The 57671-nt window shown below is 67.5% G+C and carries 47 protein-coding genes and 1 tRNA gene (2 of these 48 running past the window's edge); 23 read left to right on the forward strand and 25 right to left on the reverse strand.

The genetic code is table 11. From position 1 onward, the window contains the following. Positions 1-56 carry the 3' portion of an ABC-F family ATP-binding cassette domain-containing protein gene (locus LDO86_RS06340; RefSeq protein WP_018770134.1) on the forward strand. The gene continues 1768 nt to the left of window position 1, outside the view, so only the last 56 of its 1824 coding nucleotides appear in the window; the start codon falls outside the window, past its left edge; the stop codon is at positions 54-56. Positions 57-163: 107 nt separating this feature from the next. Here the strand turns inward: LDO86_RS06340 and LDO86_RS06345 are convergent, their stop codons facing one another. Further along, positions 164-790 (reverse strand): TetR/AcrR family transcriptional regulator, encoded by a 627-nt coding sequence (locus tag LDO86_RS06345; protein ID WP_018770133.1) that lies wholly within the window; start codon positions 788-790, stop codon positions 164-166. Between the two features lie 132 nt (positions 791-922). Here LDO86_RS06345 and LDO86_RS06350 point away from each other — a divergent pair. From LDO86_RS06350 to sufU, 9 genes are all read left to right on the forward strand, one after another. Then, positions 923-994 (forward strand) — tRNA-Gln (locus tag LDO86_RS06350). A 104-nt stretch (positions 995-1098) separates the two neighbouring features. Beyond that, a complete protein-coding gene (glmU, locus tag LDO86_RS06355; RefSeq protein ID WP_018770132.1) occupies positions 1099-2577 on the forward strand; it encodes a bifunctional UDP-N-acetylglucosamine diphosphorylase/glucosamine-1-phosphate N-acetyltransferase GlmU in 1479 nt (492 codons plus the stop codon). Positions 2578-2579: 2 nt separating this feature from the next. After that, positions 2580-3560, forward strand: a complete 981-nt coding sequence (locus tag LDO86_RS06360; protein ID WP_018770131.1) for a ribose-phosphate diphosphokinase — start codon at positions 2580-2582, stop codon at positions 3558-3560. Between the two features lie 225 nt (positions 3561-3785). Beyond that, positions 3786-4400: a 50S ribosomal protein L25/general stress protein Ctc gene (locus LDO86_RS06365; RefSeq protein WP_018770130.1), complete on the forward strand. Its 615-nt coding sequence runs from the start codon at positions 3786-3788 to the stop codon at positions 4398-4400. 108 nt (positions 4401-4508) lie between these two features. Further along, positions 4509-5114 carry an aminoacyl-tRNA hydrolase gene (gene pth / locus LDO86_RS06370; protein WP_018770129.1) on the forward strand — a complete coding sequence of 202 codons (606 nt, stop codon included), beginning with the start codon at positions 4509-4511 and terminating at the stop codon, positions 5112-5114. Positions 5115-5322: 208 nt separating this feature from the next. Then, the gene (locus LDO86_RS06375; RefSeq protein WP_082581843.1) at positions 5323-7959 is read left to right on the forward strand and encodes a LuxR family transcriptional regulator; all 2637 of its coding nucleotides are present in this window, start codon (positions 5323-5325) and stop codon (positions 7957-7959) included. 70 nt (positions 7960-8029) lie between these two features. Next, entirely contained in the window at positions 8030-10603 is a 2574-nt protein-coding gene (locus tag LDO86_RS06380) for a helix-turn-helix transcriptional regulator (RefSeq protein ID WP_224084380.1), read from the forward strand. Between the two features lie 542 nt (positions 10604-11145). After that, on the forward strand, positions 11146-12471 hold the full coding sequence (locus LDO86_RS06385; RefSeq protein WP_026265910.1) for a SufS family cysteine desulfurase: 1326 nt from the start codon (positions 11146-11148) through the stop codon (positions 12469-12471). Positions 12472-12494: 23 nt separating this feature from the next. Beyond that, on the forward strand, positions 12495-12944 hold the full coding sequence (sufU, locus tag LDO86_RS06390; protein ID WP_018770125.1) for a Fe-S cluster assembly sulfur transfer protein SufU: 450 nt from the start codon (positions 12495-12497) through the stop codon (positions 12942-12944). 90 nt (positions 12945-13034) lie between these two features. Here sufU and LDO86_RS06395 read toward each other — a convergent pair whose 3' ends face one another. Genes LDO86_RS06395 through LDO86_RS06405 form a run of 3 tightly spaced genes read right to left on the reverse strand, consistent with a single transcriptional unit; the run spans position 13035 to position 15307 of the window. Next, entirely contained in the window at positions 13035-13256 is a 222-nt protein-coding gene (locus LDO86_RS06395; RefSeq protein ID WP_018770124.1) for a hypothetical protein, read from the reverse strand. Positions 13257-13259: 3 nt separating this feature from the next. Beyond that, on the reverse strand, positions 13260-13757 hold the full coding sequence (locus tag LDO86_RS06400; protein ID WP_018770123.1) for a DUF2505 domain-containing protein: 498 nt from the start codon (positions 13755-13757) through the stop codon (positions 13260-13262). A 44-nt stretch (positions 13758-13801) separates the two neighbouring features. Beyond that, the gene (locus LDO86_RS06405; RefSeq protein ID WP_026265909.1) at positions 13802-15307 is read right to left on the reverse strand and encodes an SDR family oxidoreductase; all 1506 of its coding nucleotides are present in this window, start codon (positions 15305-15307) and stop codon (positions 13802-13804) included. A 296-nt stretch (positions 15308-15603) separates the two neighbouring features. Here LDO86_RS06405 and mfd point away from each other — a divergent pair, with 296 nt between their 5' ends. Further along, positions 15604-19368 carry a transcription-repair coupling factor gene (gene mfd, locus LDO86_RS06410; RefSeq protein ID WP_018770121.1) on the forward strand — a complete coding sequence of 1255 codons (3765 nt, stop codon included), beginning with the start codon at positions 15604-15606 and terminating at the stop codon, positions 19366-19368. A 6-nt stretch (positions 19369-19374) separates the two neighbouring features. Continuing rightward, the gene (locus LDO86_RS06415) at positions 19375-20187 is read left to right on the forward strand and encodes a metal-dependent hydrolase (protein ID WP_018770120.1); all 813 of its coding nucleotides are present in this window, start codon (positions 19375-19377) and stop codon (positions 20185-20187) included. Between the two features lie 81 nt (positions 20188-20268). Here LDO86_RS06415 and LDO86_RS06420 read toward each other — a convergent pair whose 3' ends face one another. The 6 genes from LDO86_RS06420 to nirB form a co-directional block, all read right to left on the reverse strand. After that, entirely contained in the window at positions 20269-20532 is a 264-nt protein-coding gene (locus LDO86_RS06420; protein ID WP_018770119.1) for a hypothetical protein, read from the reverse strand. Between the two features lie 52 nt (positions 20533-20584). After that, complete coding sequence (gene deoC / locus LDO86_RS06425) at positions 20585-21304, reverse strand: deoxyribose-phosphate aldolase (RefSeq protein ID WP_018770118.1); 720 nt, start codon at positions 21302-21304, stop codon at positions 20585-20587. 89 nt (positions 21305-21393) lie between these two features. Beyond that, the gene (locus LDO86_RS06430) at positions 21394-22266 is read right to left on the reverse strand and encodes an FAD-dependent oxidoreductase (RefSeq protein ID WP_026265906.1); all 873 of its coding nucleotides are present in this window, start codon (positions 22264-22266) and stop codon (positions 21394-21396) included. A gap of 225 nt (positions 22267-22491) precedes the next feature. Beyond that, complete coding sequence (locus LDO86_RS06435) at positions 22492-23658, reverse strand: uroporphyrinogen-III synthase (protein ID WP_018770116.1); 1167 nt, start codon at positions 23656-23658, stop codon at positions 22492-22494. Positions 23659-23672: 14 nt separating this feature from the next. Continuing rightward, complete coding sequence (gene cobA / locus LDO86_RS06440) at positions 23673-24704, reverse strand: uroporphyrinogen-III C-methyltransferase (protein ID WP_018770115.1); 1032 nt, start codon at positions 24702-24704, stop codon at positions 23673-23675. A 2-nt stretch (positions 24705-24706) separates the two neighbouring features. Next, the gene (nirB, locus tag LDO86_RS06445; protein WP_018770114.1) at positions 24707-27349 is read right to left on the reverse strand and encodes a nitrite reductase large subunit NirB; all 2643 of its coding nucleotides are present in this window, start codon (positions 27347-27349) and stop codon (positions 24707-24709) included. Positions 27350-27621: 272 nt separating this feature from the next. Here nirB and nirD point away from each other — a divergent pair, with 272 nt between their 5' ends. Next, the gene (gene nirD / locus LDO86_RS06450; protein ID WP_018770113.1) at positions 27622-28002 is read left to right on the forward strand and encodes a nitrite reductase small subunit NirD; all 381 of its coding nucleotides are present in this window, start codon (positions 27622-27624) and stop codon (positions 28000-28002) included. Positions 28003-28072: 70 nt separating this feature from the next. Here the strand turns inward: nirD and LDO86_RS06455 are convergent, their stop codons facing one another. Then, positions 28073-29821, reverse strand: coding sequence for a phospho-sugar mutase (locus LDO86_RS06455; RefSeq protein ID WP_018770112.1), 1749 nt, complete (start codon positions 29819-29821; stop codon positions 28073-28075). 57 nt (positions 29822-29878) lie between these two features. Next, positions 29879-30697, reverse strand: a complete 819-nt coding sequence (locus tag LDO86_RS06460; protein WP_224084381.1) for a purine-nucleoside phosphorylase — start codon at positions 30695-30697, stop codon at positions 29879-29881. A gap of 103 nt (positions 30698-30800) precedes the next feature. Between LDO86_RS06460 and LDO86_RS06465 the strand changes: the two genes are divergently transcribed. From LDO86_RS06465 to LDO86_RS06490, 6 genes are read left to right on the forward strand one after another with little or no spacing between them, the layout of a single operon-like run. Continuing rightward, entirely contained in the window at positions 30801-32216 is a 1416-nt protein-coding gene (locus LDO86_RS06465) for an NAD(P)H-quinone dehydrogenase (protein ID WP_018770110.1), read from the forward strand. A 49-nt stretch (positions 32217-32265) separates the two neighbouring features. Then, positions 32266-33024 (forward strand): prolipoprotein diacylglyceryl transferase family protein, encoded by a 759-nt coding sequence (locus LDO86_RS06470; protein ID WP_018770109.1) that lies wholly within the window; start codon positions 32266-32268, stop codon positions 33022-33024. Continuing rightward, the gene (locus LDO86_RS06475) at positions 33021-33368 is read left to right on the forward strand and encodes a hypothetical protein (protein ID WP_018770108.1); all 348 of its coding nucleotides are present in this window, start codon (positions 33021-33023) and stop codon (positions 33366-33368) included. Before LDO86_RS06470 ends, LDO86_RS06475 begins: the two co-directional genes overlap by 4 nt. A 1-nt stretch (position 33369) precedes the next feature. Beyond that, entirely contained in the window at positions 33370-33729 is a 360-nt protein-coding gene (locus LDO86_RS06480) for a hypothetical protein (RefSeq protein WP_043425075.1), read from the forward strand. Between the two features lie 16 nt (positions 33730-33745). Continuing rightward, entirely contained in the window at positions 33746-35332 is a 1587-nt protein-coding gene (locus LDO86_RS06485; protein ID WP_051081390.1) for a radical SAM protein, read from the forward strand. Between the two features lie 9 nt (positions 35333-35341). Next, complete coding sequence (locus tag LDO86_RS06490) at positions 35342-35725, forward strand: hypothetical protein (RefSeq protein ID WP_018770106.1); 384 nt, start codon at positions 35342-35344, stop codon at positions 35723-35725. 21 nt (positions 35726-35746) lie between these two features. Here the strand turns inward: LDO86_RS06490 and LDO86_RS06495 are convergent, their stop codons facing one another. The 3 genes from LDO86_RS06495 to LDO86_RS06505 are packed head-to-tail and all read right to left on the reverse strand — an operon-like array spanning position 35747 to position 40924. Further along, on the reverse strand, positions 35747-37306 hold the full coding sequence (locus LDO86_RS06495; protein WP_018770105.1) for an FAD-dependent oxidoreductase: 1560 nt from the start codon (positions 37304-37306) through the stop codon (positions 35747-35749). Next, the gene (locus LDO86_RS06500) at positions 37303-39510 is read right to left on the reverse strand and encodes a molybdopterin oxidoreductase family protein (protein WP_018770104.1); all 2208 of its coding nucleotides are present in this window, start codon (positions 39508-39510) and stop codon (positions 37303-37305) included. Before LDO86_RS06500 ends, LDO86_RS06495 begins: the two co-directional genes overlap by 4 nt. Before the next feature lies 1 nt (position 39511). Next, positions 39512-40924 (reverse strand): MFS transporter, encoded by a 1413-nt coding sequence (locus LDO86_RS06505; RefSeq protein ID WP_018770103.1) that lies wholly within the window; start codon positions 40922-40924, stop codon positions 39512-39514. Between the two features lie 279 nt (positions 40925-41203). Between LDO86_RS06505 and LDO86_RS06510 the strand changes: the two genes are divergently transcribed. Then, positions 41204-42613: an MFS transporter gene (locus LDO86_RS06510; protein ID WP_018770102.1), complete on the forward strand. Its 1410-nt coding sequence runs from the start codon at positions 41204-41206 to the stop codon at positions 42611-42613. A gap of 58 nt (positions 42614-42671) precedes the next feature. Here the strand turns inward: LDO86_RS06510 and LDO86_RS06515 are convergent, their stop codons facing one another. From LDO86_RS06515 to LDO86_RS06540, 6 genes are all read right to left on the reverse strand, one after another. After that, positions 42672-43403, reverse strand: a complete 732-nt coding sequence (locus LDO86_RS06515; protein ID WP_056393546.1) for a glutamine amidotransferase — start codon at positions 43401-43403, stop codon at positions 42672-42674. A gap of 43 nt (positions 43404-43446) precedes the next feature. Continuing rightward, on the reverse strand, positions 43447-43884 hold the full coding sequence (locus tag LDO86_RS06520; RefSeq protein WP_018770100.1) for a nuclear transport factor 2 family protein: 438 nt from the start codon (positions 43882-43884) through the stop codon (positions 43447-43449). 18 nt (positions 43885-43902) lie between these two features. Continuing rightward, positions 43903-45702 (reverse strand): biotin carboxylase N-terminal domain-containing protein, encoded by a 1800-nt coding sequence (locus LDO86_RS06525; RefSeq protein WP_026265904.1) that lies wholly within the window; start codon positions 45700-45702, stop codon positions 43903-43905. A gap of 141 nt (positions 45703-45843) precedes the next feature. Continuing rightward, positions 45844-46488, reverse strand: a complete 645-nt coding sequence (locus tag LDO86_RS06530; protein ID WP_018770098.1) for a nucleoside triphosphate pyrophosphatase — start codon at positions 46486-46488, stop codon at positions 45844-45846. 9 nt (positions 46489-46497) lie between these two features. After that, positions 46498-49020: an MMPL family transporter gene (locus tag LDO86_RS06535; protein WP_224084382.1), complete on the reverse strand. Its 2523-nt coding sequence runs from the start codon at positions 49018-49020 to the stop codon at positions 46498-46500. Positions 49021-49038: 18 nt separating this feature from the next. After that, positions 49039-49713, reverse strand: coding sequence for a TetR/AcrR family transcriptional regulator (locus LDO86_RS06540; RefSeq protein ID WP_056393552.1), 675 nt, complete (start codon positions 49711-49713; stop codon positions 49039-49041). Positions 49714-49876: 163 nt separating this feature from the next. Between LDO86_RS06540 and LDO86_RS06545 the strand changes: the two genes are divergently transcribed. Continuing rightward, positions 49877-50437: a hypothetical protein gene (locus LDO86_RS06545; protein ID WP_134164519.1), complete on the forward strand. Its 561-nt coding sequence runs from the start codon at positions 49877-49879 to the stop codon at positions 50435-50437. Positions 50438-50530: 93 nt separating this feature from the next. On the opposite strand, the gene LDO86_RS06550 is transcribed toward LDO86_RS06545, so the two are convergent. From LDO86_RS06550 to LDO86_RS06565, 4 genes are all read right to left on the reverse strand, one after another. Further along, complete coding sequence (locus tag LDO86_RS06550; RefSeq protein WP_018770094.1) at positions 50531-51979, reverse strand: dicarboxylate/amino acid:cation symporter; 1449 nt, start codon at positions 51977-51979, stop codon at positions 50531-50533. Positions 51980-52162: 183 nt separating this feature from the next. Then, entirely contained in the window at positions 52163-53848 is a 1686-nt protein-coding gene (locus LDO86_RS06555) for a DUF885 domain-containing protein (protein ID WP_224084383.1), read from the reverse strand. Between the two features lie 68 nt (positions 53849-53916). Beyond that, complete coding sequence (locus tag LDO86_RS06560; RefSeq protein WP_224084473.1) at positions 53917-54159, reverse strand: acyl-CoA carboxylase subunit epsilon; 243 nt, start codon at positions 54157-54159, stop codon at positions 53917-53919. Continuing rightward, positions 54159-55742, reverse strand: a complete 1584-nt coding sequence (locus LDO86_RS06565; protein WP_224084384.1) for an acyl-CoA carboxylase subunit beta — start codon at positions 55740-55742, stop codon at positions 54159-54161. Before LDO86_RS06565 ends, LDO86_RS06560 begins: the two co-directional genes overlap by 1 nt. A gap of 216 nt (positions 55743-55958) precedes the next feature. On the opposite strand from LDO86_RS06565, the gene LDO86_RS06570 reads away from it, so the two are divergent. Further along, positions 55959-56846 carry an NAD(P)-dependent oxidoreductase gene (locus LDO86_RS06570; RefSeq protein WP_224084385.1) on the forward strand — a complete coding sequence of 296 codons (888 nt, stop codon included), beginning with the start codon at positions 55959-55961 and terminating at the stop codon, positions 56844-56846. A gap of 85 nt (positions 56847-56931) precedes the next feature. Next, positions 56932-57671 carry the 5' portion of a biotin--[acetyl-CoA-carboxylase] ligase gene (locus LDO86_RS06575; protein WP_142073951.1) on the forward strand. It continues 169 nt past the right edge of the window, so 740 of the gene's 909 nt are visible here — the first part of the coding sequence; it begins with the start codon at positions 56932-56934; its stop codon lies off the right edge, out of view.

Below are 57671 nucleotides of genomic sequence, written 5' to 3' on the forward strand. Positions count from 1 at the left end.
AAAAAGATGCCCTGGAAATGGAGTGGCTCGAGGCCTCGGAACTCCTGGGCGACTGACCCTCACAAGCGGGGAGGGGGTTATCCGGCAGCATGCGTCAGAGGCGAGGAACGAGCCAGCATGCAGAGGATAACCCCCTTCGCCGCGGACGCAACCACGGCGAGGCCTAGAGTTCAGACTGCAGTTCCGGCTCCTTTTTGAGGCCGGTCAGGCCGTTCCAGGCCAGGTTGACCAGGTGCGCGGCGACCGTGTGCTTGTCCGGCTGGCGGCTGTCCTGCCACCACTGGCCGGTCATGGCCACCATGCCCACAAGCATCTGGGCGTACATGGCACCGTCCTCGCCGCTGAAGCCGCGGCGGGAGAATTCGTCGGAGAGGATGTGTTCCACGCGCGCGGTCACGTGCGAGAGGAGGGTGGAGAAGGCGCCCTCCGGCTGGGACGGGGGAGCATCGCGCATGAGGATCCTGAACCCTTCGGTGCGTTCCTCGATGTAGGTGAGCAGTGCCAGCGCGGCGCGTTCGACGAGGACGCGGGGTTTGGCTTCCTCGGTGAGGGCCGCGTTGATCGAGTCCAGGAGAATGTGGAATTCACCGTCCACCACCTCGGTGTACAGGCCTTCCTTGGACCCGAAGTGTTCGTAGATGACCGGCTTGGACACTCCTGCGCAGGCGGCGATTTCCTCGATGGTGGTCCCGTCCAGGCCGCGGACGGCGAAAAGGCCGCGCCCGACGTCGATCAGCTGGCTCCGGCGCTGCAGGCCAGTCATCCGCGTCCGCGGAAGGTTGTTGCTCACCTTCCCATCATGCCTCACCGCCGGGGACGGGATTCCGCGGGACCGGCAGGACCCAACGCCCCGTGTCGCGCGGTGGCCTGAACCCATGGCAAAATAGGGACTTGTGCCCGGGCCTCGAGTCTTTCGGCACGGTCCGCTCTGGTGTAACGGCAGCACCCCGGCCTTTGGAGCCGTGGAGTATAGGTTCGAATCCTATGGGCGGAACTGCTGCGCAAGGAGCGATCATGAGGATGGCACCCGGTGCCCGGCGGGCTGGCCCGCCGGCTGCCGCAAAGCGCAAGCACAACCAAGCAAGGAGAACCCGTTACGTGATCCCCGAGAATACCGGCCCGGCCGCTGTAATCGTCCTGGCAGCAGGCGCCGGTACCCGGATGAAGTCGCGTACACCGAAGATCCTCCACGAGATCGGCGGCCTGTCCATGGTGGGCCACGCCCTCCGCGCCGCCCGCAGCATCAACCCGCAACGGCTCGCCATTGTGGTGCGCCACGAACGGGACCTGGTGGAGGGACACGTCGCAGCACTGGATCCGCAGGCCGTCATCGTGGACCAGGACGACATCCCCGGCACCGGCCGCGCCGTGGAGGCCGCGCTGCAGGCGCTGGACGCCGAACAGGAACTGTCAGGCACCGTCGTGGTCACCTACGGTGACGTGCCCCTCCTGTCCGGGGAACTGCTCACCGAACTCGTCGCCACCCACGAACGCGACGGCAACGCCGTCACCGTCCTCACGGCAGTCCTTGACGACGCCACCGGCTACGGCCGCATCCTCCGCGGCGAAGACGGCTCCGTTACCGGCATCCGCGAACACAAGGACGCCACCGAGGCAGAGCGGCTGATCCGGGAGGTCAACTCCGGGATCTACGCCTTTGACGCCGCGGTGCTCCGCGGGGCACTGGGGAAGGTCACCACTGACAACGTGCAGGGGGAGAAATACCTCACCGACGTACTGGGGCTGACCCGCGAATCAGGCGGCCGGGTCGCGGCCGTCGTGACTGCGGACCGGTGGCAGGTGGAGGGCGCCAACGACCGCGTCCAGCTTGCCGCGCTCGGCGCCGAGCTGAACCGGCGCACGGTGGAAGCCTGGATGCGGGCCGGCGTCACCGTCGTCGACCCGGCCACCACCTGGATCGATTCCTCCGTCACCCTGGACGAGGATGTCCGCCTCCTGCCCAACACCCAGCTGCACGGCGCCACCTCCGTGGCGCGGGACGCCGTCGTCGGCCCTGACACCACCCTGACCGACGTCACCGTCGGCGAGGGTGCCACGGTGATCCGCACCCACGGTTCCGGCTCCGTGATCGGCCCGCGCGCCGCCGTCGGCCCCTTCACGTACCTTCGCCCCGGCACCGTGCTTGGTGAAAAGGGCAAGATCGGTGCCTTCTACGAAACCAAGAACGTCACCATCGGCCGCGGCTCCAAGCTGTCCCACCTGGGCTATGCAGGCGACGCCGAAATCGGCGAGGACACCAACATCGGCTGTGGAAACATCACGGCCAATTACGACGGCGAGAAGAAGCACCGCACGGTCATCGGCTCGGGCGTCCGTACAGGCTCCAACACCGTCTTTGTTGCCCCGGTCACCGTGGGGGACGGCGCCTACAGCGGCGCCGGCGCGGTGATCCGCAAGGACGTGCCGGCGGGCGCGCTGGTGCTCAGCGTTGCCGCCCAGCGCAACGCCGAAGGCTGGGTCCCCGCGCACCGCCCGGGAACCCGCTCCGCTGAACTGGCCCAGGCGGCCATCAATGACTCCTCAAGTACCCCGGCATCTACAGAAGAGGGCAAGTAACCATGAGTGAAATTACGGCGCACGGCGAGAAGAAGCTGGTGCTCGCCACTGGGCGGGCCCATCCGGAGCTTGCCCGGGAGATCGCCAAGGAACTCGGCACTGACCTCCTTCCCGTTGATGCCTACGATTTCGCCAACGGCGAGATCTATGTCCGGGCCGGCGAGAGCGTACGCGGCACCGACGCGTTCGTGATCCAGGCGCACCCCGCACCGCTGAACAACCACCTCATGGAACAGCTGATCATGATCGATTCGCTGAAGCGGGCCTCCGCCAAGCGGATCACCGTGGTTTCGCCGTTCTACCCCTATGCCCGGCAGGACAAGAAGGGCCGTGGCCGCGAGCCCATCTCCGCCCGCCTCGTTGCCGACCTCTACAAGACCGCCGGCGCGGACCGCATCATGAGTGTGGACCTGCACACTTCCCAGATCCAGGGCTTCTTCGACGGGCCGGTTGACCACCTGATGGCCATTCCGCTCCTGGCCGACTACATCCGCACCCGTGTCGCTGCCGACAACATCACCGTTGTCTCCCCGGACACCGGACGGGTCCGGGTCGCGGAACAGTGGGCTGAGCGCCTGGGTGGCGCGCCCCTGGCCTTTGTCCACAAGAGCCGTGACCTCACCGTCCCCAACCAGGCTGTCTCCAAGACCGTGGTGGGCCAGATCGAGGGACGCACCTGCGTCCTGATCGACGACATGATCGACACCGGCGGAACCATCTCCGGCGCCGTCACGGTCCTGAAGAACGCCGGCGCCAAGGATGTCATCATCGCCGCCACGCACGCCGTCTTCTCGGATCCGGCCGCACGCCGTCTCTCCGAGTCCGGCGCACGCGAAGTGGTGGTCACCAACACCCTCCCGCTGACGTCCTCCCAGCGCTTCCCGCAGCTGACAGTGCTCTCCATCGCACCGCTGATCGCCAGGGCCATCCGCGAAGTGTTCGACGACGGCTCGGTCACCAGCCTCTTCGACGGCAAGGCATAGCCCCGCACCAGGCCGGGGACGTTTTCAGGAAACGGCCCCGGCGCTGGTAAGCTGGTCAGCGATACCTTGGCGAGGGAGGGCATAGCCTCCGTTATCGACTGGGTCTGATCAGTCCTTCGGTTGAAGGACTGCCTTCTTGAAGGGCCGCCCTCCGGCGCCCGGCGTTGAAGGTCACACCAGACCTCCGCCCTTGCTGAACACCGTTTAGTCTTCAAGGAGATATCCATGTCTGAGCAGAAGCTCGCAGCAGAACTGCGCACCGAATTCGGCAAGGGCTACGCCCGCCGCGCCCGGATGAACAACCTGATCCCCGCCGTCATCTACGGCCACGGCGCAGAGCCCATCCACGTCACCCTGCCGGCAAAGGCCACCACCCTGGCCGTCCGCACCGCCAACGCCCTGCTGTCCCTGGACATCAACGGCGAGGGCCACCTGGCCCTGGTCAAGGACGTCCAGCGCGATCCCGTAAAGCAGATCATCGAGCACATCGACCTCCTGACCGTCCGCCAGGGCGAGAAGGTCACGGTTGACGTTCCGGTCCACGTCGAAGGCGAAACCGCTCCCGGCACCGTCCACAACCTGGAACTGACGGTTGTGTCCCTCGAGGCCGAGGCAACCCACCTGCCCGAGTCCGTCGTCGTCAGCATCGAAGGCCGCGCCGCCGGCGAGCACATCCACGCTTCCGACCTGGTCCTGCCCAAGGGTTCCGCCCTGCTGACCGACCCCGAAGCCCTCGTGGTGAACATCTCCGAAGCCATCGAAATCGCCGAGGAAGCAGAAACCGAAGCTGCCGGCGAAGCAGCAGAAGCTCCCGCAGCAGAAGAAGCCGCAGCAGAGTAATTTCTCCGCAATTCACGACAGTGGCCGGACCCCCACGGGTCCGGCCACTGTCATGTCCGCACACCGCCGTTCCATTTCCGCGTAACCGCCCCCAATAGGATTGACTCCATGACAGATACCTGGCTGATCGTTGGCCTCGGCAACCCAGGCGCCCAGTACCAAGGCAACAGGCACAACGTAGGCCAGATGGTGCTCGATGAACTGGCCGGCCGCATCGGCGCCGGATTCAAGACCCACAAAGCCCGCGCGCAGGTCCTTGAAGGCCGGTTGGGGATCGGCGGCCCGCGCGTGGTCCTTGCGAAACCGATGAGCTACATGAATGTTTCAGGCGGCCCGGTCTCCGCCCTGGCCAATTTCTACGGGATCCCCGCAGACCACGTGGTGGCTGTCCATGACGAGATCGATATTCCGTTCAACACCGTCAAGCTCAAGCTCGGCGGCGGCGAGGGCGGCCATAACGGGTTGCGGGACATCTCCAAGGCCCTGGGTACCAAGGACTACCTCAGGGTCCGCGTGGGGGTGGGAAGGCCGCCTGGCAGGATGGACACAGCCGATTACGTGCTGCGTGATTTCGGCACCGCGGAACACAAGGAACTGCCCTTCCTGCTGGACGATGCCGCCGACGCCGTCGAGTCCCTGTTGCGCGATGGATTGACGGCTGCCCAGCAGAGGTTCCACCCGGCCAAATCGGGATCACAACAGCTGGAATCGTAAAAGTTCCTTTTGACCCTGTTTCCTTGTCTGTGGCAGGGGGTACTCTTCTTCCTATGCGGGGGAGCAATGGGGCTACATCCCGCTATTGCAGGATGTAGGGGAAAAGTTCATGTCAATCGAGCCACTCAGCTGGGGACGTGGGTCAACACCTCAGGGTGACAGGCTGCCCACACCAACCTCCGCGGCGCCGGAGGGCCAGCAATGGTCCATGCCTGCACGAAGCGCCAACCTGGATGCTGTCCGCACCGCACTGACCAGCGAAAACTCCCTGGGCGTTGTCATCACCGGAGCCAGAGGCGTGGGCAAGTCCTCCCTGGCGCGCGCTGCCGTTGCGGACCTGGGTCCCGATGTCTGGTCGCTGCAACTCCGGAGCGGCCCCTCCGGTCCCAGCACCCCGTACGGCTGCCTCTCCTTCCTGCTGGCCCGGCTCCCGCAGGCCTACATGGGCTCGCCCACCGCCATCCTCCGTGGCATAACCTCCCTGATCCGCAGCGACGCCGCCGGCAGGCCCTGCGTCATCACTTTGGACACGTCGGCCTGCATCGACGACATGAGTGCGGGGGTGCTGTTGAATGTCCTGCTGACCGGCACGGCAAAGATCATCGCTGTGGCCCCCAACGCCAGCGACCTGCCGGCAGACTTCCACTGGCTGCTGACGGAGCGGAAGCTCACGGAAGTGCGGCTCAACAACCTCAACGAACTCCAAACCCGGCAGGTGCTCCTTTCCCTGCTGGGCCACCGCGTCGCCTCTTCCCTGGTGACCACCTACCACCAGATGGTGGGTGGAAATCCCTTGCTGCTCAAAGCGCTGGTCACCGAACAGCAGCTCTCCGGAAACCTGGTCCTGTCCGATTCGGTCTGGACGCTGCGGGACAAAGTGGTGCTCGACGGCGCCGCCAGCCTTGACGACATCGTCCGGTCCCGCTGGTCGCGGGAGACACCCGAAACCCGGGACGTCATCGAAATGCTTTCCTGTGCCCGGCGGGTGGAACTGGCCGCCCTTACCGCCATCTATGGCGCGGACGTGGTTGCGGACATGGAAGACGGCGGCCTGCTGGAGATCGACGACTCCGAGCACCGCTGGGTGTCGCTGCGGGAGAAGTACATCGGTGACGTAGTCCGGACCTGGCTGAGCATTTCCCGCCGGCGGGAGCTGCGCAGCGTCCTGCTGGGCGGCCAGGAGCCGGACCCGGCAGCCATGACGGTGGAAGAATTGATGTCTTTCGCCGCGTGGACCCATGAGTGCGAGGCCGAGCTGAGCCCGCAGTTGGCACTCGCGGCCGCCCAGGCCGCAGTCCAGCTCTTCGACCCCCGTTTTGCCCTGACGTACGCGGAGATGGTGCAGAGGACCGACGCCGGGTGGGCATCGGCGCAGCGGCAAAAGGCTGCGGCGTACCTGCAGCTGGACATGCCGGTCCAGGCGCTTTCCGCCCTGGATGGCATCTCCCAGCCTGAACTCGAGGCTTTGGATCCCCTGGAGTACGCCGAAGTGGTGGCCGCCAAAGCGCGGGTCATGCTCTGCATTCCGGAGCGTGCGGGCAAAGTCCGGGAACTGCTCGCCGCGGCGCGGGAACGGCTCGGGAAAGCGGACAACAACTCCTCCTGGCCGGCAGCGGCAGCGGTGGCGGCAAACCGTATCTCGTTGAGTGAATTCGAATACCAGGCCCATGCCGGCGATTACGCCGCCATGATCCCGGCGCTCGAGCGGGCTGCCGATCCCGCAGGCAATCCGGACACCGGGTTCCGGCTCCAGTGCGCGATCATCCTGATGGGCGCGCTGGCCATGACCGGGCGCGAGATGGACGCGCTGGGCCTCATGCGAAAGCTCGGCGGCCAGCTCACGGACGCCTCGCACGTCGTGGGCCTGCGCGAGCGCTACGCCAGGGAGGCCTACTTCGTCGCACTGATGGCTGGCCAGTGGCGCCGCTGCATCGACCTCCTCAGCCCATTCAGCACGGGCCAGCCCCACCGGCTTCCATACCGCAGCGCCGCCACCGAACTCGCAGCCGGCGTGGCCTTTGTCTTTTCCGGGCGCGGCGAGACCGCCCTGGAGCCTTTGATCTCGGCCGCCGCCCAGCTGGAGTTGCAGCCTGTCCAGGCCGCACTGCGTACCGCCTACGCAGCCACGGCTTTGGCGTACGCCCAGACCGGCAACGCCGCGTTCGCCCGCAAGTACCTCACCAAACTGCAAAGGGCGCCGGGCAAGGCAGGATTTGCCACGGAGAGCATAATCGATTTTTGTTCGCTCGTGGCGGGGCGCTGGCTGGGCGACTCCGAGGCAGTGGCAGCGCTGAAACAAGGGGCCCGCCGGAACCTGGAGGCGGGCAGGCACACAGTGGCCGGCATCTACCTGCTGGCAGCAACGGTGAACGGCAGCGACGCCGACTTCCGCCTCCTGGAGGAGATCGCAGGCCGCCGGCAGGGACCGCTGGCCGATGTCTCGCGGCTGATCGCAGTCGGCAGCAGGACAAAGGATGCCAAAACCCTCCTTGCCGGCGGTGAAATTGCAGCCACGCTCGAACTCGATGCGGTCGAGGCCAGGTGCATGGCGCTGGCAGTGGACTTTGCCCGGCAGGACGGGGATGCCCTTTCGGCGAGGACTGCGCAGGCCCGGCTGGACATCCTGGCTGCCACCGTGGCCAACCTTCCCATTGTTCCCAGCAGCGGAAGCCCGCTGCTGACCAGCCGGGAACGGCAGATTGCCCGCATGGCCGGCCGCGGCGTCTCGAACCGTGACATCGCCATGGAAATGGGTGTTTCCGTGCGCACCGTGGAAGGCCACCTGTACCAGGTCTTCACCAAGCTTGGCGTAACTTCAAGGGGTGATCTGACTGGACTCGTCTAATGGCCACAAGCCGGCGACTGCACACCGGCTCCTGACCGGCCGCCGCGAGCCGGTGGACCGCATCTGCACCATGGTCCGGAACGGAACCCACCGGGCCGTCTTCATCATGGCCGGCCCGGGCATCGGAAAGTCGGCCGTCACTGACGCCGTGACCGAGCGCCTGGCCGGAAACATGAAAATCCTGCGCATCCACGCCAGTTCGGCCCTGGCCGGAGTGCCATTCGGAGTCCTGACACCCTATACGGGGGAACTCACCGCCGAGGAGTCCGTCTCGCCGGTCGCGGTGCTGCGTTCCATGTGGTCCTACTTTGAGAAGCTCAAGGCCGGCAGCGGGGGAGCGGTCCTGCTGGCGGTGGACGATGCCCACCACCTCGATGATGCTTCCGCGGGGGTGCTGGCCGAGGTGATTTCAGCCGGATGGGCAACGGTGCTCGCTGCCGCCCGGCCACGGCCGGGTCTCCCACAGCCGCTCGACCAGCTCTGGTACGACGGCCTGGCCGAACGCGTGGACCTCCGGCCCCTCAACCGTGAACAGATTGAAGAAGTCCTGGACCACGTCCTCGACGGGACCGTGCCGGCTGCAACGGTGGACTCCATCTGGAACGCATCAAGCGGCAATCCCCGGATCCTCGACGCCCTGCTGCACGACTCCGCCGAGGCCGGCGTCCTCGCCAAGCGCAACGGAATTTGGATGCTGCTGGGCCCGCTGCCCGCGGATGGGGACCGCCTCGCAGGCGTGGTGGCCAAAGACCATCTCCGGCGCCGGACCGAAGAGCAGGAAGCACTGAAGCTCATTGCCCTTGCCGGGCCGGTGGGCAGGAAGGTCATCGAAGACATCAGCGGGGCAGCCGTGGTCCGGTCCCTGCTGGACCAGCAGATCATCGTCGAAGCCCCCGGCATCCCGGCGGAGCTTTCCATCTGGAACGGACTCTTCGCCGGCGCCATCCGGAACACCGTGTCGGTCTCCCGCAGCCTCCAGCTGCTGGAGAAGGTCAGGGCCCACCAGGATCCCACCCAGTTGCGCGGCGAGGGCCGGTTGCGGGCAGTGGAGTGGGCCCTGGAGTGCGGCGTCAGGGTCAGCGACGACGAGATGCTGGCCGCGGCCAAGGAAGCCTTGCTGCGGTTCCGCAACGACAGTGCACGGTCCATTGCGTCCCGTATCCACGACCCCGCCATGGTCCCGCTGGCCCAGGCCATCCAGGCGCGGGCCCTGTATAACGAGGGCGCCTATACCGGGGCCGCGGCACTCCTTGACGAGTGCTGGCTCCGGCTGGCCGATGATCCCCAGGGACCGGCCGTCCTGCTGCTCCGGGTTTCGGCCCACCTGGCCATCGGCCATCCCCTGGGGATGATCGCGGACGACGTCGAAAAGAACGTCCCGCTCTCCAGCGACGGCGAAAGGAGCTGGCAGGAAGGGCTCCTGCACCTGCTCCACCTCGGTGCCGAGGTGAACTTCCCGGCGCTGAACGACGAAGTGGACACGATGCGGAAGCGCCCCCCGGCAGAAGCCGGAGAACCGCTCCGCGCCTTGGCTGAGGGCCTTCTCTCCCACGCCCTCGGCTCGGCGGGACGCCCCGTGCAGGGGCTGGAGGCCGCACTGCTGGCAGCCTCGGAACTTCCCCCGCTCGAAGGCAGCCTGTTCTTCTTCCCTGAGTTCGTGCTGGGAAGGCTCGTCTCCGACTACCTGGCCATGGGTGAATGGGAGCCGGCGGAGCGCGAGATCGACCATTACGCGGCCGGACACACGCTTGGCGCGGCCACCTTCAACGGAAGCCTCCAGCTGCTGCGGGGGTATTCGCTGCTGCGGCAGGGGAGGATGGAACGCGCTTATCAGGTCCTGCTGCCCGCTGTTGAGGCGCTGAGGCTCAACGACCCGCTGCAGCTGTACCGGTTCGGCACGGCCCTCGGCTTCTACGCCGCGGCCCGGCTGGGCGACACGGAACAGGCACAGCGCCTTGAACAGGATCACAAGGACGCCGACGCCGGCTGGCCGGCGCATGATCTTTTGGCAGAGGCCTACATGGCCGCTGCCGCCGAATACCTGGCCCGCGACGGCAAGGGATTGGCCGCACTGCAGACGTTGATGACCACCACCCAGGCCTCCGCACGGAAGGGAAACCTGCTCCAGGTCCTGGCCATGTGCTGGGACCTGGGCGACCCCTCGGTGGTGCCCATGGTGCAGGCGGCGGCCCGGGACGTGGAAGGCCGGTGGGCAGAAGCTCTTCTGACGCTGGCCACCGCCTGGGAAAATGCCGACGGCGACACCCTCATGGCAACAGCTGCCTCGCTGGAGGAGGCAGGCTTTGTCAACCTGGCCCGCGAAGCCTATGCCCGTGCCAGCACGGTGCTGGAGCAGGCCGGTGAACGCCGGCGCTCACGCCAGGCCGTGGCCCAGCGCGAAAAGTGCGACCATGAACTGGGCGAGCGGTTCCGTGAAGGACGCTTCATCGCCGCGGCGCCCACCGTTCGCCTCACCAGGCGCGAACAGGACATCGTGGAGCTGGCCGTGCAGGGCCTGACCGACCGCGAGATCGCACAGCGGCTCATGGTCTCCGTCCGGACCGTGGAGGGCCACCTCTACCGCACCTACGTCAAGCTCGGCGTCCGCAGCCGCGATGAGCTGGAAGCGGCCCTGCCAAAGTAGGCCTGGCCTCCCAAACCGGCCCTGCCGTGCCTCCGTGCTGCCAGTCGGGCATCGGAATCCCTGCTGACCGCCCGACGTCGAAATCCCTGGCCCCGGCCACCCGCTGCCCACGGTGTTTCCACCCGGGAAGCACCGCCGGGCCGCCGTCGTACCCAAGCCCGCCAACCATCCCGCCCGGAGGGTGCGCAGGAGCGCCAACCCGGTAGTGCACCCGCCTGGATTCGAGTACACCCTACTCGTGTACGTAAGGGCCCCACGGGATTTACTTAAGGAGGCAAAGCAAAGCGGCAGGCCGGAAGCCGCAGAGCAGCCAATCAGGACAGTGAGGCCCTCTCAACTTCCGGTCCCCAGGGACCGGGTCAAGGCGGGGCCGGCGACGTCAGAGTCTTCTGAGACCGAGACTCTCCCCCCAGCCGTCGCCGGCCCTTTACTCCCTCGGCCGAAGCCCGGGGCAGCGGTGGCGGCCGCCCCTTCCGGGCGGCCGCCACAGCCGTGTGTGGGACAATTGGGTTGTCAGACATGGGCAGCCCAAGGAGTTCGTTTTGGCCGTAGTATCAACGCCAGCCACACTGGAACGTGCCGTACCTGTCATGGACAACGCCGAGGTGCTGCGCATCCGCAATGACTTCCCGGTCCTCAATCAACTGGTGAACGGACAGCCGCTGGTCTACCTCGACTCCGGGGCCACATCCCAGAACCCCGTGAGCGTCATCGAAGCCGAGCAGGAATTCTATGAGCAGCGCAACGCTGCCGTGCACCGGGGCGCCCACCATCTTGCGGTTGAGGCCACCGAAGTCTTCGAGGACGCCCGCCAGACCATCGCCGACTTCATCGGTGCGGACTACGAGGAAACCATCTGGACCTCGAACGCGACGGAGGGACTGAACCTCCTCTCCTACGCGCTGTCCAATGCCGGACTGTGGGCTGCCCAGGGCCGCGGCGACCAGCGGCTCGGGGAGCTGTCCCTGGGGCCCGGGGATGACATCGTGGTGACCGAGATGGAACACCATGCCAACCTGATTCCATGGCAGGAGCTGGCATTCCGCACAGGAGCCACCCTCCGGTACATCCCCATCGGAGATGACGGCAGCCTTCGCATGGACCAGGCCGCCGGGATTATCGGCCCGCGTACCAAAGTCCTGGCCTTCACCCACGCTTCCAACGTCCTGGGAATCATCAACCCGGTAGCGGAACTGACGGCCCTCGGGCATGCGGCCGGCGCCTTGGTTGTCCTGGACGCCTGCCAGTCGGCTCCCCACCTGCCCTTGAACGTCAAGGAACTCGGCGTGGACTTCGCGGTCTTCTCCGGCCACAAGATGCTCGCCCCCACGGGGATTGGCGTGCTGTACGGGCGGCAGGAGCTGCTGGACATCCTCCCGCCGTTCCTGACCGGCGGGTCAATGATCACTACCGTCACCATGGAGCGGGCCGAGTACCTCCCTGCGCCCCAGCGCTTCGAAGCGGGCACCCAGCGCATCTCCCAGGCGGTAGCCATGGCGGCCGCAGCGAACTACCTGACGGAAACCGGGCTGGCCCGGATCCATGCGTGGGAGGCCGCACTGGGCCAGCGCATGGTGGCGGGGCTGGAATCCATTCCCGGCGTCCGGGTCCTGGGCCCGGCAGCCGGAAAGGAACGGATCGGCCTTGCCGCGTTCGACGTCGAAGGCGTCCACGCCCATGACGTGGGACAGTTCCTGGACTCCCGGGGAATCGCCGTCCGCGTGGGACACCACTGCGCCCAGCCGCTGCACCGCAGGCTTGGACTGACCGCCACGACCCGGGCCAGCGCCTACCTCTACAACACCACGGACGACGTGGACCGCTTCCTTGAAGCCGTTGCCGGCGTCCGGGCCTACTTCCGCGCATAGCGGAGAAGACGAAAGGTGACACCATGAGCCTTGACCAGCTGTACCAGCAGATCATCCTGGACCATTCGAAGGCCCGCCACGGCAGCGGGCTCGCCGCGACCGAAGCGCCCCAAGGCACCTCCACCGGGCAGTCGCACCAGCTCAACCCCGTATGCGGCGACGAAGTCACACTCCGGCTCGCCGTCCAGGACGGGAAAGTGGCACAGGTGGCGTGGGACGGCGCCGGCTGCTCCATTTCCATGGCCTCGGCGTCCGTCCTCAGCGACCTCGCCGAAGGCATGACCGTGGCTGAACTGCACGAAATTATCGACAGCTTCCGGGAGGTGCTGAGGTCCCGTGGGAAGGTCCATGCTGATCCTGAGCTGCTTGGGGATGCGGCAGCGTTCGAAGGAGTGGCACGCTACGCAGCCCGGGTCAAGTGCGCCATGATCTCCTGGGTTGCTGCGGAGGACGCGCTTAACCAGGCAGCCTAGGCCAGGCAACCCAGGCCAGACGGAAACAGCCCGGACCTTGCTCCAACAGGAGTAAGGTCCGGGCTGTTTCCGCGCCGTGGAACGGCTGGTTCAGCCCAGCAGGCCGAGAACGCCGATCACCGCTGTGGCGAGTCCCAGCACTATGGAGATGCTCACCAGCACCACGTGCACGGTCAGGAATTTGGTGGCCTTTCCTGCCGCATCGCGGGCGCGGGGATCCTTCATCACGCGGCGCAGGAACTGCGGCCAGACCACCAGGGACCAGACGCCGGCGACGATGAGGACCAGCGCTGCGAGGACGGGAAGCTGCATGGGTTAGTGGCTTTCCAGCCAGGCCTGAGCCTGTGCGGCCTGCAGGTTCAGGGCTTTGGCCACCATGGGTTCGGCGGCGTCGGCGATCTTGCCGCCCAGGAACGGAACAGAGGACTTAACGGCGCCCTCGAGCTCCACCCGGGTTCCACCGGCATCGGCCACCAGGCGCTGGACGGCCGTGACATCCACCGGGGCGCCGGCGATCTTCAGCGAAATGTTGCTCTGGCGGGAGCCGTCGGCGGCCGGGGCCTCCCAGTTTTCAACCTGCGTCACCTTCAGGTGCTCACCCACGAACTTGCGGGCAATCTCGGGCAGGCGGGTGGTGGGGAGGGTACGCACCGAGGTGGCGTTGAAGGCCCCTGCGATGTCACCGTCCACGCTGAAGGACTCCAGGGTGCCGCCTACCAGTTGGCTGACGTGGCGCTGGAAATCTTCGTTCACCAGCACAGCAGCAACGCTGTCAACGGAGTGCGGAAGGGTTGTGGTTGCGCTCAGCGCCATGGGTCCTCCTGGGATTTGGGGAAAGGATTTACGCCTCCAACATCCTACGGGGTGACCGGCGAGGGCTCCGCATCGGCAAGTTTCTGGGCGGCAGCGGTGATGTTCCGGGCCATGGCCGGGAAGATCAGGCTGTGGAACGGAAGCACGGCGAGCCAATAGAGCCGTCCGCTCAATCCCTTGGGGAAGAAGATGGCGCGCTGCCGGTAGCGGCTGCCCGCGCCGTCGGGCTCCACGGAAAGCTCCAGCCAGGCCCGTCCCGGCGCCCGCATCTCGGCCCGCAGCCGCAGGAGCCTGCCCCGGTCGATCTGCTCCACCCGCCACCAGTCCACCACTTCGCCGATGGCCAGGGTGTGCGGGTGCCGCCGGCCACGCAGCAGGCCTGCGCCGCCGGTCAGTTTGTCCAGCCAGCCGCGGACCTGCCAGGCCAGGGGCAGGGAATACCAGCCGTTGCGCCCGCCGATGCCCTCGATGATCGTCCAGACGTGGGCCGGGTCCACATCGCCGTGGAAGGTCCGCTCGTCGATGTAGACCTTGTGCCCCGACCAATCGGGGTCGCTGGGAAGCGGATCGGAGTCGGCACCGGCGTTGGCCCAGGTGGTCTCCACCTGGCCGTCCCGCTCCTTTCCCAGCGCCAGGGCCACCGCCTTGCGGTAGGGGGTCAGGCCGCCGTCGGGCTGGGGAATGTACTGGTCGATGTCGTGCTCGTTGGCCACCGCGTCATGCTGCAGGGACTGGACCAGCGGCACGGCCATGGAGAGCGGGATGGGTGTTGTCAGGGCCACCCACATGCCTGCCAGCTTGGGTGCCGGTACCGGCAGCGCCAGCACCACCCGGTAGGGCAGGCCCGCTTCGGCGGCGTACTCCTGCATCATCCCCGCGTAGGTCAGCACCTGCCGGCAGCCGATGTCGAAGGTGCGGTTGATGGGGCCCTCCAGCGACGCTGCGGACACCAGGTAGTAGAGGACATCACGCACGGCGATGGCTTCGATCCTGTTGCGCACCCAGCTGGGCGCCGGCATCAGGGGCAGTGTTTCGGAGAGGTGCCGGATCATCTCGAAGGAGGCGGAGCCGGAGCCGATCACCACGCCTGCCTGGAACACCACGGCGTCCACCGGGCTGTCCAGGAAGACCTTGCCCACCGCCTCCCGTGACCGCATGTGGGTGGACAGCTCCACCCCCTGGGGGTGCAGGCCGCCAAGGTAGACGATCCGGCGGACCCCCGCGGCCGCTGCAGCATCCGCGGCCGTCCTGGCCATGGCCTTTTCCTTGGCTTCGAATCCCGCGCCGGCGGCCATCGAATGCACCAGGTAGTAGAAGACCTCGACGCCGGCCAGGGCGTCGCGGAGGGCGTCGCCGTCGTCCAGGCTGCTTTCCACCACGTCCACTTTGTCCCGCCAGGGCACGCCGGCGATCTTGTCCGGCGAGCGGACCAGCACCTTGACGGTGTGGCCTGCTTCCAAAAGCCGGGGCACCAGGCGGCCGCCGATGTAACCGGTGGCCCCGGTGACAAGGACAGTCTTTGGTGCTGGCTGGGCGCTCATTGCAGTCATGCTGGCTCCTGTATGGTCCTGGCCCCTGCTCGTGCCGGCCTGGCTTCGTCCTTTGTTGTTCGGAGCCGCGGCCCGTCCGGACGGGCCGCGGCTCCGAACAACAGGGCTCCCAACAAAATGGCTCCGAACTAAGGGGCTCCGAACGGGCAACTGTCCGGCCCTGCCAGCCTAGGCCTGTGGGCGCCGCGCTGCCATGTCGTTCCTGCGCGGTAGGCTGGGAGTACCCGGGATTCGCAGCGAATTTCGGGTTTTCGCGTTGCCTGCGACCCTCGATGAACACCACAGGAGCTTCTGCCATGAGTCTTCCCGGCCAGTCCGCCGCCGGCACATCCAGCACAGGCACATCCAGCACGGGCACGTCCAGGACAGGCACGGCCCGGCCCGCCAAGACCAGTGCCGCCCCGTCGCTGGACGGGCTGCGCCGTGCCCTGGCGCCGGACCAGACGTTCGCCCGGGTCCGCGCCGAGGCTGCCCGGGGATTCGCCATCCGCGGACAGGACTACCAGATCAGCGCTCCTCCGGGACTTCGTCCGGTGCTGCTCGCGGAGATGGCTGACGGGCTGGCGGCCAAGGCGGAACAGGCGGGCGGTATGGAGCCGGGCGTGGTGCTGGCCGTCACTGCCACCGGCCGGGAGGCGGAGGACCTCACTGCGGCCCTGCGCGCCTACCTGCCCGCGGATTCGGTGGCCGAGTTCCCCAGTTGGGAGACCCTCCCGCACGAGCGGCTGTCGCCGCGCTCGGACACCGTAGGCCGCCGCTTGTCCGTGCTGCGCCGCCTGGCCCATCCGGAAAATCCAGCGCACCCGGAAGGCTCGACGGCGGGCCGGCTCCGCGTCGTCGTCGCGCCGGTCCGCGCCGTGGTCCAGCCGGTGGTGGCGGGCCTGGGCGACCTGGTTCCCGTCACGCTGAAGGTGGGCCAGGAGGTGCCGTTCTCCGACGTCGTGAAGAGCCTTGCCGACGCCGCGTACGCCCGTGTGGACATGGTGACGCACCGCGGTGAGTTCGCCGTCCGCGGCGGCATCATCGACGTTTTCCCGCCCACCGAGGACCACCCCATCAGGGTGGAGTTCTTCGGGGACGAAGTGGACCAGATGCGCTGGTTTGCCGTGGCCGACCAGCGCTCGCTGTCCGCCCCGGGCGTCCACCATCCCACCGAACTGCATGCCCCGCCGTGCCGGGAAATCCTCATCACCCCGTCCGTCATGTCCCGCGCCGCCACGCTGAAGTCCCAGCTTCCGGCCGCCGCGGACATGCTGGAGAAGATCGCCGGCGGAATCGCCGTGGAGGGCATGGAATCCCTGGCGCCGGTGCTGGTGGATGCGATGGTTCCGTTCGTTGACCAGCTGCCTGCCGACTCCATCGCCGTGCTGATCGAGCCGGAGAAGGTGCGCACCCGCGCCCACGACCTTGCCGCCACCAACGAGGAGTTCCTCGAAGCGGCATGGTCCACCGCGTCCGACGGCGGTGCGGCACCTTTGGACCTCAGCTCGCAGGCGAGTGCGGCGCTGCACTCTGCCAGCTTCCGGTCCCTGGCGGAAACGCGCACCTCCTCGCTGGAGCACGGCGTGTCCTGGTGGTCGATTACGTCACTGGCGCAGGACGCGGAGCTGCTGCCCGAGATCGACGTGCTGAACCTGCATGCCCGGGAGCCGCGGGGCTACCAGGGCGACGTGGCGGAAATGATGGAGTTCATCGGTTCGCACGTCCGCGACCAGTGGCGGATCGTGGTGGCCACGGAAGGGCCCGGGCCGGCCCAGCGCCTGGCCGAGCTGTTCCATGAGAACGACATTCCCTGTGCCCGGGTGGACAGCCTGGACCACGAACCCCAGCCGGGCATCATCGAGGTGACTACTGCCGCCGTCGGCCGTGGTTTTGTCCTGGACGGTCTCAAACTGGGCCTGCTCACCGAAGCCGACCTGCTGGGACGGACCTCCGCCGGGTCCACCAAGGACATGCGGAGGATGCCCTCCAAGCGGCGCAACGCCGTCGATCCCCTGCAACTGGTGGCGGGGGACCACGTGGTCCATGAACAGCACGGCATTGGCCGGTTCGTGGAACTCATCCAGCGCAAGGTGGCCGGCGGCGGCGACGGCGTCCGGGAATACCTGGTGCTGGAGTACGCGCCGGCCAAGCGCGGCGCACCCGGCGACCGGCTGTTCGTCCCCACGGACCAGCTGGACCAGGTGACCCGCTACGTGGGCGGCGACACCCCCGTGCTGAGCAAGATGGGCGGCGCTGACTGGGCCAGCACCAAGTCCAAGGCCCGCAAAGCCGTCAAGGAGATCGCCGGCGAACTGATCCGGCTGTACTCTGCCCGCATGGCCTCCCGTGGCCACGCGTTTGGACCCGACACGCCCTGGCAGCGCGAACTGGAGGAGGCCTTCCCGTACGTGGAGACGCCGGACCAGCTGACCACCATCAACGAGGTCAAGGCGGACATGGAGCGGGAGATTCCCATGGACCGGCTGGTGTCCGGCGACGTGGGCTACGGCAAGACCGAGATCGCGGTGCGCGCTGCCTTCAAGGCGGTGCAGGACGGCAAACAGGTGGCGGTGCTGGTGCCCACCACCCTGCTGGCCCAGCAGCACTACGAGACCTTCACCGAACGCTTCTCCGGCTTCCCGCTGCGGGTGAAGCCGTTGTCCCGGTTCCAGAGCGCCAAGGAAGCGAAGGAGACGGCGGAGGGTGTGAAGAGCGGTGCCGTGGACGTGGTGATCGGCACGCACCGGCTGTTGGCCAAGGACTTTGAGTTCAAGGACCTGGGCCTGGTGATCGTGGACGAGGAACAGCGGTTCGGCGTGGAGCACAAGGAAGCGCTGAAGAAGATGCGCACCAACGTGGACGTCCTGGCCATGAGTGCCACCCCGATTCCCCGCACCCTGGAGATGTCCCTCACCGGCATCCGGGAAACCTCCACCCTGGCCACCCCGCCGGAGGAACGGCACCCCGTGCTGACCTACGTGGGCCCGTACACGGACAAGCAGACCTCGGCCGCCATCCGCCGCGAGCTGATGCGTGAAGGCCAGGTGTTCCTGGTCCACAACCGGGTGTCCACTATCGAGCGGACGGCCGCCAGGATCCGCGAGCTGGTGCCCGAGGCACGGGTGGAGGTGGCGCACGGCAAGATGTCCGAGAGCCGCCTGGAACAGATCATCGTTGACTTCTGGGAGCGGCGCTTCGACGTGCTGGTGTGCACCACCATCATCGAGACAGGCCTGGACATCTCCAACGCCAACACGTTGATCGTGGACGGCGCGGACAAGTACGGCCTGTCCCAGCTGCACCAGCTCCGCGGCCGCGTGGGCCGTGGCCGTGAACGCGCCTACGCCTACTTCCTGTATCCGTCAGAGAAGCCGCTGGGCGAGGTGGCGCTGGAACGGCTCAAGGCCGTGGCCGCGCACAACGAACTGGGCGCCGGCATGCAGCTGGCCATGAAGGACCTGGAAATCCGCGGTGCCGGCAACCTGCTGGGCGGCGAACAGTCCGGCCACATCCAGGGAGTGGGCTTTGACCTGTACATCCGGCTGGTGGGCGAGGCCGTGGCGGACTACCGGGGCGAGGCCGAAGAAAAGGCCGCGGAGATGAAGATCGAGCTGCCGGTCAACGCCCACCTGCCGCACGACTATGTCCCCGGCGAACGGCTGCGCCTGGAGGCCTACCGGAAGCTCGCAGCGGCCATCACCAATGAGGCCATCGACGAGGTCCAGGCCGAGCTCGTTGACCGCTACGGTGAACTTCCGCTGCCCGCCCAGAACCTGGTGGCGGTGGCACGCTTCCGTGTTGGTGCGCGCGAAGCCGGCCTGTCCGACGTCGCTCTGCAGGGCAACTTCATCAAGTTCTCCCCGGCCTCGCTCCCGGAATCCAAGATCATGCGCCTGAACCGGATGTACCCCGGATCGCAGTCCAAACCCGCACTCGACGCCGTCCTCATCCCCAAGCCCAAGACGGCACGGATCGGCGGCCGGGACCTGCAGGACGCCGAGATCCTGGAATGGGCCAACGGCGTGATCCGGAATATCTTTTCCGACGCCCCGCTCGCCGCCCCGGCAGTCAGCGGCTAGTACGTGATGGGAGGACACCACGCCGCGTCTGGAGCCGCGGCGTGGGTAGCTGTTGCGTCCACCGGCCCCTACACCCTGGGTTGGTACCCGCTGGATCCCACGGGCATCCTCATCGGCGGCATGGCCACCGCGGGCACGGCACTGGTGTGCGACTGGGACCACCGGGCAAGCACGGTGGCCCACTCGCTGCCGCCGCTGTCCAACGTGATTGCGCGCGGCATCGAGAACGCCAGCGGGGGCCACCGGCAGGGAACGCACTCCATCCTTGGTGCCGCGGTTTTTGTCTTCCTCGCCGGCCTGGCATCGCAGGTGCACCTGGACACGGGCTGGGGCCGCCTGTCCGTGGGGGCCGGGCTGCTGTGCATGTTCCTGATCAACATTGCGGCGAAGGCGCTGAAGCTCTTTCCCAAAAGCGGCTTTATCTCCAACTGGATCTTCGCGCTGGTCATGGCGGGCCTGGTCACGGTATACGCGCCGGGGCAGTGGACCTGGCTGCCCACCTCGATGCTGATCGGGGTGGTGGTGCACATCGTGGGCGACCTCATCACCACCGGAGGAGTGCCGCTGCTGTGGCCGCTGGTGGTCCGGCCGCCGAAAATACTGCGCCGGCTGCCCCTGCTGCGGAACGTCTGGCGGGCCAACGGCGCCCTGTCCCTTCCCCTGCTGGGGCGTGCCGGTTCCAAGCGGGAGTGGCTGGTGCTGATCCCGGTCAGCGCGTACGCCATGGTGGGCATGTCGATGGCCGGCTGGGCCATCGCCCAACAGCACTGGGGCCGTGCGGCGGCTGCCGCGGGCGCCTGGATCAGGCTCTGGTTCTAGCAGGCAACACCCTTCAGCGGGAAACAGCAACGGACCGGCGGAAAAGTCCGCCGGTCCGTTGTTTGCTGTATGGAGTGGGTGTTAGTGCTCGCCCGCAGAGTCGGACCGGCCCAGGATGGTCTGCGGGATCCAGAAGGCCAGCGCAAACAGGGCCAGGCAGGCGGCCATGGGCCACGGGTTGCCCAGGCTGAGGAAGGACAGCGAGTAGATGGCGCCCAGGAACAGCACGAAGCAGACCGCGAACAGGATGACGCTGGTGGCGAGGTTGTTCTCGTTCTGCGGGGTCCGGACGGAGTCCTGGTTCGACGCCGAGTCCCGGCTGGACGCGTTGATCTGGCTGGACATATGTTCCTCCTCGGCCCCGCGGGGCTTGGTCTGCGGCCGCTTCCGGGTCCGGTCAGTAAGCGGTTGAACCCTGTTCACCCTTGACGATGGCAATCCCGGAGCTGGCACCAATTCGTGTTGCACCTGCTGCAATCATAGCCTGCGCGTCGGCCAGGGACCGTACGCCGCCGGAGGCCTTGACCCCCAGGTCAGGGCCCACCGCGCGGCGCATCAGGGCCACGTCTTCAACGGTGGCGCCGCCACCGTTGAAGCCCGTGGAGGTTTTCACGAAGTCCGCCCCGGCCTCAACGGCCGCCCGGCATGCCAGCACCTTCTGCTCATCCGTGAGCAGGGCTGTTTCGATGATGACTTTCAGGATGGCGCCGCCGGCGTGCACCGTCTCGGCCACCGCGGCGATGTCCTCGGTCAAGGCGCCCTGGTCACCGGCCCTCGCGGCGGCAATGTTGATCACCATGTCCACCTCGTCCGCGCCGTCCAGCACGGCGCCGCGGGCCTCGAACGACTTCACGTCTGTAGGGGTGGCCCCCAGCGGAAAGCCCACCACGGAACAGGTGAGGACGCCGGAGCCCTTGAGCGCCTTGGTGACGGTCTTGACCCAGATGGGGTTGACGCAGACCGACTTGAACCGGTACTCGGCTGCCTCCGCGCAGACCTTCAGCACGTCAGCTTCCGAGGCTTCGGGCTTGAGCAGCGTGTGGTCGATGTAGGAGGCGATGTTCGCGGTCCCGGCCGGATCAGCGGTTCCTGCGTGAACGGTGGCTTCGTTGCTCATGATGGTCCTCTCGAAGGGCCTTGTGGGCCCGGCGTTGACTCGGTTTCGGGAACCATCTTGTCACAGCGCACGGCGCCGGTGGCGGCCGCTCAGGCGGCAGCCTGAAGGACCGGCGCTGCAGCCGCGGCAGTCAGCAACTGGGTGGCACAGGCACCTGCCGCCGACGCGGCGGCCACCAGCAGCCCCAGGCGCACGCCGTCGAACGCTGCTGCGTCGCCGATCGCCCAGATCCCCGGCACGGACGTCCGGAAGTCCCTGCTGATCTCGATGCCGCCGCCGGCGGCCGTCCGCAGGCCCGCGCTGGCGGCGAGGCCGTCCCGGGATACCCGCTCCTCGGCCAGGACCACCAGGTCGCCGGTCATGCTGCTGCCGTCTTCAAAGACCACGGCGGAGGCGGCGAGGGGGGAACCGGCCCCTCCGGAAACGACGGCGGGGATGATGGCCGCGGGCCGGGCGGTGGTGCGGATTGGCCGCACCCCCTTGGCCCGGAGTACCGCTTCGGCCTGCCCTGCCGCTGCCCCGGTGCCCACCAGGATCCCCACGGGGCGGCGGCCCAGCTCGCGGGTGACTTCCTGCACTCCGTCCGCAATGCGCGGGGCGTCGTCGATGGTGGAGTAACTCAGGCACTGCGCGGCGCCGTCCACCGGGTTGGCCACGGGAGCCGAGCCGGTGGCGATGACCAGCTGGTCGTAGGCGAATTCCATGCCGTCGGCGGTTGCCACGGTGCGCTTGGCAGCATCGATGTGGCTGGCCGGCTGGCCAAAGCGGACGGAGACCTGGGGGAGCATGGCCAGCTCCAGCAGTTCCGCCGGGGTGTCATCGCGGTTGCTCAGCACGGTGATGGTGCCGGCGAACCGTGCCCGGTCCAGTTGGGCCACCAGGGCCTGGGCGGCGGGGCCGGCGCCGGCGATGACGATGCGGGTTGCGGCGGAGGTGGACGTTGAGGGTGCCGGAGCGGACATGTGCTGGCCCTTTCGCTGGCGGCCGGGAACCGGCCGGAACTTCATGATGGAACCCAGCGTAGGGGCCTGCTTTTTCGGTTGTGTTACCCACCCATTGCTGTTTACCGGGCCCGTGTTCGCCAGTATTTACCGGCCGGTAACAGAACGCGTGACCCACCTCTCATTCACCGGCCGGCGGACACAATCCGCCCCTCCCGGCGCACAAGTGGCCGGCACAGGCGTTCCTTAGACGCGGATCCGGTACCCGCGCTTGACTACCGTTTCAATGAGCTTTCCGTCCGGCAGTGACGAACGCAGCCTGCTGACCGTCATATCCAGTGCGTGCACGGAACCCCGGAGTTCCAGCAGGTCGGAGAGGGATTCACGGGACAGGACAGCGCCGCCGGCACCCAGCAGGGCGCGCAGGAGCAGCAGGGGAGCGGGTGCCAGTTCCACCGCCTGGCCGTCGATCCGCAGGCTGCGGCCGCGAAGCTCGATGTTCCCGGAGCGGGTGTCCAGCCGCCGGACATGGTTCAGGGCCAGATGCTCGCACACCAGCCGGATGAGGGCCCCCATGCGGAAACGTTCCGGGATGAGCGGCGTCACGCCCGCGTCCAGGAGTGGCTGTGCCGTCACGGGACCCACCACCGCGGTGGTGACGTTCAGCTTCAGGCTTTCCACCAGCTGCTTGTACAGGCCCATTTCGTGGGCGGTGCTCCACATCGCGTCCACGGCTGGGGCGCTGGTGAAGGTCAGGACGTCCAGGTTCCCGCTGCAGGCGGCCTCGATCAGGCGCGGCAGCCTGTCCTCGCCGTCGGGCTTAACCCACCGGTAGGGCGTGACGGTGAGGACCGTGGCGCCGGACATCCGCAGGCGTTCAATCTGGCGGACGTCGGTGTAGCCGTGCAGCTGCATGGCGACGGTCTTGCCCCGGACGCCTTCGGTGAGCAGCATGTCCACCAGCGTGGCGGTGGTTTCGTCGCTGCTGATGCCGACGTCGGCAAGGCCGGCCGCGCGCACGGCACCGCGGGCTTTGGGCCCCCGGACGAACATGCGGCAGTTTCCCAGCGTTTCCAGCAGTTCGTCGCCGATCCCGAAGGAGTCAGCGGCCTCGCACCACCGGCGCATGCCGTAGGCGGTGGTGGCGATGCACAGGTCCGGCTTGGCGGCGATGATGGCCCGCGTGTCCTCGATGAGGCGCATGTCCTCCTGGACGGGGGCGATCTTCAGCGCCGGCGCATGCAGCACTTCGGCACCCCGGCGCTCCAGGGCCTCGATCAGGTCGCGCGACCGCCGGTCCGAGGTGACGCCGATGCGGAACCCTTCCAAGGGCGACTCCGCGGCATCGGTGGCTTCTTCGGCCTGCGTCGTCGGTGCGGCCTGGGCCGGTTCAGCCGGTGCAAGTGCAGTCATGGGGGTCAATCCTTTCATGATCCCAGCAGCGAGGCCGCCAGCCTGTCCAGGTCTGCGGCGGCACCGGCGTGGTCACGGTTCGCTTCAGCCACCCGCACCACCTCGCCGATGACCAGCACTGCCGGGTTGCTGCAGCCGGCAGCGGCGGAGGTGATGGTGCCGAGGTCAGCGATGGTGGTGCGCTGGCCGGGCCGGTAGCCCCGCTCCACCACGGCCATGGGCATGTCCGGGCGCATCCCGGCGCGGCGCAGGCCTGCCGCCAGCTGGTGGAGGGTGCCGATGCCCATGAGCACCACAATGGTGCCGCCCAGACCGGCCAGGTGGTGGTGCTCCTTCTCCGTCAGCGGCGCGTGCCCGGAGACCACGGTGAACATGTGGCTGACTTCGCGGTGGGTCACCGGGATGCCTGCTGCGGCCGGGACCGAGATGGCGCTGGTGACGCCGGAGATGACGTGCACTTTGACGCCAGCTGCCACGCAGGCGGCAACTTCCTCGCCGCCGCGGCCAAAGACGTAGGGGTCCCCGCCCTTGAGGCGGACCACGTTGTTGCCGGCAAGGGCACTTTCCACCATCAGCTTTTCGATGTCAGACTGGCTGACCTTGTGGTGGCCAGGCTTCTTTCCGACATCCACGAGTTCCGCGGAGGTCAGCCGCGGCAGTTCCTGGTACGGCGCCAGTCGGTCGTAGAACACGACGTCGGCATCGCGGAGTGCCTTGACCGCCGCCACGGTGAGCAGGTCGCTCGTGCCGGGGCCGCCGCCCACCAGGGTGACGTGTCCGGCGGGTCCCGCAGCAGGCTCGGCCGCGACCGGGATGCCGGTCTTCCGGCAGCGGTCCAGGAAGGCGTCCCAGCCGGGCTGTCCGTCCTCGACGGCGGCGACCAGGAACAGCCGCTCCGGCAGGTGGACGAGCCGCGCCTCTTCGGGGCTGCCAAGGCGGTGCACGACGGCGCCCGCGGCTTGGTACCGCCGCACCGCCTGCCGCGCGGCGTCGGGGGCGCCGGCCACCAGGACGTTCCGGCCGGTGAGGTCGATACTGAGCTGCATGGCTATGCCTCGTTTCCAGGGGTTTCCGTGGTGGCGGAGCGGACCGGGATGGAAGCCCCGATCAGGACCTTGCCTTTTTCCTCCGGAGTGGCGGGGCGCATCTGGCCGCGCTCGTCCGGGACGAAGGTGATGGAGTCGTCCTTCTGGTCGGGGGCATTGACGAAGGAGCGGAACCGGCGCAGGCGTTCGGGGTCCTTGAGGGTGTCTGCCCATTCATCCACGTACGTGTCCACGTGCTTGGCCATGGCGGCCTCAAGGTCCTCGGCGATGCCCAGGGTGTCCTTCACCACCACGTCCTCAACGTGCTTGATGCCGCCGTCGAGCTCCTCCTGCCAGCGGGCCGTGCGCTGCAGGCGGTCCGCGGTGCGGATGTAGTACATGAAGTAGCGGTCGATGTACTTGATCAGGGTTTCGTCGTCCAGGTCCTTGGCCAGGAGCTGGGCGTGGGCCGGGGTGGCTCCGCCGTTGCCGCCCACGTACAGGTTCCAGCCGTCGGCCGTGGCGATCACGCCCACGTCCTTGCCGCGCGCCTCTGCGCATTCGCGGGCACAGCCGGAAACACCCATCTTGAGCTTGTGCGGGCTGCGCAGGCCGCGGTAGCGCAGTTCCAGCTTGATGGCCATGGCCACCGAATCCTGGACGCCGAAGCGGCACCAGGTGGAACCGACGCAGGACTTCACGGTCCGCAGGCTCTTGCCGTAGGCCTGGCCGGACTCGAAGCCGGCGTCCACCAGTTCCTTCCAGATCTCCGGCAGCTGCTCCAGCCGGGCGCCGAACATGTCGATGCGCTGGCCGCCGGTGATCTTGGTGTACAGGCCGTACTTCTCGGCCACGGCCGCAATGACGCCCAGCTTCTTGGGGGTGATCTCACCGCCGGCGATGCGGGGGACCACCGAGTAGGTGCCGTCCTTCTGCATGTTAGCCAGGGCGCGGTCGTTGGTGTCCTGCAGGGTGCCGCGGCCGGCGTCCAGGACGTAGGCGCTGTTCTGGCTGGCCAGGATGTTGGCGATCGTCGGCTTGCAGATGTCGCAGCCGGCGCCGGTGCCGTACTTGGCCATGATCTCTTCGAAGGAGGTCAGCCCCAGGACGCGGATGGCGTCGAACAGTTCCTGGCGGGACAGTTCGATATGCTCGCAGAGGGCCTTGGAGACCTCCACACCGGACTTGGTCAGCTCGGTTTCCAGCAGCTTCTTCAGCATGGGGACGCAGGAGCCGCACTGGGTGCCGGCCCGGGTGCAGCCCTTCAACTCGCCCAGTTCCTGGACCGGGGCGTTGCCCTCGCAGGCGCCGCAGGCGTTGATGGTGTCACGGATGGTTCCGGCCGTGACGTTGTTGCAGGAGCACAGCGTGGCGTCATCCGGCAGTTCGGTCTCCGGCGCCTCGCCACCGCCGGCCGCGCTCAGGAAGGCGCCCGGTTCGGCCGGGAGCTCGCGGCCCAGGAGCGGGCGCAGGCTCATGTAAGGGGAGGCATCGCCGACGAAGATGCCGCCCAGGAGGGTCTTGGCGTCATCCGTGGTCACGATCTTCTGGTAGACGCCGCGGGCCGGGTCGGCATAGACGATTTCCAGGGCGTGCTCGGTCTTGGCGAACGCGTCACCGAAGCTGGCCACGTCCACACCGGACAGCTTGAGCTTGGTGGCGGTGTCGAAGCCCGGGAAGGTGGCATCCCCACCGTGCAGCCGGTCGGCCACGATCTCCGCCATGGTGTTGGCCGGCGCCACCAGGCCCAGGCACATGCCGCCGTAGTTGGCCACTTCACCGATGGCCCAGATGCCGGGCACTTCGGTTTCGCAGTAGTCGTTGATGACCACGCCGCCGCGGGGACCCAGGCTGAATACCTGTTCCTCGCCCTCGGCGGCGCGGAAGAGTTCATCGCGGGGACGGACGCCGATGGCGACGATCACGATGTCGGCGTCGATGACGCGGCCGTCGGCCATCAGCACCCCGGTGACCTGGCCGTCGTCGTCGGAAAGTACCTCCGAGGGAAAGACCCCGCCGTGGACTTCGAAACCCTTGGATTTGATGAGCCTGCCCATGGCCTGGCCCGCGCCCTCGTCGAGCTGGGTGGCCATCAGCCACTGGGAACCGTCGATGACGATCGGGTTGGCGCCGAGCTGCTCGGTGCCGGCAGCTGACTCGAGGCCCAGGAGCCCGCCGCCGATAGTGACGGCGTTGACCTTGCGGCCGAGCTTCTCCGTGAGCTCCGCGATGGCCTTGTTGATGGCCCAGACGTCTTCAAGCGTGCGGTAGACGTGCGTGTGCTCCGCGCCGGGGATGGGCAGGCGGGCCGCATTCGAGCCGGTGGCGACCACGAGTTCGTCGTAGGGGTAGCTGTTGCCGGCGGCGGTTTCCACCGTCTTCGCTTCGGCGTTGATCTTTACGACGCGCTCGCCGGTCTTCAGGTCCAGGCCGGCGTGGTCCCACATGGACGCCGTGCCGAGCGTCAGGTCGACGTCGTTGTCGGTGAGGGCTTTGGACAGCGCCACCCGGTCATAGGGGAGGTGGACTTCCTCGGTGAGGACCGTGACATGCCAGCCATCGAGGCCGCGGGCATGCATTGCGTCCGCAAAACGGTGGGCCGCGGGGCCGCCGCCGGCGACGACGATGCGGCGCGGAGTCTCTGTGCTTGAAGTCTGTTCGGTCACTGATGGGCCTTTCGCATGGGCCGCAGGCAGTTTTCCTGCAGCCTTCTCTGACGAGCTGTCCATCCAGACTAGGGAGACGCAGTTTCGCTTCAGTTTCCCATTTGTTTCGCCAACTTAACTTCTGCATCACGAGCGCATTTCCGGGCGGGTTAGGTCTCTTTTACGCGCCGGACACATTCACCGCACCCCGTTGAAACACCCGGACCCTAGCGTTGGAAACGGCCGCAAAAGCAGCCGTGCAAGGACAACAGGCACAGGGAAAGGAGCCGGACATGACGGCAACACTGGAACTTGGGGCGCTCGCCGCCGAATCTGACATCGCTGGATTCCACACCGGCTGGCACCGTGTCTGCGCGGTGGAGGACCTCGAACCAGCCTGGGGCGAGGCCGCACTGGTGGCAGGCCGGCAGGTGGCGCTGTTCCGCACCGGCCCCAGTGAAGTCTTCGCCGTGGCACACGAGGACCCGGCCACCGGAGCCCACGTCATGGCGCGCGGCATCCTGGGCTCAAAGGGGACGCGGCCCACCATCGCCTCCCCCCTGCACAAGGAGGTCTACGACCTTGAGACCGGCGAATGCTTCACCACACCGGGCCTGCGCCTGGCAGCATTCAGCACCCGGGTCACCGACGGCATCGTCGAGGTGCAGCTGTAACACCCGCACCCCTTATGGGGCGCCGGGCCTTCAGTGGCCCAGGCGCCCTTTGGTGTTTAACCGGCAGTTCCTACAGGCCCAGCGCTTCGCTGACGTCGTGCAGGACCTCGTCCAGCGAGGCACGCGCGGCCTGGCGCGCTGCCGGCAGTTCCGCGGCGGACCCCACCTGGTGGATCACCTCGAGGTAGCACTTGAGCTTGGGCTCGGTGCCGCTGGGCCGGATGATGACACGGGTCAGGTTTCGGGTGATGTAGAGCAGCCCTTCGGTGGGCGGCAGGTGCGCGCTGCCTTCAGCCAGGTCCGTGAAGACCTCCACAGCGGACTGTCCGAACGATTCCGGCGGCGAAACCCGCAGGCGGTTCATCATGGCGTCCAGGAGTCCCAGGTCCGCAACCCTGATGCTTAGCTGGTCGCTGGCGTGCAGGCCGTGCTGGAGGTACAGCTCATCCAGGGTGTCGAAGACCGTCTTGCCTGCGGCCTTGGCCGCTGCCGCGAGTTCGGCGATCAGGACGGCGGCGGAAATGCCGTCCTTGTCCTTCACCAGCTCCGGGGCAACGCAGTACCCCAGCGCCTCCTCGTAGCCGTAGACAAGCCCGGGAACCCGGGAGATCCACTTGAACCCGGTCAGTGTTTCCTCATGGGCGAAGCCGGCCGCGGCGGCGATGCGGGCCAGCAGCCGTGAGGAAACGATCGAATTGGCGAAGACGCCCCGGCCGTCAGCGTCCGCGCCGGCGGTGCCGTCCGCGAGCCGGGCCACCATGTGGGCGCCCAGCAGGGAACCCACTTCGTCGCCCCGGAGCATCCGCCAGGCGCCCGTATCGGGATCCTTTGCCGCCACGGCTGCCCTGTCGGCGTCGGGATCATTGGCGATCACGAGGTCGGCGTCCAGCTGCGCGGCCGCCTCGAGGGCCAGGTCCAGGGCGCCGGGTTCCTCCGGGTTGGGGAAACTTACGGTGGGAAAATCCGGGTCCGGTTCGGCCTGTTCAGCCACCACGGTGACATCTTTGAAACCTGCCGCTTCCAGGACGTCCAGCGCAGTCCCGCCGCCGACGCCGTGCAGCGGGGTGAGGACTATCCGCAGGTCCCGGGCGGGGAAGCGGTCCGCCATGGCCAGTGCCGCCGTCGCCCGCTCATACCCGGCTGCCAGCGAACCGTCCAGGACGGTCCAGCCGCCCTCTGCCAGCGTGATGGATTCCAGCGGCCCCACGGCGCTGATCCGGCCAGCGATTTCCGCGTCGTAGGGCGCCACGATCTGGGCGCCGTCGCCGTCTGCCGGCACGGCATGCCGTCCCAGGTACACCTTGTACCCGTTGTCCTGGGGCGGGTTGTGGCTGGCGGTGACCATGACGCCGCCGTCGCAGTCCAGGGCGCGGACGGCGTACGCCAGCAGGGGAGTGGGGAGGGGCGCCGGGAGCAGGAAGGCTTCGATGCCGGCCCCGGTGAAGATTGCCGCGGTTTCGGCCGCGAAGACATCCGAGTTATGCCGGGCGTCATACCCGACGACGGCGCGCGGGCGGGTGCCCGGAGCGGCCTTGGCTGCGGCGTCCCCCAGGAAGGCCGCGAGTCCCGCTGCGGCGCGGCGCACCACCACCCGGTTCATCCGGTTCGGCCCCGGGCCAAGGGCGGCGCGCAGCCCTGCCGTGCCGAACTGGAGCGTGCCGCGGAAGCTGTCTTCCAGTTCCTGCCGGGCCGCGGGATCGCCGTCCTCAACAAGGCGGACAAGCTCAAGGAGCAGCGCCTTCGTTGCGGGATCCGGGTCTTGGGCAGCCCATTCGCGGGCTTCGGTGAGCAGGCGAAGTTCGGCATCGGAAGACGTCATGGGCCTAACGCTATCGTCATTGCCCGTGCCCGTGACGCACCCTGGGCGCCTGATCCGTTAGAGCCGGGCGATGATATCGGCCAGCAGCCTGGAGATGCGCGGGCCGGCTGCCTGGCCGGATTCGATGACTTCCTGGTGGCTGAGCGGCTGGGGGCTGATCCCGGCCGCGAGGTTGGTGACCAGCGAAATTCCGAACACTTCCATCCCGGAGTGCCGCCCGGCGATGGCTTCCAGCGCCGTGGACATGCCGATCAGATCGGCACCGATCCGCTTGGCGTACTGCACCTCGGCCGGTGTTTCGTAGTGCGGGCCGGGGAACTGTGCATACACGCCCTCGTCCAGGGTGGGGTCCACCTCGCGGGCCAGCCCGCGGATGCGCGGCGAGTACAGGTCGGTAAGGTCCACGAAGGTGGCGCCTTCCAGCGGTGAGGACGCGGTGAGGTTGATGTGGTCCTTGATCAGCACCGGGGTGCCGGGGGCCCAGTCCTCGTTGAGTCCGCCGCAGCCGTTGGTGAGGACCAGGGTGCTGCACCCGGCGGCCGCCGCGGTCCGGATTCCGTGGACCACTGCCCTGACGCCCTTGCCCTCGTAGTAGTGCGTGCGGGCGCCCAGGACCAGGGCGCGCTTTCCCGAGGGCGTCAGTATGGAGCGGATGGTGCCCACGTGGCCTTCCACGGCGGGGGCATGGAAGCCGGGGACTTCTTCGGCCGACACGGTGGCGGTGGTCTCGCCGATGAGGTCGGCGGCCTCGCCCCACCCGGAGCCGAGGACCAAGGCAGTGTCGTGCCGGTCCACGCCTGTCTCTTCGGCGATGTAGTCCGCTGCGGCGCGTGCGGCGGCAAACGGGTCCGTGTTCAGGAAGTCTGTTGTACTCACCAGTACAAGTTATCGTGCCGCCCGTGTTGCCCCCGTCACGGCCGGCCCGGAGAGCGCCCTGTTTTCTTGGTGGTCAGCGGCAAATGGGCGAGAATGGATGACTGTGACTACGCATCCAGATTTCAGCTCCCCCCGGATCGCAATCCTGGGAGGTGGTCCCGGTGGATACGAAGCTGCCATGGTGGCCGCCTCGCTCGGGGCGACGGTCACCATCATCGAACGCGCGGGCCTGGGTGGATCCGCCGTGCTGACCGATGTGGTTCCGTCCAAGACCCTCATTGCCACGGCCGACCTGATGACCCGCGTGGCAGAGGCCGGCGAGCTGGGAGTGAAGTTCGACGTCGACGGCGGCGACTTCGTGCCGGTGATGCGAGCAGACCTCAAGCACATCAACGACCGCCTCCTCAACCTTGCCCGCAACCAGTCCCAGGACATCCGGGACGGCCTGGAAAAGCTGGGCGTGCGGATTATTGCGGGTTCCGGCCGGCTGCTGGACACCCACACCATCGAGGTCATGACGGTGGACGGCACCGAGACTGTAGAGGCGGACACCATCCTGCTGGCCGTGGGCGCACACCCGCGCGAGCTGGAGACCGCCCGCCCCGACGGTGAGCGGATCCTGAACTGGACGCAGATCTACAACCTGGACGAGCTGCCCGAGGAGCTCATCGTGGTGGGGTCCGGCGTTACCGGCGCGGAGTTTGCCTCCGCCTACAACGGCCTTGGTTCCAAGGTCACCCTGGTGTCCAGCCGCGACCGCGTGCTGCCCGGCTCCGACGTTGACGCCGCCGTGGTCCTGGAGGAAGTCTTCGAACGCCGCGGGGTCCGGGTTTTGTCCCGTTCCCGTGCCCAGACAGTGGAACGCACCGACAAGGGCGTGGTGGTGACCCTTTCCGACGGCTCCACGGTGACCGGCAGCCACTGCCTGCTCTGCCTGGGGTCCATCCCCAATACGGCAGGCCTGGGCCTCGAGGAGGCCGGCGTCGCCGTCAGCGAGAGCGGCCACATCAAGGTGGACGGCGTCTCCCGCACGACGGCCCCGAACGTCTACGCCGCCGGTGACTGCACGGGCGTCCTGCCGCTGGCCTCCGTGGCCGCCATGCAGGGCCGCATCGCGGTGGCGCACTTCATGGGCGACGGCGTGACCCCGCTCAAGCTCCACCAAGTGGCATCCAACATCTTCACCTCGCCCGAAATCGCCAACGTTGGCGTATCCGAAGCCGAGATCGAGTCCGGCAAGTACCAGGCCGACGTCGTCAAGCTCTCCCTGCGCAGCAACGCCCGCGCCAAGATGCGCAACGCCAAGGACGGGTTCGTCAAGATCTTTGCGCGGAAGGGTTCCGGCACGGTGATCGGTGGCGTGGTGGTGGGGCCGAACGCCTCGGAGCTGATCTTCCCGATCTCCATCGCGGTCAAGCAGAAGCTGCACGTTGACGACGTCGCCAGCACCTTCACGGTGTACCCGTCGCTGACCGGATCCATCTCCGAAGCCGCCCGCCGCCTGCACGTCCACATGTAAGGGCCGAAGGGCCCGCATTCGCTGGGCAACCCGTTGTTACACTCTGCTCATGATTGGGCTTCCCTTCGCGGGAAACGGGCTGGTGCATGCCGGGTTCGTCGGGCTGGGAATTCTCGCAGCCCTGCTCTTCTACGCATATGAGAAGCGCCGCCGCGGGCTGACGGATCCGCGGTTGTGGCCGATAGCCGGTTTTGCCGTTGCCTTCGGGGCCATCGGTTCCAGGTTGCTTACCTGGGATATCTCACGCCAGGTTTCACTTGCTGACTGGTGGGGCAACGGCGACCGCAGCATCCTGGCCGGGCTTGTGGGGGCCTGGGGCGGCGTGCTCCTGGCCAAACGGTTGACCGGTTACCGGCAGCCGACGGGGGATCTGCTGGCCCCTGCTGTAGCCCTGGCCCTCATCATCGGGCGCATCGGCTGCCTTCTGACAGAGCTCCCCGGCACGCCAACCGGGGGAGCGTGGGGAATCCTTCTCACCCCGGCCCAGGCCGCGCTGATCGGGGCGCCGGCCGGGGTGGGGCTTCATCCGTCTTTCGTCTACGAGATCTTCTTTCACGCGGCCGCTTTCGCCGTGATGTGGCGTTTCCGGGACCGCCTGCCCCACCCCGGCGACCTCTTTATCTGTTTCGTCAGCGCCTACGCCGTGTTCAGGTTCCTGGTCGAGTTTGTCCGGGGCAATGAGGTGCTGTGGCTGGGGATGAGCCGGCCCCAATGGTTCCTGCTGGCGGTTTTGCCCCTCCTGGTGTGGCGGGTCCGGCGTGTTTTCGGCTCGCCGCTCCGCCGCGAGATGGAAGGAACCGCAGCATGAGTGACGCTCCGGACATCCCGCCGCAGCCCCCGGACCAGGGCAACCTGCCGCCGCAATCACCTGCCGGCGGTTCCCTGGCGGCCGGCATCGTCTTTGGGGCGCTGGCCCTTTACGCCGTCTATGTACTGGGGACGATGGCTCGGGGACCGTATGCCTGGTCAGCCACCTTCCTGGCCGTGCCATCCCCGTTTATCCCCATTGCCGTTTATTTGGCGGTATCCATCGCTCTGGCCATCAGGCGCTCGACGGCCCGGTTGGGTGCAGGGCTGCTTATCGGTTTGGGAGTCTTCACCCTGCTGGGTGGCGGCCTTTGCGTCGCGTTCCTTGCCCAGGTCCGGGCCTGACATGAATGACGGTCAAGGGGTTCCGCCGGAGGAGCAACGGCGTGGGCAGCAGCCGGAACCGCGGGGCGGCTATCTGGGGTCTGGAGTCGTCTACGGGGCTGTGGCGCTGTACATCCTCTACCTTTGGGCAACAGTAGGCATTGGAGCACCGAACATCGCACCACCGAATGCATGGGCAACCAGCATCTTCGCCGGGCCGGCAGCCTTCGTCCCGATCGCCGTCTATCTGGGGCTGGCTGTTGTTCTTGCCGTCAGTCCCCGCACCGCGCGCACCGGGGCCGGGCTGCTGATCGGGCTCGGCATATTTACGTTACTCGGCGGGGGACTTTGCGTGGGTGCCCTGGTGCAATCCGGAGTTTGAGAAGGGGCGCCGATTCATGAAGTCTCAACAGTTGCCCGGTCCGGGACAGCCGCTGCGCGGTGACAGGATCCACCGCTATGTGACCGCTTTCTGCCCCAAATGCCACGAAACCAACCCTCCACTGAGCCAGGTCCGCCGGCTGGCAGGGACGCTGCTCATTCGTGACGGCCGCGTGTGGCTCGAACGGGGCTGCCCGGACCATGGGCTGGTCCGCACCCTGTACGACGAGTCTCCGGAAATCCTCCGCTACCTGGAGAAGTGGCAGGCGCCCACCAAGCAGCACATCCCTGACCAGACCGACAATTTCCGCCCTGTCCCTGAGGCATATGCCTTTGGGCTTCCAGCCATGCAAACGCAACACACCTGCATCCTGCTGCAGGACATTATTGAGCACTGCAACCTGCGCTGCCCCACCTGCTTCACCGCATCCGGCCCACAACTGCAGGGAGTCGCACCATTGAGGGAGGTGCTTGACAATGTTGACACCCGCCTGGCCCGGGAAAACAACCGCCTTGATGTGCTGATGCTCTCCGGCGGTGAACCAACGCTGTACCCATATCTTGCCGAACTGCTGGATGAACTCGTTTCCCGGCCAATCGTCAGGATCATGGTGAACAGCAACGGCATGCTCATTGCCACCGATGACCACCTGCTTGCCCTGCTGGAACAGCACCGGGACAGGGTGGAGGTGTACCTCCAGTACGACGGTCCATCCAGGGAATCGTCGATCCACCACCGCGGCGAAGACCTTACCCGCTTCAAGGACGCGGCAATTTCGCGCTTGTCGGATGCAGGCGTTTTCACCACGCTGACCATGACAGCATCCCTGGGCGTCAACGACGGTGAAGTCGGTGCCGTGGTGATGCGTGCCCTGGAGACTCCCTTTATCGGAGGGGTGGCGCTGCAGCCCGTCTTCGGTTCCGGACGCGGACACGGCATCGATGCCATGGACCGGCTCACCCACACAGGCGTCCTTGAAAGATTGGCCGGGCAGACCAACGGCGTGGTGTCCTGGCACGACCTGACAGCGTTGCCCTGCTCCCACCCGCACTGCGCCTCAGTGGGTTACATGCTGAAGGACGACGCCGGCGTCTGGAGGTCCCTGGCAGCATTGATTGGGCATGATCAGCTGCTCACTTGGCTCGAGCTTAACCCGGACAGCCTTGCGAACCGGATCGCCGACAGCGCCATCCCGCTGGAGCTGCGGAACCTGATGAAAACCTCGCTGCTTGACCTGTTGAGCGAACAGGCGTCCCTGTCCCACCCCCGCACGATGGACCTTTGGAAGAACGTCTGCACCCAGTGCGATCTTGGCATCGGCACGCTTACCACCCTGGCGGCGGGCAAACTCCCGGGGCAGCAGCAACGCCTCCGCAGGCTCCTCGCGGAACGGGTAACGCGCATCATGGTCAAACCTTTCATGGACATCTCCACGATGATCGAGGAACGGCTCACCCAATGCTGCGTGCACGTGGGAACCAAGAGCGACGCCGGCGCGCATCAATGCGCGCCGTTCTGCGCAGTGCAGGCCTGGCCCTCGCTGGCGAGGCAACGCATGAGCACGGCCACTGGTGCACGGCTGATTCCGATGCGTCACGTCTAGGGAGGAATGATGGACTCCGCGTCACACGCCCGGCGGATCGCCGCCGGCCCGTTGCCCTCAGAGCTTCTGGGCGCCAAGCACGGCGTCATGCCTGCAGTGCCCTCTGCCCCTCCGGGTTCCGGCCCTGACAACGCCGAAGCACCACCTTTTGACCCGTTGCGCCTGTGCATCTTCGCCACGGTTGCCCTGCTGGGGTGGCTGGCAGGGCCCGTGGCGCTGTCCGTGTTTGCAGCCATCGGGTTCATCGGATACTGGAAAGCGCGGCGGCGCGGCCTGATGAAATCCAAGTGCTACCTGCGCGACACGAGGCTCGTGCTGTCCTATCTGGGTGTCCTCCTGGCCGCGGGCATCTACGGGATCTACCTGGTCACGGGACGATTGTTCGGGGTGTGAAAAGCAACCACAACACGCCACTCAGGCTGCCGGCACCGCCCGGAAATGCCGTTCAATGAGGCCCTTGATGTCCTCATGGCAGCCACCGCATCCTGTGCCCGCCCGGGTGGCCTTGGAAACGTCCGCCACCGTGGAGCAGCCGTCGGCCACGGCGCCCGTGATGGTGTTCCCGCTGACTCCGGCGCACCGGCACACGGTCCCGGCCGGGTCCGCGGCTGCGCCCGGCAGCTGGTCCGGCCCGTCCAGGCGGAGGAGGAGCGACCGGTCCGCAGGCAGTTCGGCGCCGCGTTCGAAGAGTCCCACCAGCTCGGCCGCCGTGCGGGGCATGCCCACCGCCACCAGGCCTTCGAGCACTCCGCCTCGGGTGGTCATCTTGACGTACCGGCCGTGCTCAGGATCAGCCCACTGGGCCACCTGCAGGCGGGCCCTGCCGTTGGCCGCGCCCGCCGTGAGCGCTTCCTCGTCCCACGGATCCGCGTCGTTGTTCCCGGCCACAGCCATGTTCAGGCCGCGGGCCTTCAGCACCACGACGCCGGGCTGTTCCGGCGGGAGCGCGGACAGCAGTTCCGCCTCCTCCACCCCACCGGAGGACAGCAGGGTCAGGTAGCCCGCCAGCCACTCGGCCTGCCGCCAGCCAGGGCCCACCAGGCCGGAGGGCCCCGTGGCGTTCCGGCATGCGGCGCAGCCCGGGTCGGGGCAGTGGACCTCCGCGCAGTCGCCGATGGCAAAGATATGCGGTTCGTGGTGCGCCCGCAGCGTGTGGTCCACCAGGATCCCGGTGCCGGTGGCCAGCCCGCAGCCGTCGGCCAGCTCCGTCCGGGGACGCACCCCGCATGAAATGACCAGGAGGTCCCCGTCAATCGCCTGCCCGTCGTCCAGCAGCAAAGCCGAGAAACCGCCGTCGGGCGCGTTGTGCTCAACGCCGGTGGAACGGGCGTTGCCTGCCACCCGGACCCCGCAGCGCCGCAGCCCTGCAGCGAGGACGGCCCCGCCGGCACGGTCGATGCTGCGCCCCAGGGGGTGCGGGCCGTTGTGGACCACCGTGACGGTGGCGCCTTCCTCCGCGGCGGCCAGCGCCGTTTCCAGGCCCAGGACGCCGCCGCCCAGGACCACTACGCGCTTGCCGCCGTCCACCGCCTGCCGCAGGACAGCGGCGTCGCGAAGGTCCCGCAGCGCGGTGACGCCGGCGGGAAGCACGGGGGAGGAAGGATCCGGGTTGATGCCGGTGAGGTTGGGAATGACAGGCCGGGATCCGGTGGCGAACACCAGCCGGTCGTAGTGCACGGGTGCTCCTTCAGCAAGCAGGACCTGCTGCCGTGGCCTGTCCACGCGCTTGACCCGCACGCCCAGGCGGACGTCCACGCCGTCCGCGGCCAGCTCGGCGGCATCGGCAAGGGCCAGTGCGTCAGCGGTGGTCCGGCCGACGCCGAGGTCGGCCACCAGGACGCGGTTGTAGGCTGCCTCGGGTTCCTCACCGAGCACGGTGACCTGGACCTGCCCTGCGCGCACGGCCGGCAGGAGCTCGTCCACCAGCCTGGCGGCCACGGGGCCGAATCCCACGATGACAATCTGCTCGCTCATGAGGCCTCCGTCGTTTGCAGCATGCGGGCGGAATCGGGTGCGGCCACGGGCCGGACCCATACGGTGTTGAATTTGAATTCGGGCATCCCGGAGATGGGATCAGTGGCGGCTTCGGTGAGGCGGTTGGCGCTTTCGGAGCCGGGGAAGTGGAAGGGCAGGAACACTGTTTCCGGGCGGATGGCTGTGCTCAGCTCCGCATGGCACACCACCTCGCCGCGAACGTTCGCCACGGAGACCAGCGATCCGGCGGCGATGCCCATGGCGGCTGCCGCCGAGGGGTGGATCTGCACCCTCGCCTCGGGCTGTGCGGCGACGAGTTCGGCCACCCGCCGCGTCTGGGCCCCTGACTGGTAATGCTCCAGGAGCCGACCGGTGATGAGGGTCATGGCTTTGCCGGCGGGGTCTCCGGAGGTCCCGCCATCGCCGGCAGAAATACGACGGCGGCGCGGCACCACCGGGACCATCACGGCCTTGCCGTCGGAGTGGGCGAAGCGGCTGGCGAACAGCCGCGGCGTTCCGCTGCTGCCGGCCGGGTAGGGCCAGTAGGCGGCCTCCCCGCGGTCCAGCATGGCGTAGTCAATGCCCGAGTAGTCTGCCAGGCCCCCGGCGGAGGCACGCCGCAGTTCCTCGAAGACCGTCTCCGGATCCTCGCTGTAGGTGGACGGGGCGTCCAGCCGCTCGGCGAGGCGGGCCATGATCCACAGCTCGCTCCGGGCACCAGCCGGAGGTGAGATGGCACGGCGGCGGCGCAGGACGCGGCCCTCCAGGTTGGTCAATGTCCCCTCCTCCTCCGCCCACTGCAGCACGGGAAGGATAAGGTCCGCCTCCGCGGCGGTTTCGGACATGAAGAAGTCGCAGACCACCAGGAAGTCCAGGCTCCGCAACCCTTCGATGACGGCGTTGGCGTCGGGAGCTGCCACCGCGATGTTGGAGGCATGCACAAAAAGGCACCGGACGCCGTCGGGCTTTCCCAGTGACTTCAGCAGCTGCACGGCGGGCAGGCCGGGTCCGGGGATGGTCTCCTCCGGAACGCCCCAGACGGCCGCGACGTGTGCGCGGGCAGCCGGGTCGGTGATCTTGCGGTAGCCCGGGAGCTGGTCCGCCTTCTGGCCGTGCTCGCGGCCGCCCTGGCCATTGCCCTGGCCGGTAAGGGTCCCGTACCCGCTGCGGGCGGAGCCCGGCAGGCCCAGGAGGAGGCTGAGGTTGATGGCCGCGGTTGCGGTGTCGGTGCCGTCCACGTGCTGTTCCACGCCGCGTCCGGTGAGGATGTAGCTTCCGCCTTCCTGCGCCCCGGCAGCGAGCATGCGGGCGGTTTGCCGGATCAGTTCCGCGGGGACGCCGGTCAGCGACTGGACGCGTTCGGGCCAGAAGGCGTTGACGCTGCGGACTACGGCGCTGTAGCCCGAGGTGCGCTCTTCGATGTAGGCGGTGTCCACCAGGTTCTCGTGGATGACCACGTGGGAGAGGCCCAGCAGCAGGGTAAGGTCGGTGCCCGGCAGCGGCTGGAGGTGCAGGCCGCCGCCGTCGGCCGTAAAGGCTGCCGTGGCGGAGCGGCGGGGGTCAACCACCACCAGCCCGCCGGCGTCGCGGGCTCCGCGCAGGTGCTGTACGAACGGGGGCATGGTCTCGGCAACGTTTGACCCCAGCATCAGGATGGTGCTGGCGGTGTCCAGGGCTTCGAGCGGGAAGGGCAGGCCGCGGTCCACGCCGAACGCCCGCATTCCGGCGGCCGCGGCGGATGACATGCAGAACCTGCCGTTGTAGTCGATGCGTGAGGTGCCCAGGGCCAGCCGGGCGAACTTGCCCAGCTGGTAGGCCTTCTCATTGGTGAGTCCGCCGCCGCCGAAGACGCCGACGGCGTCCGCGCCGTGGCGTGCGCGGGCGTCCTTCACTGCCTGGGCGGCGAGGTCCAGGGCCTGGTCCCAGCCGATGGGCCGGTGGACGCCGTCGGGTCCCTTCAGCAGCGGCTCGGTGATCCGGCCCGCGTGGTTCAGGAGCGTGGGGGAGGTCCACCCTTTGCGGCAGAGGCCGCCGCGGTTGGTGGGGAAGTCCCGGCCTGCAACCTCCAGTGCGGGCGCGGGATTCGGTGCAGGCACGGGGCCTGGCCCCGGCTGGGCAGCCGGGGCCAGGTCCGCAGGGGACGTGAGCGTCATGGCGCACTGCAGGGCGCAGTAGGGGCAGTGCGTGTCGGCGCTTTTGGTCATGTTAGACGTGTCCCATCGCGTTCCGGCCGGCGTTGCGGATGTAGCAGGTCCAGCAGACCAGCAGCATCACCACGTAGGCGGCAACGAATCCGTAGAAGGCCGGGGTGTAGGAGCCACTGGCGGTGCTGGAAGCGTTCAGGACCTGGGGGATGACGAAGCCGCCGTAGGCGCCGATCGCTGAGATCAGCCCGAGTGCCGAGGACGCCAGGCGCTGGGTTGCCACGGAGCTGGCGCCGTTGCGTGCGGCCCGGCTGGAGGTGGCGAAGATGACGGGGATCATCCGGTAGGTGGCGCCGTTTCCAAAGCCGCTGGCGGTGAACAGCATCAGGAAGAGGACCAGGAAGAGCCAGAAGTTCTTCAGCGGCAGGGTCCAGATCATGGTGAGGGTGATGACGGCCATGGAAGCGAAGGCTGTGACCGTCATCCGGGCCCCGCCCATGCGGTCCGCCATGCGTCCGCCGTACGGGCGGGCCAGCGAGCCCACCAGGGGGCCCAGGAATGCAAGGGACAGGGCCACGGTGCCTACTCCGATGGAGGAGAACGCGGGGAAGTAGTCCTTGATCAGCTTGGGGAACACACCGGCGAAGCCGATGAATGAGCCGAAGGTGCCGATGTACAGCAGAGCCATGATCCACAGGTGCGGTTCCTTGAGCGCAGCGACCGAGCCGGCCACGTCACCCTTGGCGCTGGTGAGGTTGTTCATGTACTTGAAGGCGCCGAACGCTGCGAGAAGGATGAAGGGAACCCACATCCAGCCGGCCATGGGAAGGTTGACGGTGCCGGCGGCCAGCAGGGTGATCACGATGGGAACGGCAAGCTGTGCGACGGCGGCGCCCAGGTTCCCGCCTGCGGCGTTCAGGCCCAGCGCCCAGCCCTTTTCCCTGGCCGGGTAGAAGAAAGTGATGTTCGCCATGGAGCTGGCGAAGTTGCCGCCGCCGAAGCCGGCCAGTGCGGCCACGAGCAGCATGACGCCGAAGGGCGTCTCCGGGTTGGAGACACACAGCGCCAGGCCGGTGGAGGGGATCAGGAGCAGCAGGGCGGACACGATGGTCCAGTTGCGTCCGCCGAACCGGGGAACCATGAAGGTGTACGGGATGCGGAGGGTGGCGCCCACGAGGCTGGGCATGGAGATGAGCCAGAAGATCTCCGAGGTGGAGAATGTGAAGCCGGCGGCCGGCAGCTGGACCACCACAATGGACCACAGCTGCCAGACAACGAAGCCGAGGAACTCGGCGAAGATGGACCAGTTCAGGTTGCGGCGGGCGATGGCGCGGCCGGCGGTTTCCCACTGCTCCTTGTTCTCGGCATCCCAGTTGGCGATCCAGCGGCCGGGGCGGAATTCAAGGGCAGGGGTGTCTGTGGTGCGGGTAGAGCCGGGCTGTACGCCGGCATCGACGGTGCGGTCAACAGTCACGGGTTACCTCCTTCAGGGGGATGTTGTTCCTCAAAGGTAGGGACGGCGCGTTTCACGGACGGTCGATGTTTGTTAACGCGCTGTGACTTTTGCCTATCCGGTCCGGCCCGGCGGCGTGAGGCGGCCTGCGGGACCGCATTGTGAGACATGCAACACACGTCCGAATGGTGGACGTTTCGTCCATTGACTGGACGTGGCGAAGTAAGATCGAACTCTAACTATTCGAGCCGGGAGGGCAGCCCTGCCTGTGCCCGGCCGGTCTCACGAAAGCGTTTACCTATGTCATCCACCGATACCACCACGGTGCCTGGTTCGCACCAGCCGGTGAACTCCCGCGGCCGCGTCATCGTGGCCAGCCTGATCGGCACCACAGTGGAGTTCTACGACTTCTACGTCTATGCCACTGCCGCCGTGCTCGTTTTCCCGAAGCTCTTCTTCCCGGGCGCGAACGAAACCACCCAGCTGCTGAGCTCCTTCGCCGTTTTTGGCGTGGCATTCATCGCCCGGCCGCTCGGCTCCATCGTCTTCGGGCACTTCGGCGACAAGTTCGGCCGCAAGGGCACGCTGGTGGCGTCGCTGTTGACCATGGGTATTGCCACCTTCCTCATCGGCTGCCTCCCCACCGCGCTGGTTCCGGGCTGGGAATTCTGGGCACCGGCCCTGCTGGTGGTCATGCGCTTCGCCCAGGGCCTTGCGCTCGGCGGGGAGTGGAGCGGGGCCGCGCTGCTGGCCACCGAGAACGCCCCTGCCAACAAGCGGGCCATCTACGGCACCTTCCCGCAGCTGGGCGCCCCGATCGGCTTCATCATCGCCAACGTCATCTTCCTGGTTGCGAGCTACACCCTGACGCCGGAAGCTTTCCAGGCGTGGGGCTGGCGCGTCCCGTTCCTGCTCAGCGCCGTCATGGTGATCCTGGGCCTGTACGTACGGCTCAAGCTGATCGAAACCCCCGCCTTCACCAAGGTGCTGGAATCCAAGGAGGTGGCCAAGCTGCCGCTTGGCCGCGTCTTCAAGACCAGCTGGCGCCAGCTGATCCTGGGCACCTTCATCATGCTGGCCACGTACGTGCTCTTCTACCTGATGACCACGTTCACCCTTACCTACGGCACCAAGCCAACCCTCGAAGGTGCCAAGGCCGCGGCCGAAAAGGCCGGAAAGCCCATGTCTGACGCCGCTGCTGCCGCGTTCGTTCCAGGCCTCGGCTACACCCGCAACGACTTCCTCTGGATGCTGATTGCCGGCGTCGTCTTCTTCGGCATCTTCACCCTGGTCTCCGGACCCCTTGCCGAAAAGTACGGCCGGCGCAAGATGCTCCTCGCCGTCACCGCGGGCATCTTCGTGTTCGGCCTGCTGTTTGTTCCGCTGTTCAGCGGCGGCTTTGTGGGCACCATGGGCCTGCTGATCCTCGGGTTCTCCCTCATGGGCCTCACCTTCGGGCCCATGGGAGCGCTGCTGCCGGAGCTGTTCCCCACGAACGTCCGCTACACCGGCTCGGCGATCAGCTACAACTTCTCCAGCATCCTGGGCGCTGCGGTGGCACCGTTCATCGCCGTGGCCCTGTGGGAAGCGGCCAAGGGCAGCCCTGTCCTGGTGGGTGTCTACCTGACGGCCATGGCCGTGCTCACCCTGATTGCGCTGTTCCTTACCCGCGAAACCCGCGACCTGGACTACGAGAACAACGTGGCCTGACGCTTCGGGTGCCGAAAATGCCCGGCGCGGCCATCCGGCCCGCCGGGCATTTTCATGCTCACCGTGCGTAGCGCGCCACGAAGTTCTTCAGCACGGCCATGGGCTCGGTGACCGTGAATTGGCGTGCGGCCGCCATCAGCTCCTCGGCGGATTCGGGCGGAAAGTAGCCGGCGTGCCGGTAGATGTCGATCCGGGTCACCAGCCCGTCGGTGTCCAGTTCGGGATGGAACTGGGTGGCATAAAGGTTGGTCTTGACCCGGAACATGTGCACGGGGCAGGTGGCTGAGCGCGCCAGCAGCACCGCGTGCGGTGGCAGGGAACTGACCGCTTCCTTATGGCCGGTCAGGGCCGTGAAGGTCCGGGGCATGCCCTGCAGCAGGGGATCCTGCAGCCCGGCATCCGTCAGCTCGATTTCCACGGCGCCCAGCGGCTCGCCGTAGGTCCTGTCGATGACCGCGCCCTGGTGGCGGCCCAGCGTCCCCACCCCGTAGCAGGCGCCCAGGAAGGGAAAGTCGCGGGCCACCAGCTGGTCCAGGAGGCCGGACAACTCCCGCTCCACCCGGTGCTGGACCGGGCTCTTCTGCTCCGGCGGATCGCTGGACGTGAACGGGCTGCCGCCCACGATGACGCCGGAATAATCCGCAAGATCCAGCGCGGGCAGGGGAGCGGCCTCGAGCCTGACCCGGCGCAGCTCCCGTTCCTCAAGCCCGCCGTACCTCAGGTAGGCGGCATATTCCTCCTCCGCGGCAGCGTCTTCCGGGCGGGAGGCGAGGAGCAGGAAAGGCAGCATGAGCTAAGTCTGCATCCTGGCGGCGCCCCCTGCCAGCACCGGCTCAGCCGGCGGGCTGGGTCAGCGACCGGCGGGACTGTGGCCGGGCTGCGGGGTCGGCGTGGCGGTGCACCAGCTTCCAGTAGCCTTCCTCGCGCCGGAAGATACTGGTCACGCGAAGCGCGAATTCCTCGGTGGCGGCCGCCGCGTCCAGCCGTGCCCGGAAGTGCTCGGTCTCCACCAGGTAGGCGGTGTCGCGGGCGGTGTAGGAGGTGACGGTGTCGAAGCCCAGCATCTCGCCGTCGCGGAACTGCCGCGCCGCCTGGTCAAGCCGGGCCTCCACCTGGGCCCAGCCGCGCGCTATGCCGCCGAAGGGATTGGCCAGGGTGACGTCGTCAAGGCGGGAGTAGAGCTCCTTGATGGGGGCCGGGTTGCCCCGGGTGATTTCGGGAACCGCCTGGTGGTAGCGGTCCACTTCTTCCTGGAAGCTGGGTGCGAGCATGGCTGCCGGGACTGCTTTCTAGTCTTCGATGGTGGCGATGATGGCGCCCGCGGACACCGTTTCGCCCGCCGTTGCCGTCAGGCCGGTGATGGTCCCGGACCGGTGTGCGGTGAGGGGCTGCTCCATCTTCATGGCCTCGAGGACCACCACCAGGTCACCTTCGGACACAACGTCCCCGTGCGCCACGGCCACCTTCACGATGGTGCCCTGCATGGGGGAGGTCAGGGCGTTGCCGGTGGCAGCCGCGGGACCGGCGGAGCGGGACCGCTTCTTGGACTTGCCCGGCTTGGCGGCGGCGCCTGCTGCAGTGCCCGGCGTGCCCAGGGATGCGGGGAGGACCACCTCCAGCCGCTTGCCGCCCACCTCGACCACGACGCGCTGGCGGTCTTCTGCGGAGCCGTCTGCATCGGTTGGGGCATCCGGCGTCCAGGCGGGAAGGTTGTTGCTGAATTCGGTTTCGATCCACCGGGTGTGGACCTTGAACGGGCCCTCGGCCGGGGCGAAAGCGGGGTCCGACACAACTGCGAGGTCGAACGGGATGACGGTGGGGATGCCCTCCACCACCATCTCCTCCAGGGCGCGGCGGGCACGCTGGAGGGCCTGCGGCCGGGTGGCGCCGGTGATGATCAGCTTTGACAGCATGGAGTCGAAGTTCCCGCTGATCACGTCGCCCTGTTCCACGCCCGAGTCCACGCGCACGCCGGGACCGGTGGGGTTCTTCAGGACGCGGACCGTGCCGGGGGCCGGCAGGAAGTTGCGGCCCGGATCCTCGCCGGTGATGCGGAATTCGATGGAGTGTCCGCGGACCTCGGGATCGCCGTAGCCCAGTTCCTCGCCCCTGGCCAGCCGGAACTGTTCGCGCACCAGGTCGATGCCGGTGACTTCCTCGGACACGCAGTGCTCCACCTGGAGGCGGGTGTTTACTTCGAGGAAGGAGATGGTGCCGTCCTGGCCTACCAGGAATTCGCAGGTTCCGGCGCCGAGGTAGCCGGCCTCCTTCAGGATGGCCTTGGAGGATTCGTAGAGGCGCCGGTTCTGGTCCTCGGTGAGGAACGGTGCCGGGGCTTCCTCCACGAGCTTCTGGTTGCGCCGCTGCAGGGAGCAGTCGCGGGTGGACACCACCACCACGTTGCCGTAGGCGTCGGCCAGGCACTGGGTTTCCACGTGCCGTGGGGCGTCCAGGAAGCGCTCGATGAAGCATTCGCCGCGGCCGAAGGCTGCGGTGGCCTCACGGACGGCGGATTCGTACAGCTCCGGGATTTCTTCCCGGGTGCGGGCCACCTTGATGCCGCGTCCGCCGCCGCCGAAGGCAGCCTTGATGGCCACGGGCAGGCCGTGGCGGTCCACGAAGTCCAGGACTTCGTCCGCGGACTCAACGGGGTCGGCGGTGCCCGGAACCAGCGGGGCGCCCACCTTTTCGGCGATGTGCCGGGCCTGGACCTTGTCGCCCAAGGCGGAGATTGCCTCCGGGGAGGGGCCGATCCAGGTGATGCCGGCCTCGATCACCCGTGCAGCGAACTGGGCATTTTCGGCCAGGAAGCCGTAGCCGGGGTGGATGGCGTCGGCGCCGGACTGGCGGGCGGCGTCAATGATCTTGTCCATCACCAGGTAGGACTCCGCCGCGGTGGTGCCACCCAGGGCGTACGCCTCGTCAGCCAGCCGGACGTGCAGCGCGTCCCGGTCCGGATCTGCATAGACGGCCACGGAGGCAATGCCCTCGTCCCGGGCCGCCCGGATGATGCGCACGGCGATTTCGCCGCGGTTGGCGATCAGCACCTTTGTGAGGCTCGGCTGTGTAGTACCTGCGGACTGCTCCAAATTTGCTGACAAGGCGTCTCCTTCTTTCCTTCAGGGAGCCTAGCGCGCTTTTGGAGGTTCCGCCGATATTACTTGCGGAATCCGCGTGTAAACCGGCCGTCCTTTGTAGGGAAGCTACAAGGAGTGTGGAAACCGGGCGATTTACCGCCGGGGCCAGAGGTCCGTAATGCGCACGTTGGCGGACGCGAGCAGCCCGCGCAGGGTGGAGACGGAAAGGCCGACGACGGCGTGCGGGTCGCCGTCGACCTTCCGGATGAAGGCGCCGCCCAGGCCGTCGATGGTGAAGGAGCCCGCGCAGTGGAGCGGTTCTCCGGTGGCGATGTAGGCGTCGATCTCTGCCGGGTCCATCTCCAGGAAGGAAACCTCGGCTGAGGCGACCGCCCCCACCGTGGCGCCCGAGCCGCGGCCGCTGCCGCCGTCGTCGTCCGTGTCCCTGCAGTCCACCAGCCAGTGGCCCGTGTGCAGCACTCCCGCGCTGCCGCTCATCCGGAGCATCCGCTCGCGGGCGACGTCGGCGGTGTAGGGCTTGCCGTGCGCCTCGCCGTCGAATTCAAAGACCGAGTCGCAGCCCAGCACCAGGGCGCCGTCCGCTTCCGGCAGCGCCGCCACGGCCTCGGCCTTGGCGCGGGCCAGCAGCAGCGCGGTGTCGTGCGGGTCCGTGACGCCGTACCGCGCCTGCACGGCGGCCTCGTCGACGTCGGAGACCAGCACGGTGTGCCGGATGCCGGCCTCGGCCAGGAGCTTGGTGCGGGCGGGGGACTGGGAGGCGAGAATCAGATGGAGCACGGCTTCAGCCTAGTGGACCAGCTCGCCGGAGGCGGGTGCTGCCTGGCCCCTGTTGAGCTTGGCGCCCTCCACGTCCACGTCCGGCAGGATCCTGTCCAGCCACCGCGGCAGCCACCAGGACCTGGCGCCCAGCAGGTACATCACGGCCGGGACGATGGTCATGCGGACCACGAAGGCGTCGAACAGTACGCCGAAGGCCATGGCAAAGCCCAGCGGCCGGACCATGGTGAGGTGGCTGAAGATGAAGCCGGAGAACACGCTGACCATGATGATCGCGGCCGCGGTGACTACGGCGGCCGCGTGCCGGAAGCCCACCCGGACCGCTTCCTTGGCGGACGATCCGTGCATGTATGCCTCGCGCATGCCGGAGGCGATGAACACCTGGTAGTCCATGGCCAGGCCGAACAGCACGCCGATCAGGATGATGGGCAGGAAGCTGAGCACGGCGCCGGGGTTGGCCACGTCGAAGATGTTCCCCAGCCAGCCCCACTGGTATACCGCCACCACGGCACCGAAGGCGGCGGACAGGGACAGCAGGAAGCCGCCCGTGGCCAGCAGCGGGACCACGATGGACCGGAACACCAGCAGCAGCAGGATCAGGGAAAGTCCGACGACGATGGCCAGGTAGGGCGGCAGGGCGTCACCAAGCTTGGTGGAGACGTCCACGTTGCCGGCGGTCTGCCCGGTCAGTCCCATGGCCACGCCGTAGTCGGACTGGATCTCCCCGTTGAGGCCGCGGAGCTCGGAGACCACCTTGACGGTGGTGGCGCTGGCCGGGCCCTCCTTGGGGATGACCTGGAACACGGCGGTCCGGCGGTCCTCGCTGAGGGCGACGGGCACGGCTGCCACCACATTGTCCACGGCACGGAGCTTGTCCGCGATGTCGTACTGCAGCTTCCGGGCCTGGGCTTCGTCCAGGTCCGCGGGGAACTCGCCGACGGCCACGATGGGTCCGGTGACACCTTCGCCGAAGCTGCGGGCGGTGAGGTCGTAGGCCTGGTAGGCCTCTGACTCCACGGGTTCGGAGCCTCCGTCCGGCAGGGCCAGCTGCAGCTGGGTGGCGGGCAGCGCAAGGGTGCCCAGCAGGAGGATGCCCGCGATCAGTGCCACCCACGGGTGCCGGGTGACCAGGCCGCCCCACCCGCGGGTGCTGCGTTCCTTATCGGCGGCGAGGTCGGCCGTTTCGTGGTCCGGTTCGGCGTTGTGGGCTTCGGCTTTGGCCCAGGCCCGCCGGGAGATGATGCGCCGTCCGATCAGGGACAGCATGGCAGGGGTCAGGGTGATGGCCACGAGCACCGCAACGGCCACGGTTCCCGCTGCCGCAAGGCCCATGACGGCGAGGAAGGGCAGCCCGGGGACCACCAGGGCGGCAAGGGCGATGATCACGGTCAGGCCGGCGAAGACCACGGCGTTGCCGGACGTGCCGTTGGCCCGGGCAACAGACTCCTCCGCATCCATGCCGGCAAGGAGCTGGGTGCGGTGCCGGTTGACGATGAACAGCGAGTAGTCGATGCCGACGGCGAGGCCAAGCATCAGGGCCAGCATGGGCGAGATGGAGCTCATGTCGAACAGGCCGGAAAGGGCGAACGTGATGCCGACGCCCACGCCGACGCCGATGATGGCCATCAGCAGGGGCAGCCCGGCGGCGATCAGCGTGCCCAGCATGAGGATGAGGACCAGCGCCGCAACGGCGATGCCGACGATTTCCGCGGTGCCGAACAGTGCCGAAATGTCCTCGGTGATTTCCTTGCTGGCCAGCGCCGTGACGCCTGCCGCGGAGGTCTCGTGGGCGATCTCCTGCACCTGCTTGCGCACGGCCGGGGCCAGCCCGTTGATGGAGGTCTTGAACTGCACCTGTGCCACGGCGGCCTTGTTGTCCGCGGACACGAAGCGGATGGCTGATGCTGCCTGGGCCTGCCGTTTGCCCTGTTCCAGCTTGGCCTTGTTGGCCGCCAGTTCCTGGGCGCCGGCGTCCAGCTTGGCCTGGCCCTGGGCCAGCGCTGCCTTCTGCTGGCCAAGCTGGGCTTCAATCAGTGCTGCCGGCGCCCCGGCGGCGGTGAGCTGCTGCTCGGCTGCCGCCAGCCGCGCCTTGCCGGCTTCAAGCTGGGCCCGGGAGGCGTCCAGCTGTGCCTGCCCGGCCGCCAATTGCTGTTCGCCGTCGGTGATGGCCTTGCCGGCCTGGTCCACCTGTGCCTGGGTGGCGAACGGGTCCACCGTGCCACGCACCTCGGGGAGGGTCTGGAGCTTCTTCAGCGCCTCCGTCACGGCCGTCCGGCTTTGGGCCGTGAAGCCGCCGTCCGGGGCTTCGAAAACGATCGTGGCGCTGCCGCCGGAGGCCGAGGGCAGCTCCTGCTTGAGCTTGTCCGCAATCCGCTGGGTTTCGGTCCCGGGAATCTGGAAGTTGTTGGACAGGGTGCCGTGGAATGCCGCGGCCGAGCCGCCCACGGCCACCAGCACGGCGAGCCACAGGGAGATGACAAGCCAGCGCCGGCGGTAGGAGAACTTGCCGAGGCGGTAGAGGAGCAGTGCCATGCGGGTGAACCGATCTGATCAGGAGGAACGGGTGGCGGATGGTGGAGCGGGGGTGTTGAAGCCGGTGGCCAGCAGGGCCATGGCATCGATGAGCAACTGCCGGAGCTCGGCCAGGGATGCGGGTGTCAGGTCCGGACCGCGGCGGCTGAACCACACCTCCATGGCGGCCTTCCCGCAGGAGATGATCGAGCCGGCCAGGGCGTGGACATAAAGCTCGTCCTGGGCGCCGGGGGTGCCGGCGAGGCGTTCGCGGGCGACGGTGAAGACCTGCGCCCGGCAGTGGTCCCACGCCTCGAGTTCCGGGTGCGACATCAGCGGGCTCTGCTGGGTCAGCGTGAACAGTTCCGCCAGCGGCGCCACGGCCTTGGGGTCGGCAAGGGCCATCAGCGCGGCCTGGGCGGATTCCAGCATGGGCTCGTCCGCCGGGCGGAGGCGCAACTGCTGAATCGCGTTGTCCAGGAAGCCATGGACGATGGAGGCCAGGGCGGCGTCGGTGCTGCTGAAGTAGTTGAAGAAGGTGCGGCGCGAGATCCCCGCGGCGTCGGCGATGTCTTCCACCGTGAAGTTTCCGGGGCCTTTGGAGCGCAGGAGTTCCAGTGCGGCGTCGGTGATCGCCTGGCGGGTGGCGGCCTTGTTCAGCTCGCGCCGGGAAGGTGCGGCGGGTTCGTCCGGCGGGGCAACGGGTGATGTCACGCGCTTACACTACGTGCAAGTTTGCACTCAATGCAACTTAAATTCACAGGAGAACCATAGCTTCCCGACAGCCCTTCCTGATCCTTGCGCCGGATGCTTGGTATGCCTCGCCCGAGGCGAATCACCAGGAGCCGTCAGTTGACGGCGAATCAGGAGACGCGACATGAGACGCACGAAGAAGATGACCGTGGGCCTGACGGCCGCAGCGCTGGCGCTTGGTGCCGGAATCGGCGTGGCCGGCATGGCATCCGCCACCACGACGCCCACTCCCACACCCAGCGCGGGTTCCAGTGCTGCCGCTGACGGAACTACCGGCAGCGCCCCCGATGGCATGGGCAGGCACGGCGGCCGCGGCGGCCATGGGATGGAGCAGGCCTCGGCGCTGGCAGCGAAGCTGGGCGTTGATGAAGCCAAGGTGGCCGACGCCTTGAAGGCCTTCCGCGAAGCCAACAAGCCCACCACGCCGCCGGCCGAGGGCCAGAAGCCGGATCCTGCCGCCCGCGAGGCTGCACTCGCCACGTCCCTTGCTGCATCGCTGGGCATCGATGAAGCGAAGGTGACCGCAGCGCTGCAGGAGATCCGCAGCGAGGAAGAGGCCGAACATGCAGCCGGACTCAAGTCCCGCCTGGACAAGGCTGTAGCGGATGGAAAGCTGACCCAGGCTGAAGCCGACGCCGTGACGAAAGCCATCCAGAACGGGGTAATCGGAGGTGGCTGGCACTGACCATCACTGTTGTTGAGCGATACGCGCAGCCCTGATTGCAAAAAGGCGTCCCCGGGAGAATCTCCCGGGGACGCCTTTCCTTGCTGCTGTGCCTTACGCCTTTGCATCCTGCAGTTCGCGGGGTGCGGTGTCGGCGCTGGTGCCGTCGGTAGCGGTTTCGCCGGCGGCAGCATCGGCGTCGCTGTCATCCACGAACGGGGTCCCGTTGCGGGGTGCGTTGTACAGCGATTCGTCCAGGATGCCCTGGCGCTTGGCCACGATGGTGGGAACCAGGGCCTGGCCGGCCACGTTCACAGCGGTGCGCCCCATGTCCAGGATGGGATCAATGGCCAGGAGGAGTCCGACGCCGGCCAGCGGCAGTCCCAGCGTGGAGAGCGTCAGGGTGAGCATCACCACGGCGCCGGTGGTGCCGGCGGTTGCGGCGGAACCGAGGACGGAAACCAGTGCGATCAGCAGGTACTGGCTGAAGTCCAGCTGGATGCCGAAGAACTGGGCCACGAAGATTGCCGAGATCGCGGGGTAGATGGCTGCGCAGCCGTCCATCTTGGTGGTGGCGCCCAGCGGCACGGCGAAGGAGGCGTAGGCGCGGGGGACGCCCAGACTGCGTTCGGTGACGCGCTGCGTCAGCGGCAGGGTTCCCACGGACGAGCGGGACACGAAGGCCAGCTGAACGGCGGGCCACACGCCGGAGAAGTACTGCTTGATGGACAGTCCGTGGCTGCGGACCAGGATGGGGTAAACGACGAACAGCACCAGGACCAGGCCGGCGTAGATGGCCACGGTGAACTTGCCAAGCGAGCCGATGGTGTCCCAGCCGTAGACGGCCACGGCGTTGCCGATGAGGCCAACGGTGCCCAGCGGCGCGATGCGGATGATCCACCACAGGACCTTCTGGATCACGGCAAGGGCTGAGGCGTTGAGGTTGAGGAACGGCTCCGCAGCCTTGCCCACCTTGAGCGCGGCGACGCCCACGGCGATGGCGATCACGAGGATCTGAAGGACGTTGAAGCTGACCGAGGTGGTGACGGCGCCGGAATCGCCGACCGTGGAGCTGGCACCCAGGCCCAGGAAGTTCTTGGGGAAGAGGCCCACCAGGAAGGCCCACCAGTCACCGGACTTGCCGGTGTACTTGGCTTCCCCGCTGATGCCGGTGTTGGCGCCGGGCTGCAGCAGCACGCCCAGGCCGATGCCGATCAGCACGGCGATCAGGGACGTAATGGCGAACCACAGGAGCGTGTTCCAGGCCAGCCTGGCGGCGTTGGACACCTGGCGCAGGTTGGAGATGGAGCTGACGACGGCGGTAAAGATCAGCGGGACCACGGCGGTCTGCAGCAGGGACACATAGCTTGAGCCGATGGTCTGCAGGGTGGCGCCGAGGGCGTTGGGGTTGGCCTTGGTACTGCCGGTGTACTTGGCCAGCAGGCCGAGGCCAAGGCCCACGATGAGGGCGGCGATGATCTGGAAGCCGAACGAGCCCGCCCACCTGGGCAGCTGGAATCCGGTCTTCCCTGCGGGGGACGGGGTGCTTGTCTGAGTGCTCACCCGACTACGCTAGAGCCACCCCGCATACCACGACGAACGAACATTGAGAAATATTACGCGCCCACGCCCACGCAGGAAGCCGGCAAACCGAGCAAACACAAGGCAGACGGCGGCCTATGTTACTTATTCCCGCCCCGGGTGTGCTTAATGTCTCCTGTTGCCCTCCGTCCCCAAAGGGGGAGACTACGAGAGCAGCGCCCGGCGGAGCGTGTCGAGTCCAACGGAGCCGATGTTGAGGGCCTTGGTGTGGAACTCCTTGAGGTCGAACCCGGGCCGGGCCTCAAGTTCGGCGCGGATCTGTTCCCAGAGGCGCTGGCCCACTTTGTAGGAGGGGGCCTGGCCCGGCCAGCCGAGGTAGCGGGTGAACTCGAAGTTGAGTTGGCCTTCGCTGATGGGGAGGTTTTCCTTGAGGAAGCCGTAGCCCTTGTCCGCGGTCCAGGTGCCGGATCCCCAGCGTTGGGGCATCTCGAGTTCGAGGTGCACGCCGATGTCGAAGACCACGCGGGCGGCGCGCATGCGCTGCATGTCCAGCATGCCCATGTGGTCGCCGGGATCGTTGAGGTAGCCCAGTTCCTGCATGAGCTTTTCCGCGTAGAGTGCCCAGCCTTCGCCGTGGCCGGAGGTCCAGCAGACGTTCCGGCGCCATTTGTTCAGCAGCTCGCGGCGGTAGGTTGCGGTGGCCACCTGGAGGTGGTGGCCCGGGACGCCCTCGTGGTAGACGGTGGTGGTTTCAGCCCAGGTGGTGAACGTGTCCTCGCCGGCGGGGACGGACCACCACATGCGGCCGGGGCGGCTGAAGTCGTCGGACGGGCCGGTGTAGTAGATGCCGCCCTCGTCGGTGGGAGCGATCCGGCACTCGAGTTTCTTCATGACGTCGGGGATGTCGAAGTGCACTCCGGCGAGTTCGGCAACGGCTTTGTCGGAGAGGCCCTGCATCCATTCCCGGAGCGCCTCGGTGCCTTTCAGTTGCCGGGAGGGGTCGTTGTTGAGGATGTCCTTGGCTTCGGCGATGGTGGCGCCTGCCTTGATGGTGTCCGCAACGCGCTCCTGTTCCGCGATGAGGCGGTCCAGTTCCTCGACGCCCCAGGCGTACGTTTCTTCCAGGTCCACTTCCGCCCCCAGGAAGGAGCGGGAGGCCAGGGCGTAGCGGGCCCTGCCCACGGCGTCCTTCTCAGGCGCGGCGGGGAGCAGTTCGGTGCGCAGGAATTCTGCCAGCCGGGCGTAGGCACCCCGGGCGGCGTCAGCACCGGCGTCGAGCATAGTTTGCAGCGCAGCGGGCAGTGGCCCGTCAGCCGTGGTGGCCTCTGCGGCCAGTTTGGCGAAGAAGCCGTCCGGGGCGGCGTACTTGGTCACCTGTTCGATGACGGTCCGCACCTGGCGGGCAGCGGCCACCCGGCCGGAGTCCCTGGCCATGCGCAGGGATTCGGTGTAGCCGCTGATGGCGGCCGGCACGTTGTGGGCGCGCCCGGCGATGTGCTCCCAGTCCTGTTCGGTGCCGGTGGGCATGAGGTCGAAGATGGCCCTGATGTCCTGGGCCGGGGAGGCGATGTTGTTCAGGTCCGCGTATTCCCAGCCGGAGGCGTGGATCAGCAGTTGCAGGCCGAGCCGTTCCCGCATGGCGTCCAGGGTGACGGCGTCCACGTCGTCTTCCGGTTCCAGGCCCTCCAGGGCAACCAGGGCCTCCCGCGCCGCCTCCGCGAATCCGGCAATGCCGGCGGGGGAGAAATCCTGGTACTCCGTTTCATGTCCCGGCAGGCCAAGGGTGGTGGCGAAGGTCGGGTTGAGCCTGATGAGGGTGTCCGTGTAGTTGTCCGCGACGGCGTCGATCCGGGTGTGCGGGCGCGCGGCGGGTGCAGTGTCTGTAGTCACATGACGAGACTATCGCCCGGACTGCGCCGAGGCCTGGGCCCACGCCGCCGGGGATCCACGCCCGGGACTCAGCCGCGGCTTCGTTTCCAGGCGCCGGGACCGGGCGTGGGTTCGAGCTTGAGCTGCTGCCGGCGCACCCAGTGCCGAACGGTCGGTTTGTCCGCACGTGCAGGTTCGGCGCCGCCAAGGGAGAGGACGACGGCGGTCAGTGCGGCCAGTTCCTCGGCGTTCGGCTGTCCTTTGACCACAGAGAGCAGCGGAGCGGCAAGCGCTTCGGCGGCCGGCCCGGTCCCGGTATTTTCGGTGGCCATCACAGCGGGATGTTCCCATGCTTCTTGGCGGGGAGGCTGGCGCGCTTGTCGCGCAGGGCACGCAGTCCCTTGATGATTTGGATCCGGGTATCGGAGGGGGCGATGACGGCGTCCACGTAACCCAGTTCGGCTGCCTGGTACGGGTTGAGGAGTTCTTCCTCGTACTGGCGGATCACCTCGGCGCGGCGGGCCTCAACGTCGCCGCCGTCCTGGGCGACCGCGGCGAGGTCGCGCCGGTAGAGGATGTTCACCGCGCCCTGGGCGCCCATCACACCGATCTGGGCCGTGGGCCATGCCAGGTTCAGGTCGGCGCCGAGCTTCTTGGAACCCATCACGATGTAGGCGCCGCCGTAGGCCTTGCGGGTGATGACGGTGAGCTTTGGAACAGTGGCCTCGGCGTAGGCGTAGAGGAGTTTGGCGCCGCGGCGGATGATGCCCTGGAATTCCTGGTCCTTGCCGGGGAGGAACCCGGGGACGTCCACCAGGGTGATGATGGGGATGTTGAAGGCGTCGCAGTGCCGCACGAACCGGGCGGCCTTCTCTGACGCCGCGATGTCCAGGGTGCCGGCGAACTGCAGCGGCTGGTTGGCCACGATGCCCACGGTGTGGCCCTCCACCCGGCCGTAGCCGATCATCACGTTGGGGGCGTACAGGGCCTGCATCTCCAGGAAGTGCCCGTCGTCCACGATCTGTTCGACGACGGCGCGCATGTCGTAGGGCTGGTTGGCGGAATCCGGAACCAGCGTGTCCAGGGCGATGTCGTCGTCGTCGACCTCCAACTCCTGCTGGTGCCCCAGCACCGGTGCCTCGGAGAGGTTGTTGGAAGGCAGGAAGTCCAGCAGTTCGCGCACGAACTCGATGGCGTCGGTCTCATCCGAGGCCAGGTAGGCGGACGTTCCGGTGGTGGCATTGTGCTGCCGGGCGCCGCCCAGGGTTTCCATGTCCACATCCTCGCCGGTGACGGTCTTGATGACGTCGGGGCCGGTAATGAACATGTGCGAGGTCTTGTCCACCATCACCACGTAGTCGGTGAGGGCCGGGGAGTAGGCGGCGCCGCCGGCGGACGGCCCCATGATCAGGGAGATCTGCGGCACCACGCCGCTGGCGTGGACGTTGTTGCGGAAGATGTCCGCGAACATGGCCAGCGAGGCCACGCCTTCCTGGATGCGGGCGCCGCCGCCGTCCAGGATGCCGACGACGGGGCAGCCGTTGCGGAGCGCGAACTCCTGCACCTTGACGATTTTTTCGCCGTTGACCTGGCTCAGCGATCCGCCGTAGACAGTGAAGTCCTGGCTGTACACCGCCACCAGCCGGCCGTCGACGGTGCCGTAGCCGGAGACCAGGCCATCGCCCAGGGGTTTCTTCTTCTCCATGCCGAAGGCGGTGGAGCGGTGCACGGCCAGGGCGTCGAATTCTACAAACGAGTCTTCGTCCAGCAGCAGGGCGATGCGCTCGCGGGCCGTGTTCTTGCCGCGCGCATGCTGCTTTTCGATGGCTTCGGGGCCGGAGGGCTGTTCGGCGCGCGCCTGGCGGTCGCGGAAATCGGCAATCTTTCCCGCAGTCGTTGTCAGATCGTGGCTCATCAAGTGTCTCCGGCTCTGTAGCAGGTCAATTCTGTTGGCTGGCGGGCCCGTACTGTCTGGAGCTTTAAGTAGCATCCACACAAAAGACGAACCCTGCTGGCAAGTCTAGTGACGCTTTGGACGCCCGCAGCTGTAGGGAACCTACAATTTTCTGCCGTTCCTGCAACGTCCCCTCAATGTTACTCGGCGGTAACTTAGTTGGGTTACAGTGTTGCCATGACTTCAAGCGATGATGCTTTGCATGCTCCCGAAAGCCCCTACCGGGCCACCGGTTCCCTGGCGGGCAGGACCATCCTCATCTCCGGCGGCAGCCGCGGAATCGGACTGGCCATTGCCACAAGGGCGGCGCGGGACGGCGCCAATATCGTGCTGCTGGCCAAAACGGGGGAGCCGCACCCCAAGCTGGCGGGCACCGTGTACACGGCGGCTGCGCAGCTCGAGGAGGCCGGCGGCCAGGCGCTGCCGCTGGTGGGCGATGTGCGCAGGGACGAAGACGTGGCCGGCGCCGTGGCCGCAGCCGTTGAGCGGTTCGGCGGCATCGACGTCGTCATCAACAATGCCTCCGCCATCGACCTTTCCACCACTGATGCAGTGGACATGAAAAAGTACGACCTGATGCAGGACATCAACGTCCGCGGCACCTTCCTGTTGTCCAAGCTGGCGCTGCCGGCGCTCCGGAAGTCGGAACAGGGGCACATCCTCACGCTCTCGCCGCCGCTGAACCTCCACCCCTCCTGGGCGGGGAAGCACCTTGCGTACACCATGGCCAAATACGGGATGAGCCTGACCACGTTGGGGCTGGCGGAGGAACTGAAGGCTGACGGCATCAGGGTCAACTCCCTGTGGCCCTGCACCCTCATCGATACCGCCGCCATCCGGAACATGCCCCACGGCGAAACCATGGTGCTGGCGGCGCGTGGACCGCAGATCATGGCGGACGCCGCCCACGCCATCCTGACCGGCAGCAACCTCGCCGCCGGCGGGCCGCCGTCGGGCAACTTCTACACGGACGAGCAGGTCCTGGCGGCAGCGGGGGTGACCGATTTCCGTCCTTACAGCCTGGGAGCACCCGAAGACCGTCTGGTTCCGGACATCTTCCTCTAGGCGGCCGTACGGGCGTGGCCGGGTTGTCCTTCCCGGGGCGGCAGACGGCTCGGTGGGACCGGGCCAGGCTCGGTAGGATTTGGGTATGGACGACGCACACGCACCGGGCACCCCCCTGAACCGAGGGGACCTGGCCGACCAGCGTTTCCTCTCTGCCACCGGAATACCGCGGATCGACGTGGTGGACTCCACGGGCTCCACCAACGCGGACCTCCTGCGCGGTGTCACGGTGGAACCTTCGGCCTGGCCTGACCTCTCCGTGCTGACCGCCGAGTACCAGACCGCCGCCAGGGGACGCCTGGACAGGCGCTGGGAAGCGCCGCCACTGAGCTCCGTGTCCGTGTCCGTGGTGCTGCGTCCGGTCAACGCGGACGGCAGGCCCCTGCCCACCCAGAGCTACTCCTGGTTGTCCCTGATCGCAGCGCTGGCGCTGCGTGAGACGCTCCTGGAAACGGCCGGGATTCCGGCCGAGCTCAAGTGGCCCAACGACGTCCTGGTGCGGGGCAGGAAAATCGCCGGCATCCTCGCCCAGCTGGGGCCGATGGTTGATGGCAACGTGCCCCCGGTGATCCTGGGGACCGGCCTGAACGTCACCCTGACCGAAAGCGAACTTCCGGTGCCCACCGCCACCTCCGTGGCCCTGGAAGGTGCCCGCACCACGGACCGGACCGCGCTGCTGAAAAGCTACCTGTCCCACTTTGCGGTCCTGTACCGCAGTTTCTGCAACGCCGACGGCGACCCTGCGGCCGGGATGGCCGGTGGCCCGTCGCTGCACAAGAGGGTGGAAGCCGTGATGGTCACCCTGGGCAAGCAAGTGCGCGCACA

Origin of the sequence: Arthrobacter sp. StoSoilB19, from assembly GCF_019977275.1 — a bacterium.
Taxonomy (GTDB): Bacteria; Actinomycetota; Actinomycetes; order Actinomycetales; family Micrococcaceae; genus Arthrobacter.

Excerpts from the sequence above, each read along its gene's own strand:
- LDO86_RS06360 (WP_018770131.1), top strand. The coding sequence starts at position 2,580 with ATGAGTGAAATTACGGCGCACGGCGAGAAGAAGCTGGTGCTCGCCACT.
- LDO86_RS06365 (WP_018770130.1), top strand. The coding sequence starts at position 3,786 with ATGTCTGAGCAGAAGCTCGCAGCAGAACTGCGCACCGAATTCGGCAAG.
- pth (WP_018770129.1), top strand. The coding sequence starts at position 4,509 with ATGACAGATACCTGGCTGATCGTTGGCCTCGGCAACCCAGGCGCCCAG.
- LDO86_RS06375 (WP_082581843.1), top strand. The coding sequence starts at position 5,323 with ATGCCTGCACGAAGCGCCAACCTGGATGCTGTCCGCACCGCACTGACC.
- LDO86_RS06380 (WP_224084380.1), top strand. The coding sequence starts at position 8,030 with ATGGTCCGGAACGGAACCCACCGGGCCGTCTTCATCATGGCCGGCCCG.
- sufU (WP_018770125.1), top strand. The coding sequence starts at position 12,495 with ATGAGCCTTGACCAGCTGTACCAGCAGATCATCCTGGACCATTCGAAG.
- LDO86_RS06395 (WP_018770124.1), bottom strand. The coding sequence starts at position 13,256 with ATGCAGCTTCCCGTCCTCGCAGCGCTGGTCCTCATCGTCGCCGGCGTC.
- LDO86_RS06400 (WP_018770123.1), bottom strand. The coding sequence starts at position 13,757 with ATGGCGCTGAGCGCAACCACAACCCTTCCGCACTCCGTTGACAGCGTT.
- LDO86_RS06405 (WP_026265909.1), bottom strand. The coding sequence starts at position 15,307 with ATGACTGCAATGAGCGCCCAGCCAGCACCAAAGACTGTCCTTGTCACC.
- mfd (WP_018770121.1), top strand. The coding sequence starts at position 15,604 with ATGAGTCTTCCCGGCCAGTCCGCCGCCGGCACATCCAGCACAGGCACA.
- LDO86_RS06415 (WP_018770120.1), top strand. The coding sequence starts at position 19,375 with ATGGGAGGACACCACGCCGCGTCTGGAGCCGCGGCGTGGGTAGCTGTT.
- LDO86_RS06420 (WP_018770119.1), bottom strand. The coding sequence starts at position 20,532 with ATGTCCAGCCAGATCAACGCGTCCAGCCGGGACTCGGCGTCGAACCAG.
- deoC (WP_018770118.1), bottom strand. The coding sequence starts at position 21,304 with ATGAGCAACGAAGCCACCGTTCACGCAGGAACCGCTGATCCGGCCGGG.
- LDO86_RS06430 (WP_026265906.1), bottom strand. The coding sequence starts at position 22,266 with ATGTCCGCTCCGGCACCCTCAACGTCCACCTCCGCCGCAACCCGCATC.
- LDO86_RS06435 (WP_018770116.1), bottom strand. The coding sequence starts at position 23,658 with ATGACTGCACTTGCACCGGCTGAACCGGCCCAGGCCGCACCGACGACG.
- cobA (WP_018770115.1), bottom strand. The coding sequence starts at position 24,704 with ATGCAGCTCAGTATCGACCTCACCGGCCGGAACGTCCTGGTGGCCGGC.
- nirD (WP_018770113.1), top strand. The coding sequence starts at position 27,622 with ATGACGGCAACACTGGAACTTGGGGCGCTCGCCGCCGAATCTGACATC.
- LDO86_RS06455 (WP_018770112.1), bottom strand. The coding sequence starts at position 29,821 with ATGACGTCTTCCGATGCCGAACTTCGCCTGCTCACCGAAGCCCGCGAA.
- LDO86_RS06470 (WP_018770109.1), top strand. The coding sequence starts at position 32,266 with ATGATTGGGCTTCCCTTCGCGGGAAACGGGCTGGTGCATGCCGGGTTC.
- LDO86_RS06475 (WP_018770108.1), top strand. The coding sequence starts at position 33,021 with ATGAGTGACGCTCCGGACATCCCGCCGCAGCCCCCGGACCAGGGCAAC.
- LDO86_RS06480 (WP_043425075.1), top strand. The coding sequence starts at position 33,370 with ATGAATGACGGTCAAGGGGTTCCGCCGGAGGAGCAACGGCGTGGGCAG.
- LDO86_RS06485 (WP_051081390.1), top strand. The coding sequence starts at position 33,746 with ATGAAGTCTCAACAGTTGCCCGGTCCGGGACAGCCGCTGCGCGGTGAC.
- LDO86_RS06490 (WP_018770106.1), top strand. The coding sequence starts at position 35,342 with ATGGACTCCGCGTCACACGCCCGGCGGATCGCCGCCGGCCCGTTGCCC.
- LDO86_RS06495 (WP_018770105.1), bottom strand. The coding sequence starts at position 37,306 with ATGAGCGAGCAGATTGTCATCGTGGGATTCGGCCCCGTGGCCGCCAGG.
- LDO86_RS06500 (WP_018770104.1), bottom strand. The coding sequence starts at position 39,510 with ATGACCAAAAGCGCCGACACGCACTGCCCCTACTGCGCCCTGCAGTGC.
- LDO86_RS06510 (WP_018770102.1), top strand. The coding sequence starts at position 41,204 with ATGTCATCCACCGATACCACCACGGTGCCTGGTTCGCACCAGCCGGTG.
- LDO86_RS06515 (WP_056393546.1), bottom strand. The coding sequence starts at position 43,403 with ATGCTGCCTTTCCTGCTCCTCGCCTCCCGCCCGGAAGACGCTGCCGCG.
- LDO86_RS06520 (WP_018770100.1), bottom strand. The coding sequence starts at position 43,884 with ATGCTCGCACCCAGCTTCCAGGAAGAAGTGGACCGCTACCACCAGGCG.
- LDO86_RS06535 (WP_224084382.1), bottom strand. The coding sequence starts at position 49,020 with ATGGCACTGCTCCTCTACCGCCTCGGCAAGTTCTCCTACCGCCGGCGC.
- LDO86_RS06545 (WP_134164519.1), top strand. The coding sequence starts at position 49,877 with ATGAGACGCACGAAGAAGATGACCGTGGGCCTGACGGCCGCAGCGCTG.
- LDO86_RS06560 (WP_224084473.1), bottom strand. The coding sequence starts at position 54,159 with ATGGCCACCGAAAATACCGGGACCGGGCCGGCCGCCGAAGCGCTTGCC.
- LDO86_RS06565 (WP_224084384.1), bottom strand. The coding sequence starts at position 55,742 with ATGAGCCACGATCTGACAACGACTGCGGGAAAGATTGCCGATTTCCGC.
- LDO86_RS06570 (WP_224084385.1), top strand. The coding sequence starts at position 55,959 with ATGACTTCAAGCGATGATGCTTTGCATGCTCCCGAAAGCCCCTACCGG.